Here is a 57,671-nt window from a genome sequence, read left to right on the forward strand (position 1 = left end):
TACAACGCCACCAAGCTCGCCGACGCCGGAATCACCAACCCGGACCTCTCCACCTGGGACAAGGTGGAGGCAGCCGCAAAGGCTGTTTCCGCGAAGACCGGAAAGCCTTCCCTGGACATCTCGTGCGCAAGCATCGGAGGCAACTGGTGCATGCAAGGCATCTTCAAGTCGAACGGAGCCCAGGTTCTCTCCGATGACCGCAAGACCATCGGATTCGGCTCGGACGCGGCCGTCGACACGGTTACGCAGCTCGCACAGCTGACGAAGGACGGCGTGCTGCGCAACGCAGACAGCAACGCACAATACGAAGGCCTCCCGAAGGGCGATACCGCCTTCATCCTTACTACCTCAGCGCTCCAGGGCTCATTCATGTCCGCTGCCACCAAGGGCGGCTGGGAACTCAAGGCCGCCGGCATGCCCTCCTTCGGCAGCAAGCCTGCCGTGCCCACCAACTCCGGCTCGGCCCTGTTCGTACTCTCACAGGATCCCGCGAAGCAGCGCGCCGGCTGGGAGTTGATCAAGTTCATGACCAGCGACCACGCCTACGAGCAGATCTCGACCAAGATCGGCTACCTGCCGCTGCGCACCTCGCTGACCGCTCCGGGCGGTTCCCTCTACGACTGGGCCCAGAAGAACCCGCTCCTGGCCCCGAACCTCGCGCAGCTTGACCGCCTCCAGCCGTGGGTTTCCTACCCGGGAAACAGCTACGTGCAGATCGACGACATCCTCGGCAAGGCCATCGAGAACGTCGTCTACTACGGCAAGGACGCAAAAACCACCATGGCCGACGCCCAGAAGCGCGCCCAGGACCTGATCCCCTAACTTCTCTCACCCATCCAAAGGACACCAGCTGTGACAACCACTGCCGAGGACGCAGTCTTCGGAACCCGCAACCGCCCCTACCCCGTGGAGGGCACCTACAACTTCCGGAGCACGGCGGGCTACGCCGCCGCCGCGGCGGGCGATACCGCCGCCGCGCGGACCGTCCGCGAACGGAAGTTGTACCGCTCTGACGCACTGCACGGACTGACCGACGCCGGACGCCGCCAATTCTCCGAGCTCGGCATCCGTCTGGTCATCGACCTGCGTGACCGCACCGAGTTGGAGAAGTCGCCCAGCAAACTCGACGGACTCGGCGTCGACACCAGGCACAACCCGATTTTCGAAGAAGGTAACGTCCCCGGTACGGCAGAGATCACCACCCTGCTGGACATCTACCGGCTCATGATCCGTAGCCACGGGCAGCGCCTTGCCGACGCCGTCCGCCTCATCGCCGACTCCGGGACGGAGCCCGTGCTGGTCCACTGCACCGCGGGCAAGGACCGCACCGGCGTCGTCATTGCCCTGGCCCTCCTGGCAGCAGGAGTGGACCGCGAGCAGGTGATCCTGGACTACGTAGCCAGCGAGGAGAACCTGCGCGGCGAATGGAGCGAGGCCATGGTGGCAGCCGCCTCCAGCCACCCGGGCCTTGCAGGCATCGGCGAGGAACTCCGGGAAATCATCTCCGCGAGTCCCGCCACTGTCCTGGAAACCACACTGGACCTCATCGACGAAGTGTACGGCGGCGCCACTGGTCTGCTCCAGGCACACGATTTCAGCGACGCCGACCTCGAACGGCTCAGGGACGTCCTGACCACCAGCTCCACCCGCTAAGAACCACCGCTACCCACCGCAGATAATTACAAGGAGACAAGACCATGAGCACAGAACTCCAGCACCCCGCCCCCGAGCACTTCATCCTGCACATCAGCGACACCCACTTCGTGGCGGACAACGACCTCCTGCACGGCAGCGTGGACAGCGACGAGAACCTGCGCCAGCTCTTCCGAGACTTCGTCAAGGCCCAGGTCAAGCCCGAAGCACTCGTGTTCACCGGCGACCTCGCCGACACCGGCCGCCCGGACGCCTACGTCCGCCTCCGCAACATCGTGGAACCCGTGGCCGAGGAACTCGGCGCCAAGATCATCTGGGTCATGGGCAACCACGACGCGCGCACCGCCTTCCGTTCGGGCCTCCTTGACTCCGACGCGGGTGAGGAATCCGTGGATATGGTCCACGACGTCAACGGCTTGCGCATCATCGCCCTGGACTCCACGGTTCCGGGCAAGCACCACGGCGAAATCTCGGACGAGCAGCTCGCTTGGCTGTCCGATGTCCTGGCTACCCCGGCGCCGCACGGCACGCTCATCGCCCTGCACCACCCGCCGGTTCCGAGCCCGCTGGAGATGATGGCCATGTTCGAGCTGCGTGAGCAGAGCCGCTTCGAGAAGGTCATCGAAGGCACCGACGTCCGTGGCATCCTGGCCGGCCACCTGCACTACTCCACGTTCAGCACCTTCGGAGGCGCTCCCGTGACGGTTGCCTCGGCCACGTGCTACACGCAGGACCTGAACGTCGCACCGAAGTCGATGCGCGGACAGAACGGTGCGCAGGCGTTCAACCTGATCCACATCTACCAGGACAAGATGCTCAGCACCGTCGTGCCGATCGGCGAGTTCTCCACGGTGTACTCCGTCACGGCCGAGCAAATGGCGGCCTTCGAGAAGATGACCCTCGAAGAGGCCACCGCCGCGATGACCGCCCCCGGCGAGGAGTCCGACGTCGAGCCCTCAACCGACGTCGAAGCGGCCGACGGCGAGCTCGCCGAAAGCGTTCGCTAACCAGCCACAGCGCCGGAAGGAAGCCGAAAGAATGTTCATCGAGACCGCCGGGCCGGCAGCGGGCATTGCCCCTGCCGGCCCGACGGGGCTCCCGGTTACGCGCCGTCCCAACCGCCGCGCCCTGAGCCCCTACCTCTACATCCTGCCCGCCGTGGTCCTGCTACTCGTGTGGACGTACTGGCCGCTGGGACAGACCGTCAACCTGTCCTTCAACGACTGGAACCTGATCCCCACCAAGCCCAAACAATATGTCGACGTTCAGAAATACGCGAAGGTCCTGAGCCTGCCCGAACTGCACCAAGCGCTCATCAACACCGGCTTGTACATCCTGGCGTTCCTGGGAATTTCCGTTGCGTTGCCGCTCGTGTTCGCGCTGCTTTCGCGCAAGGTCCAGGGCAAGGCGCGCACGGCCTATCAAGCACTGATCTTCGTTCCCTTCCTCATCACTCCCGTGGCCAGCAGCGCGATCTGGCGGTGGCTGTTCGCCCCTGAGGGCGGGACGATTCCCGCGATCGCCGCCGCCCTGGGCGCACCGATAGGCAACGTGTTCCGCGATCCCGACAGTTCGATGATCGCGGTGATCGTGATTGTCGGCTGGCAGATGCTCGGCTTCGGCGTGCTCGTCGTGTCTGCAGGACTGGCGGGCATCAGCCCGGACTATGCCGCCGCCGCATCGATCGACGGCGCGAGCGGCAGGCAGATCACGTGGCGGATCATCATCCCGTTGCTTTCGCCGAGCCTGGTGTTCCTCTCGCTCATGACCATCCTGCTGTCCGCGCAGTGGACCTACCCCATCATCGACCTCGTGACGCAGGGCGGGCCGGGCAATTCATCCACCAACATCTACTACCTGCTGTACCAGTTCGGCTTCAGGAACTTCGACGCCGGCCTGTCCTCCGCGGCGGGCACGCTCTTCTTCCTCGGATTCGGGCTGATCGCCCTGGTCTTCGTGGAACTCTCGGAGCGACTCAGCTTTTACGACAACTAGAAAGAACCACCATGGCCTTCATCACCATCGCCCCGCCGGCCCAGCCTGGTTCCGTTGATGCTCAGCTTTCAGGACCGAGGAAAGTTTCAGGGCCGTTCTCCTCGTTGCGGTCATTGCCCAGCCACGTTCTCCTGATCGTGTTGGCGATCGTTTCGATCTTCCCCATCTACTGGATGTTCGTCACGGCCTTCCGGCCGTCGTCGGACGCCTTGTCAACCAACCCGTTGCCGGGACCCCTGAGTCTTGAGAGTTTCCAGTACGTCCTGAAGACCATCCCCATCGCGGGCATGCTGGCGAATACCTTCGGCATGGCGCTGACGCTGGCTGCATCCCAACTGCTAGTGGCCATCCTGGCTTCTTACGGTTTCGCCCGTTGGGACTTTATCGGAAAGAAGGCCCTGTACCTGTTGTTCGTGGGGTCCTGGTTGGTCCCTTTCCAGGTCACGATGATTCCCAACTACTTGCTGGTGTCCCAGATGGGCCTTCTCAACACCATCACCGGCGTTGTCATCCCGCAGTTGTGTTCGGCCTTCGCGGTGATGATGCTGCGCCAGCACCTCGAGGCCTTCCCCAAGGACCTCCTTGATGCGAGCCAGATGGATGGGCGGTCATCGTGGCGGACACTGTGGGAAGTGGTGGTTCCGAACCTCCGCCCGGCACTTGCGGCCCTTGGCATCATGCTGTTCATCAGCGCCTGGAACGAGTACTTGTGGCCATCACTGATCATGCAGAAGTCCGATGCCCTCATCCAGGTCGGCATCCGCGGCTTCCTGGGCGCCGAAGGCAACAACTGGGGCGCCATCATGGCGGCATCCTCGCTCGCGTGCCTGCCGATCTTCCTGATCTACATCTTCCTGCAGCGATACGTCGTGGATGCGTTCGTCCGCTCGGGGCTGAAGTAACCCTCGCCCGGAACGCTCGCTCACTTACGCCGCCGTTTCGGCCGACGCGCGCTCATATATACGGCCGATTTCGGAATCCCTCGCTCACTAAAGGTGAGCGAGGGATTCGAAAAACGGCCACAAAGGTGCGCGGGCGTCTCGCTGCGCGCGGGGTGAACGTGCGGCATGGCAACGCATACGCGTGGGAACTCACTCGGACCTTGGGCATCAGGCACGACGGCTGTCACGCCACGCAATCTTTTGGCGGCTTCGGCATCCGAGCGCCCCGGAATTCCGGGGTGGAGCGCCAGCCACGCCTCCAAAAACTTGCTCGGTGTGACGCCCCGGGGCGCGGCACCCAAGGAAAGCGGCTACGAGAACTCGTTCAACGCCTCCGTGAGCAGGCCACCCGGAGAACCCAGCCGAACATGGACGCCGTCCGAGGCCACCAGTTCCCCAGCGATCACGACGGCGGTGACGTCGCTCGCCGTCGCGCTGAACGCGAACTGTTGCGGCATGGAACCGGCTGTCCGTACCGAGTCCGGAGCCACGGCCATGAGGTCGCACACCGCACCTACCTCAAGGGCAGACCCTGTGGGTGTAGCCATGGATGAGGTTGCGCCGATGGTGGCCGCGTGAAGCAGTTCCTGGGGTGAGAACCTCCCCCGCTGGCCGGAGCCGAGGCGTTCCCCGTGTTCCAAGGTGCGCATTTCAACCCAGGGATCAATCACGGCGTGTTGGTCGGTGCCTAGCGCGATGGTCGAGCCGGCGTCGGACAATGCGCGAGCCGGTCCGATCCCATCGGCGAGATCGGCTTCAGTGCTGGGACACATCACAACCGTTGCCCCCGCATCCCCGAGGAGCTGGATGTCGTCGGGCGTTAGGTGGGTCGCGTGCACGGCCGAAAGCCGCCCGGACAGCAGGCCGTGCCGGGCAAGAAGTCCGGTGGGGGTGACGCCATAAGCCTGCAGGCACGCCTCGTTCTCGGCCGGCTGTTCGCTGAGGTGGATGTGGAGCGGAATATCGGTGGGCAGCTGCCTGGCGACGGTCTTGAGCGCCTCCTCGGGCACTCCTCGGACGGAATGCAGCGCGGCGCCCACGCCGACCATTTCCGGGGGAAAGCTCCGCGCCACCTCGGCCCGCAGTGACGCGAGCCGGTCCAACCAGGCTTGCGCATCGGCGTCGCCAAACCGTGCCTGTTCCGGGCTGAGCGGAGTCCCGATCCCTCCCGCGAGGTACAGGGTGTCCAGCAATGTCAGACGGATCCCGGCCGCCATGGCAGCCCTGGCCAACGCCAGTTCCATCGCGTGCGGCTCCAGATACGGCGTTCCTTCCGGCTGGTGGTGGACGTAGTGGAATTCGGCCACGCTACTGAAGCCCGAGACCACCATTTCGGTGAAAACTGCCGCGGCGAGCTTCTCGTATTTGTCAGGGGTAAGTTCCCCGGCGCTCCGGTACATTTGCTCCCGCCAGACCCAGAAGTCACCGCGCCCGTCATGCGTCCGTCCGCGCAGGATCCGGTGAAAAGCGTGCGAATGGGCGTTGGCCGCGGCGGGGAAGACGACCCCGTTCAATATCCGGTCACCCGTTGCGGGTTCGACGCCGGTAGCGATCCCGGAGATCCGGCCTTCCTGCACTTCCAGCCGTACGCCGGTGGCGACAACCGCACCGCCCGCGGCAGAACCGCCGTCGGCGTTTACAAGCGCCGCCTCGCACCAGAAGCCGCTCATAAGAGTCCCTCCAGAACGTCAGCGAGGGCGACCGCGCCGGCTGAGGCGTCCTCATCGGCCACGTACTCTTCCGGGGAGTGCGAGATTCCGCTCGGGTTGCGGACGAAAAGCATCGCCGAGGGGACATGTCCAGCCAAGACTCCGGCGTCGTGCCCGGCGCCGGTTGCCAGCACCGGCGCGCCGGGCAGGAGCTCGCCGATGCGTCGGCTCAGCCCGGGATCGAAGTGCACGGTGTCGCTGTAGGACTCCTCGGTGAGGGTGACGGTGCATCCCTCGCTTGCCGCGATTTCCCGGGCCGCACGGTAGATCGATTCGATCAGTTGTGCCGTCACGGCGTCGTCGGGATGGCGGGCGTCAAGCCACAGATCCACGCGCGAGGCAATCACGTTGGTGCCGCCGGGAACTGGGGTCAAGCGCCCCACGGTGGCCCGCGCATCGGGCTGCCGCGCCGCGGTGTCGCGGACGGCAACGACGATTTGCGCGGCCGCGACCATGGGATCGGCGCGGTCCGCCATAAGAGTGGTCCCGGCGTGGTTGCCTTGGCCGCTGACGCTCAGCTTCCAGCGGCCGTGGCCCAGAATGGAGCTTCCGACAGCGATGGCCGGCCCGCCTTGGCCCAGCCCCTTTCCCTGTTCCACATGCAGTTCAACGAAGTCGCCGATTCGCGCCATGGTTTCCGGATCGGGACCGACGTGCCGCGGATCCAGGCCATTGCTCCGGGCGATGTCGGCGAACGTGTTGCCGTCGACATCGCGCAGGTTCAGAGCCTTGTCGACGTCGATGGCACCGGTCAGGAGCCGCGAGCCCAGGCAGGCTACGCCAAAGCGGGATCCTTCTTCTTCGGGGAAGACTGTGATGGCCAGGGAACGCCCCGGATCTAGACCGCGGGAAACGAGGACATCGACGGCGGCGAGTGCGGACGCGACGCCAAGCGGCCCGTCAAAGGCCCCTCCTCCCGGGACGGAGTCAAGGTGGCTGCCAGTGACAAGCGCACCGTCCTGGGGCTTTCCCCACCAGGCCCAGATAATGCCGTTGCGGTCGGTCTCGACGCCGAGGCCGCGCTGTTGGGCTTGTTCGATGAACCAGTGCCTGAGGTCGAGCTCGGGCGTGGAATATACCGCCCTGGAGTATCCCCCGCGCACCGCATCGCGGCCCACGTCCTTGATTGAGTCAAGGAGCTGATTGACGGTTTCCACGTGTTCCTCCGATTAATAAAGACTGCCACCAAGTAAAAACCACTTGTCACCCCATGACAAGACCCTGAGTGCAGAACCGGGACAATTAACACTCCTGAAACACAGCCGAAACGGCCCGTTCCCACTGAGCGTCTCAAATCCCGGAATCTCAGGTAATTTCCCGAAATCTCTTGCCATTCGATGAAAGTTGATTTTTACTTAGTGGCAAGACATGGTGATCCAGACCACTTGAAAGCAGGCCAAGCAGTGGCAGCAGATTCCTCCACACGGACGGTCGAAAGGGCCTTGGCCCTCCTGAGCGCAGTCTGCACGGATGGCTCCATCAGCCTGAGCGACGCAGCACGCGTTGTTGACTTGTCGGCCAGCACCGCACTCCGCCTCCTCCGCACCTTGGAAGGCAGCGGATTCGTGAAGCGGGATCCGGGCGGAAACTTCCGTCCTGGCGCCAGCGTGATCCAGTTGGGAGCCCTCGCGTTGGGACAGGAGTCCCTCGTATCGCTCTGCACGCCACACATGAAGCGGCTCGTCGCTGAAACGGGCGAGTCCTGCTATTTGAGCATTCCTGGTCCTGGGGAAACCGGAATCTACATTGCCATCGTCGAAGGTACCCGCTCTGTCCGGCACACCAGCTGGGTCGGCAGGAGCATTCCGCTGGAAGGATCAGCCGCTGGCAAGGTCCTCACCGGCGGTCAGAACGGCCGCGGCTTTGCCATCGTGCGAAGCGGCGTAGAAGACGACATCACGGCCGTCGCCGCACCCATTGTGATCGGCGGCCGCACCGTGGCAGCCCTCAGCATCGTCGTACCGAGCTACCGCTTGGACGAAGCGAAGGCCCAGACATTTGGCGAGGAACTGGCGAGGGTGGCGAACAGCATCCTCGTGGAACCCTCCGGAGACCATGAAGTGCCCCAGGAAAGCATGGAAGAGAAATGATCAAGTTCGAAAATGTCACCAAGGCGTACCCGGACGGGACGGTCGCCGTCGACGGCCTCAACCTCGAGGCGCCCACCGGCAAGTTGACCATCCTGGTTGGCCCGTCCGGCTGCGGCAAGACCACTTCGCTGAGGATGATCAACCGCCTCATCGAACCCACCAGCGGTACCATCTACCTCGATGACCAGCCGACCTCCGGCATGGACGCAGCGTTGCTGCGGCGCCGGATCGGCTACGTCATCCAGCACGCAGGCCTTTTCCCGCACCGCACGATCGTCGACAACGTGGCAACGATGCCCGTCCTGCTCGGCGAGAGCAGGCAGAAGGCCCGCATGAAGGCCCTCGAACTCATGGAGCGCGTGGGACTCCCTGCGAGCTTCGCCAAGCGCTACCCGTGGCAGCTCTCCGGTGGACAGCAGCAGCGCGTGGGCGTGGCCCGGGCTTTGGCTTCGGATCCGGCCTTCATGCTCATGGACGAACCCTTCAGCGCGGTTGACCCCGTGGTCCGGGCACAGCTCCAGGACGAGTTCCTCCGGCTGCAGCGCGAGATCGGCAAGACCATCATCATGGTCACCCACGACATCGACGAGGCCCTCAAGCTCGGCGACCAGGTTGCCGTGATGCGCGTCGGCGGAAAACTCGCCCAGATGGCCACGCCGTCGGAGCTGCTGACCTCTCCGGCTGACGAATTCGTAGCCGACTTCGTCGGACGCGACCGTGGCTACCGTTCCCTCGGTTTCACCAACGCGGCCGGCTCGGTAGCAGTTGCCGAAGAAGCTGTGGTCACCCTTGGCGCCTCCGCCGCCGAGGCGCAAAACAAGGCCACAGGAGCCTGGGTGCTGGTGGTCGACGGTGGCCGGAAGCCGCTCGGCTGGGCACAGGCCGATCTCATCGACGGCGAGCTCAAGAGGGAGCACCTTAACCTCAGCGGCACGTCCGCATCATCGTCCGGGACCATGCGCCAGTTGCTCGACGCAGCCCTTTCCTCCCCCAGCAGGCGCGGCGTCGTCGTCAATGAACACGGCGAGCTCATCGGCACAGTGACCGCCACCGACGTCGTCAAGGCAATCGAGGCCGAACCGCACCTGGAGACGGCCCGATGAACTTCGAATGGCTGGGCCGCCAGTCCGACAACATCGTGTTCCTCCTCGGCTGGCACGTACTGCTCGCCGTCACTCCCCTCCTCCTGGGCCTGCTGATCGCACTTCCGCTTGGCTGGTGGGCGCACCGCAGCCGCCGGATCTACCCCCTTCTGGTCGGCGTGGCGGGCCTGCTGTACACGGTCCCTTCCCTCGCCCTGTTCGTCCTGTTGCCGCTGGTCCTTGGCACCAAGATCCTGGACCCGCTCAACATCGTGGCGGCACTGACCATCTACACCGTGGCTCTCCTTGTCCGCGTAGTGGCCGATGCCCTCGATTCCGTGCCGGAAGACACAGTCCAAGCCGCCAAGGCCATGGGCTACCGGGGATACCAGAGCCTGGTGAAAGTGGAGCTGCCCGTAGGCGTCCCCGTCATCAGCGCTGGACTCCGCGTCGCGGCGGTCTCCAACGTGAGCCTCGTTTCGGTGGCAGCGTTGCTAGGCATCCCGCAGCTCGGCTCGCTCTTCACCCAAGGCTTCCAGTTGCGGTTCTTCACCCCGATCATCGCCGGCATCATCCTCTGCGTGGTCCTCGCCATGATCCTCGACGGACTGATCATCCTCCTCAACCGGTGGCTCACACCGTGGACCCCCAAGGTGGTGGCATCATGATCAACTACTTGTTCAATCCCGCACACTGGACCGGTGCCGACGGCATCCCCACCCTGATCGGTGAGCACCTCCTCTACTCCCTCATCGCCCTCGTCGTCGCGGCCATCATCGCAGTTCCGCTCGGCATCTACATCGGCGTCACGGGCAAGGGCGTCTTCATGATCGCGGGCCTCGCGAACGCCCTCCGCGCCCTCCCCAGCGTGGGCCTGCTGATCCTCTTGGTCCTGCTGATCTCGCCCGCTTTCCCGTCCAAAATGGGCTACATCCTGCCCAGCCTCATCGTCCTGGTGCTCCTTGCGGTCCCACCGATCCTGACCAACACCTACGCCGGCGTCCGCGCGGTAGACGCCGCCGCCGTCGACGCCGCCAAGGGCATGGGCTTCCGCACCATGAAGATCCTCACGGACATCCAGCTCCCCTGCTCGCTCCCACTCATGCTGTCCGGCGTCCGTAGCGCACTGCTGCAGATCATCTCGACGGCGACCATCGCCGCGTACATTTCGCTCGGCGGCCTCGGACGGCTGCTGATCGACGGCAAGGCCCAGAACGACTACAGCCAGATGGTTGCCGGCGCCGTCCTGGTCGCCCTGCTGGCCCTGTTCTTCGACCAATTGCTCGCCTTCATCACCCGCAGGGTCGTCTCACCCGGACTGACCCGGCGCACCGTCAAGGCTGCCGCCCCGGCCGCAGCGGCTGACTCCGTGAAAACCCCCGTCACGGTCTAAGCAACTCACCCGCTTCATCGCCGTCGAGCGCCCTGCCCGAGGGCGGCAACACCGTTCAATCCACCCCCACTTGGCCACCGCATGCCCCGCAACGGCCCTCCCCAGAGAGAATTGACATGAAAAAGTACCTGACTGGCTTCGCCCTGGCGGCAGCCACCGCCATCGCCCTGAGCGCTTGTGGCGGTGGGGATCCCATGAGTTCCACCAACAACAACTCCCCGGCCGCAGGATCGACGGACAGCATCATCGTGGGCTCCGCGGACTTCCCGGAAAGCCAGCTCATCGCCAAGATCTACGCCGAGGCCCTCAAATCGAAGGGCGTCAAGGTTACTGAAAAGCCCAGCATCGGCAGCCGCGAAGTCACCATCCCGGCGCTGAAGGACGGTTCAATCGACCTCATGCCGGAATACGGCGGGGCCCTATTGCAGTACCTCGATGCCTCCACCAAAGCCGTCACCTCTGATGAGGTCACCAAAGAGCTGAGCACCAGGATTCCGTCCGGGCTCACCCAGCTGACGGCGTCCAAGGCCCAGGACAAGGACGTGTTGGCGGTCAAGAAGGAAACCGCCGACAAGTACAACCTCAAGTCCGTCAGCGACCTCCAGCCTGCTGCCAAGGACCTCGTCCTCGGCGGCCCGCCGGAGTGGAAGACTCGTATCAACGGTGTCGCCGGCCTGAAGTCCGTCTACAACCTCGACTTCAAGGAATTCTCAGCGCTCGACGCCGGCGGTCCGCTCACGCTGAACGCCCTCCTTTCCGGTCAGGTACAGGTTGCCGACCTTTTCAGCACCGATCCCGCAATCGCCGCCAACAACCTGGTTGCCCTCGAAGACAACAAGAACCTCTTCTTGTCCGAGAACATCGTTCCCGTCATCAACCAGAAGAAGGCCAGCGACACCGTCAAGACCGTGCTGGACAAGGTCTCCGCCGCGTTGACCACTGATGACCTGATCCAGATGAACGGCAGGACCGCCAAGTTCGAGGACATGGGACAAATCGCCCAGGACTGGCTCAAGTCCAAGAACCTGGCCTAGTTCGAGCAAGAAACAACTAGTCCAGAAGACTAAGGAGTACAAAGAATGGCACCCGCCGATTTCACTACCGGAGCCCGTCCGGTCAAGGCCGCGCGCGGCACGGAGCTGACTGCGAAGAGCTGGCAGACCGAAGCGCCGTTGCGGATGTTGATGAACAACCTGGACCCGGAGGTCGCCGAGCGTCCGGATGACCTGGTCGTGTACGGCGGCACGGGCCGGGCTGCCCGGTCCTGGGCCGCGTTCGACGCGATCACCCGGACCCTCGAGACCATGGAGAAGGACGAGACCTTGCTGGTGCAGTCCGGCAAGCCCGTGGGCGTGTTCCGCACGAACGAGTGGGCGCCGCGGGTGTTGCTGGCGAACTCGAACCTCGTGGGTGACTGGGCGACGTGGCCGGAGTTCCGCCGCCTCGAGACCGAGGGCCTGATGATGTACGGGCAGATGACCGCGGGGTCCTGGATCTACATCGGCACCCAGGGCATCCTGCAGGGCACCTACGAGACGTTCGCCGCCGTCGGGAACAAACTACGCGCCGAGGGCCGCCTGGCCCCCGCCGCGGAGGGTTCCACGGAGGGCCCGTTGGCGGGGACGTTGACGCTGACCGGCGGGTGCGGTGGCATGGGCGGGGCCCAGCCGCTCGCGGTGACCCTGAACGATGGTGCCTGCCTGATCGTGGACGTGGACGAGTCCCGGTTGCGCCGCCGGGTGGGCAAACGCTACCTGGACGAGGTCGAAACCGACCTGGACACCGCGATCGCCAAGGTCGTCAAGGCCAAGGACGAGCGCCGCGGCTGGTCCGTGGGGTACGTGGGCAACGCCGCCGAGGTCTTCCCCGAACTCCTGGCCCGGCACCGGGCCGGGGAGATCAGCATCGATGTCGTGACCGACCAGACCTCCGCGCACGACCCGCTCTCCTACCTGCCCGAGGGCGTCACCGTGGCCGAGTGGCACACCGAGGCCGAAGCGGACCCGGAAGGGTTCACGAAGAAGGCCCAGGCCTCCATGGCCAGGCACGTCCAGGCCATGGTCGAGTTCCAGGACGCCGGGGCCGAGGTCTTTGACTACGGCAACTCCATCCGCGACGAGGCCCGCAAGGGCGGCTACGACCGGGCGTTCGAGTTCCCCGGCTTCGTCCCGGCCTACATCCGTCCGCTGTTCTGCGAGGGCCTGGGCCCGTTCCGCTGGGTCGCGCTCTCCGGTGACCCCGAAGACATCGCCGTGACCGACAAGGCCATCAAGGAACTGTTCCCGGAGAACACCCACCTGCACAAATGGCTCGACGCCGCCGCCGAACGCGTCGAATTCGAAGGCCTCCCCGCGAGGATCTGCTGGCTCGGCTACGGCGAACGCGCCAAGGCAGGGCTGCTGTTCAACCAGCTCGTGGCCGAAGGCAAAGTCAAGGCCCCCATCGTGATCGGCCGGGACCACCTGGACTCCGGCTCCGTGGCCTCCCCCTACCGGGAAACCGAGTCCATGAAGGACGGCTCCGACGCGATCGCCGACTGGCCCCTGCTCAACGCCCTGACCGCCGCGTCCTCCGGCGCGACCTGGGTCTCCATCCACCACGGCGGCGGCGTGGGCATCGGCCGCTCCATCCACACCGGCCAGGTCTCCGTGGCCGACGGCACCGAACTCGCCGCCCAAAAACTCGAACGCCTCCTCACCAACGACCCCGGCATGGGCGTCATCCGCCACGCCGACGCCGGCTACGACCGCGCGATCGACGTCGCCCACGAACGCGGCGTCCGCATCCCCATGGAAGAAACCCGCTAACCACACCCGACAACCCCAACTAGTCCCCACCGCCACCCTCGCCTCGCAAGCTCGGCCAGGGAACCCTGGCGGCGTGGGCCCACGCACTAGATGTCGTTATGAGCCCTCAAAACGACAACAACTGCGAGCTAGTTGGGGACGTCAACCGCCCATCTGAGAAAGAATCACTTCCATGATCGAAATCGACGGCCTCCGGTTGCAGCTGGCCGACATCGCAACCGTGGCAGCGGGCGGCGCGAAGGTGACACTGACGCCGTCGGCCGTTGAACGGATGGCCGCCTCCCAGCGCTCCGCCCGTGCGACGGCACTGTCCCGTCCCGTCTACGGGCGGTCCACCGGCGTCGGGGCCAACCGCTCCGTGACGCTCGACGCCGGGGACAAGGACGTCAACGTTCACGGCTTGAACCTCTTGCGCAGCCACGCCGTCGACGCCGGCCGGGTCCTGGACCGCGAAACCGTCAGGGCAATGCTTGTCATCAGGCTGTCCCAGCTTGCTGCGGGCGCGTCCGGCATCAACCCGTCTGTGGCCGACGCAGTTGTGGACATGCTCAACGCCGATGCCTTGCCCGAGGTCCGCGAATTCGGCGGAATCGGCACTGCGGACCTGGCCGCCCTGGCGGGAACGGCGCTCACCCTCCTTGGCGAGCGCACCACTATGGCCGGCAGGCCCGTCCCTTCGCCTCTGGTCACCTGGGCCACCGAGGATGCCCTTCCATTCATCAGTTCCAGCGCCCTCACTATCGCCCAGGCCGCACTCGCCCAGCAAAAGCTCGCAACGCTCATGGAAAACCTGACCACAGTGAGCGCGTTGTCCTTCGCGGCAATGTCCGGGAATCCCGAGGCGTTCAGCCCCGAAGTCGCGTGGGCAGCTGATTCGCCCGCAGTCACTGAGATGGCCGGGGTGCTGCGCGGCCTCGTGGAAGGCAGCGGTGCCCCGGCGAGAATCCAGGACCCGTACTGCCTGCGCACCCTGCCGCAGGCCCTCGGCTCGGTGATGGAGGAGCTGGGCGCGCTCGGTACTCTTTTGGAGCGTTTGGTTGTGGCCGGTCATGAAAACCCGCTGGTGTACGGTTCCGCAGAGGACGGCAGCAATGGAGTAGCCCACCACGGCCTGTTCCAGATGACCAGCCTCGCGCGCCGCGTAGATGCCCTACAACTGGCCATCGGTGCGGCGTGCGCAACGAACCTTCGGAGGATCAGCTTGCTGTGCGATCCGGCATACACCGGTCTCCACCGATTCCTTGCGGGCGACAATGCCGGCCAGTCCGGCGTCATGATGCTTGAATACGTGGCGGCCGCAGCGGTCGGCCGCATTCGAGGCAATGCACAGCCTGTGAGCCTGCAAACGGTGGTGCTCTCGCTGGGCGCCGAAGAAGATGCCAGTTTCGCGAGTGTGGCCAGCTCCCGCATGGATTCCAGCGTGCGGGCGCTTTCAACGTTGGTTGGCATCGAACTCCTTTGCGCATCGCGCGCGCTCAGGCTGCAGGGCAGGACGCGCGGAGAATTCACGAGTCCGCGGTTCCGAAAGGCCTTCGACACCGGTCTATCGTTGCCCGCCGATGTCCAGGATCGGGATCTCCGCCCCGATGTCGACGCCGCGACCCACCTGGCCATGCTTCCGGAATTCGGGAACTAAGCATGCTTAGCTATGGACTGCCGACGACGACGGGCGTACCTTAATATCCAAACACCGCACTGGGGAGGTGGAGTGTTTGGTCGGCTATCTGGGGCGCCGAGGTATTTCTTTGTTGCGCCCCGTTGTTCTCGCCGCTTTCGGCGCGTTGGCATGGTTGCTGTGGCTCGCAGGTCCTTCTCAAGCCACCGACGCCCTGCCGACGATTCCGGCTGTCCCGTCACCGTCGGTTTCACTGCCCCCGGTTCCCCTCACCGGTCCCGTTGGATCGCTTGTCAACCACGTCCAGTCCGCGGCTCCAAGCGGAAGTCAGGTGGCCGCAATTCCCGAGACCGTAGTCAACCAGCTAAGGGAGCAGGTCTTGACGCCAGTCGTTGGGGCAGTCAACGCGGTGCCGCGCCTCGTCGAGAACACGATCAAGGAACTCCCGGCCTTGCCCGAGCCGCCTTCCGTACCGGCATTGCCACCACTGCCGCCCGCGCCCGGGATATTGGAGCAGGCGACCGGGATATTGCAGTCTCAAGGACCTAGCGTTCCGGTTGTCCCTACGACCCTTCTTTCGCCCTCGGTCCAGTCCGGATCGGGAGCGACCACAAGCGACCCCGGATTCACAAGGAACCCCGCGTTCATGCCGGACGGCGTTGTCTTCATGCCCCCCGCAGTGTTGGCGACAGCGGATGTGTCCCCGGTCCCCGGCGGGCCGCCGCCTGACACACCGGTTCCCGCGTCGGTGTCGCCACCCGGGGCAGGATCGACGTCGAGTCCAGAGGGCGCTTCCGCCTTTAGCGCGGCAGATCTGCCGGAACAACGCGCACAGGCACCGCCACCCCGCCACGGACCCATCCCCGATCGCGGGCAATCCCCCTCGGACGATCCCGCATTCGATCCTGGTTCCTCTCCCGACTGATCAGGCCGCCCCTGCCCATCTGGCAGGCACGACCAACTGCGCACACCGCGCAGGACACACTTGAGTCAGGAGAAGACCATGCAGGACAAGAACCGATTGATAGGAAATTGGCCCGACCCCATGCAGAAGGGAGGCATATAGATCGCATCGCGACAGGCGCTCAGCGCCCATAAGGGAACAAGGACGCCGGCCGCGCAGTCAGTCTGACTGCGCGGCCGGCGTCGTGATGCTGAAGGTAGGCCGACGTCCCTTAGAACAGGCCGTTCACCACAGCCTGGGTGAGCTGGTGGAAGAGGTCGGTGCGGGCAGGGATATCACTCTCGTCCTGACCCTTGGTGTAGACCACGAACGCGTAGGAGTTGGTGCCGTTGGTGAGGATGCTGGCGTCGTGGAGTTCGTCGTCGAGCAGTCCGTACTTGTGGAAAACAGTGACCCCGGCCGGCACCGCGGCGGGGATGAGTGATTCGTAGTTGGTGTTCCGCATGTAAGACAACAGCTGTGCGGTGTCCTGCTGGTCCAGAAGTTTCCTGCCGTAGAGACCAGCCATGATGCTGGCCATTTCGCTTGGAGTCAGGGTGTTGTTCATGGGGTCATAGCTGACGCCGATCGATGCGGCATACGACTGGAGCTCCGAATAGCCGACAGCGTCCATGACCAAGGACCAGGAGTCGTTGTCGCTGTCCTGGATCATCTCCTTGATCTGGAATCCGGCTGTGTACTCGCCCAAGGGATCGTCAAGGGACACGGCGCCCGTTTCGACGAGGTGATAGTACGCGGCGGCAGCCAGGACCTTGGCGGTGCTTGCTGCCTCGAATGGCGCCTGGACCCCGTACTGATGGCTTGAGCCATCGGACAAGTCGATCAGGGTGACGCCGACTTGGTACTGGCTGTTCGCGTCGATGATGCCGTTGATCTCGGCGTCCAAAGCGGGGGTCACGCCCGTAGCCGGCGCAGCCGGCACAGCGGGCGCAGCGGCTGCGGGAGCTGCGACTGCTGGAGCGGCAGTCGGCGCCTCGGCCGGCGTCGACGACGGTGCGGCGGTCGACGTCGTGCCCGCCATCGACGGGGTTGCGGTTGGAGCTGCCGACGGCGTGGCGCTCGCCATCGCCGATACCTTATGTGAGACGGATGAGCGGGCGTGCGCGGAAGAGTAGACCGTGGCGGTCACGGTCAGGGCCAGAATGGCCGCAAATGCTGTGAGCAAGGCCGATCGACGTCGGCGGGGACTCCAGCTGTTCCACCGACTTCTCTTTCGTCTGGACCCTTGGCCGGGACGACGGGGCTCTCGCTCTTCCATAATGAACCAACCGTAGCTACTGCAGCTATGTATGAGCTATGAAAATACTGTCCGTCAGCCACGTGTCGCCTGGGTGAATATCAGGCGTCGCGGATCGGTGAGCCCAATACTGTGAACCGGGTCCCGCCCATCTCTCCGGACAGCAGTGGCATTGCCTCACTTATGGCGGCCTGGACGCTGTCCAGCTGCAGCGATCCTTGGTGCGCTTCCGCCGATTCCCATAGTTCGCAGACAAAGACCGTGTCCGGCGATTCTTCGTTGACGCCCACTTCGTAGAGCAGGCAGCCCGCGCCCCGCAGCTCCGGTTTCGGTCTGAGCAGGATAGATACGACGGCGTCGCGCTGGCCGGGTTTCGTGCCGAGGCTTCCCACATTTGCAAAAGTCATGGGCCCATTGTGCTTCATTCCTCCGACGTTATTGAGGAATCGCGTATCGGCGGACAAAGTTGCCGAGGATCTTCATCGGTTCGGTCGCCGTGATCTTCCGGGCGTCTGCCATCAGCTGTCCAGCAGCCTCGGGCGGGAAGTATCCGGCGTGGCGGTAGGTGTCGATCCGCGTGACGAGCCCCTCGGAGTCGAGCTCCGGATGGAATTGGGTGGCGTACAGGTTCTTTTTGATCCGGAACATCTGCACGGGGCAAGAGGCCGAACCGGCCAGCAACACCGCGTGTCCCGGCAGGACCGTGCAGGCTTCCTTATGGCCGGTAAAGGCGACAAAGCGCTCGGACATGCCTTGGAGGAGCGGGTCTTGGAGGCCCTCAGCCGTGAGTTTGATGGTTACCCCGCCGAGCCCCTCACCGTAGGTCCGGTCAATCACGGCGCCTTGGTGAAGCCCCAGGGTTCCGACCCCATAGCAAGCCCCCAGAAAGGGAAAGTCGGTGGCAACAATCGTGTCCAGCAGTTGCGCGAGTTCCTTCTCCACCCGTTTCTGGACCGGGCTCTTGTGTTCCGGCGGGTCGCTCGAAGTGAAGGGGCTGCCACCCACAATCACGCCGGAATAGTCAGAGAGCTCAAGCGGCGGCAGGGGCGCCGCCTCCATTCGGATGCGTTGTAGCTCCTCGGGAACGAGCCCTCCAAAACGAAGATACGCCTGGTACTCTTCCTCGGCGGCGGCGTCTTCGGCGCGAGATGCGAGCAGGAGAAACGGCTTCACAGGCTAAGTGTGCGCCCGGTGCCCGTGACGCGCCAGCATTCGGCAGAAACATGGCATCGAAGGGAGGTGAGCCGCCGTTCACCTGGAAGAAATGTCCGGATTTCGGGCCGAATGGAAGGATTTCACCTTGGTTGGCCCAGGAATCCGCGGAATCACTGGGATCGTTGGCGCCTGTCCCCGGCGGCCACTCGTCTGCGCCGCGGCGGCGTTAACATTCCCGAAACACGTCCGTCATGCGTTCTTCACGCCGAGCCCGGTTATGTAACGTCCCCGCAATTTTTCCTCGCACTCCCTGAAACACGGAACCGGAAGCATTGAGCAGGGGAAGAACGGGACCAAGCTGCGGCGGTCCTCCTAAGGCATTCCGATAAGAAGGGAGACGCACGTGAATATCACTGCGGAAAACGTTTGGGTCATGGTGTCGGCGGCACTTGCACTGCTCATGACTCCGGCACTCGGCCTCTTCTACAGTGGCATGACGCGGGCCAAGGCCTCCCTCAACATGATCATGATGAGCTTCATCTCTGCGGGCATCGTAGGCGCCGTGTGGATCCTGTGGGGCTACTCGATGATCAGCGGCAAGAGTGTCCTGGGGATTTTCGGCAATCCGTTCACCAGCTTCGGCTCGGCAGACCTGGTCGGTTCCACCGATCTCATCAAGCTCGGCTTCAGCGCCACCTTCGCCATCGTCACCGTGGCCCTGATCAGCGGCGCCATCGCCGATCGCGCCAAATTCTCATCCTGGGTCATCTTCGTCCCCATCTGGATCACCCTGGTGTACTGCCCCCTGGCTTTCATGGTCTGGGGCGGCGGCCTCCTCAGCCCCGGTGGAGCCATCAGTTCGGTCTTCGGCCAGGTGATTGATTTCGCCGGCGGCACAGTGGTGGAAATCAGCTCCGGCGCTGCCGCGTTTGTCCTGGCATTGATCCTCGGCAAGCGCCACGGCTTTGGAAAAGACCCGAACCACCGCCCGCACAACCTCCCTTTCATCATGCTTGGCGCCGGCCTCCTGTGGTTCGGTTGGTTCGGTTTCAATGCCGGCGCGGCCACGACGTCGGCGCAGGCCGGCTTGATCTGGGTCAATACCCTCGTAGCCCCGGCCGGGGCAATGCTCAGCTGGTTGGTCACCGAGAAGATCCGGCACGGCCACCCCACATCCTTGGGTGCCGCATCCGGCGTCGTCGCGGGCCTCGTCGCTATTACCCCCGCCTGTGCCAACGTGGCTCCCGCCGCAGCCCTCGGCCTGGGTTTGGTGGCCGGCGCCGCCTGCGCAGTGTTTGTCGACCTGAAACACAAGTTCGGCTTCGATGACTCCCTCGACGTCGTGGGCGTACACCTCGGTGGAGGACTTGTCGGCACGCTCGCACTCGGATTCATCGCGTTGCCGGTGAACGGCAAAGGTGGGGGATTGTTCTACGGCGGCGGACTCCAGCAGCTCGTGGCGCAGATCGTCGCCATTCTTGTCACCCTTGCAGTGTCTGGAATCATGACAGCAATCATTGCCCTTGTGATCCACAAGACCGTCGGATTCCGGGTCAGCCACGAGGCGGAGCTCGCCGGAGTGGACCTGTCCGAGCACGCCGAGACCGCCTACGAGTTCGGCAGCATGTCCCGGAGCCACTTCAACGCCCTCCCGCACATTGCCGCCGTCGAGCTCCAACGCGAAAAGCAAGCAGACCCCGCCTAGCGAATGCAGGCATTTCCGCGGCCGCAAGGGACGCGTACGCTCAATTTGTGGATATCGTCGATTTCCTCTCGAACCGCCTGGACGAGGACGAGGCTGCGGCGCGGAGACTCCTCGGCGACCGTTCCGTCTCGGAGGCGGGCAAATGGTACGAGCGACGCCTTCTCCTGGAATGCGAGTCAAAAAGAAGGCTGCTCAGGATCGTAGAATCCGCACGGCAGACGGCCTTGGCCACAATGGTTCGCGGCACACTTGGTGATACCCCGCAGTGGATCCCCGAATCGATCGAATGGACCACGAAATCGTTGAATGCCCTTGCGCTTCCCTATTCCGACCATCCGGACTTCGAGCCGGAATGGCTGGCTGGGACGTAGGTGGCAGGCTCGAGCCGGACAGTGGAAATCGGCAGGATCTTGCCGGAATGAGGTTTTCCCGGCCACATAACAGCCGAAATCATCACTTTCGGCAGCATCTTGCCGATTCTGGCAAAATAGTTCAGAATTGAGCTAGTAAACCGCCAAATCGGCAACATCATGCCGGATCATCGGAGACTCGTGGAAGACCTAGCGGCGATTGCGGCCACCGTACGGAGAGCACGCAAAGAGGCCGGAATCACGCAAGCGGACCTTGCCGACCTTGCCGGAACTTCCGAAAGGACCGTTCGGGCGATTGAGACGGCCACCGGGAATCCTTCGCTGGGCGCCGTCGTGGCGGTAGCCAACGCCGTTGGCCTCCACATGGCGGCGGTCTAATGGCCGACGATTTCGAGGAGTTGAAGTTCGTTCGTGCCGCGGACGTTCACAAGGGTAGTGTCCTGGCGGGTCACCTTGTCCGCACTGCCCAGGGCTGGGTCAGTTTTTCCTACGCGGCGGAGTACCTGGCTTCCGGTTTGCCTGCGGTTGCCAGTTCGTTGCCCCTGACAGACCTTCCCGTCGAGACTCCCGCTGGAGCTCTGCCGCCGTTCTTCGCGGGCCTGCTGCCGGAGGGGCACCGGCTGAGCGTGCTCAGGGACGCTACCAAAACCAGCCTCGACGACGAACTCACCCTCCTGCTCGCAGTCGGAGCCGATGCCCCGGGAGACGTCCAAGTGGTCCCTACCGGGGAAATGCCCGTCGAACCGGCACCCCTTGCCGACACATCCAAGCCCGAGGAACTGGACTTCGCCGCCCTCGCCAACGCAGTGGACCGCCATGCCATCCCCGGAGTACAGGACAAGGCAAGTGCCTCTATGCTCACCACACCGCTGTCTCTCAGGGGCCAACGGTATCTACTCAAGCTCGACCCGCCCAACCACGCACACTTGCTGACCAACGAAGCGGCACACCTCTCCGCCGCCAAAGGCCTCAAGATCCCTGTAGCCAAGAGCCATATCATCACTGACATGCACGGGTTGCCTGGGTTGCTGGTGGAACGCTTCGACCGCGTCCAGGACAAGGACCGTGCCTGGGTGCGGCTGCCCATGGAAGACGGAGCCCAGGTCATGGGCCTGCCACCGGCTTCCAAGTATTCCGTGACATCCGAGGACGTCGCTGCTGCGCTTGCCGGGCGGTGCAAAGCCCCACTCGTGGCAAGCCGCAACCTGTACCTGCAGTTTGTTTTTGCCTGGCTGACCGGGAACGGCGACCTCCATGCCAAGAATCTCTCGATACTTGGGGGCCCGCACGGAGGATTCGTCATGGCCCCCATCTACGACATTCCATGCACCTTGCTGTACGGAGACGACTCGCTCGCGTTGCCGGTGTCCGGGAAAACCAAAAACCTCAAGGCGAAGCACTGGGCCAATTTCGCGTCGACCCTCGGCTTGCCACAACGTGCTGCCGCCGCCGCCAATGCATTGGCCCTGTCAGCTTCCGGGAAGGTCAAATTGGAGGATCTGCCGTTCACCGGGTCACCGCTCCGGGGTGCCCTGCGCGAGTTGAGGTTCCGGCGCGGAGAGCTGGCGGGCTGATTGCCGCCGGTGACCCGATTCCAACACCTGCCCGCTTCATCAGTTCACTGATGATTTAGCTGTTGGTTCCCTGTGAGTCGGGCCAACGTGTTTCATGGCTCCTAGCTTTGGGACCATGAAATTCAAAACAATCCCGGTCATCATCGGAACATTGTCTTGTGTGCTGGTCGGCGGCGCTGCGTTCGCGGCGGTCTCCACGTTCGCCGGCCCCCACGAGGACGGAACGGCAGTCACGTCAATCGGCATGCGCGTCACGCCAACAGGACAGCAGACCTCACTCGGAGACCTCCCGCTCAACTCCGCCATCTCCCCTGACGGCAAGCGGCTCGCGGTCACGAACAACGGTCAAGGTACCCAGTCGCTGCAACTCGTCGACCTCGCAGACCACGAGGTAGACCAGACCATCTCCTACAAGTCCCCGGAATCCCTCTACATGGGCTTGGCGTGGAGCCCTGACGGCACCAAGCTCTACGCCAGCGCAGCAGCAAACTCCAAGATCCGGACCTACAGCTACTCCGGCGGCAAACTGGCAGAAGGTGCGCCGATCCAACTGCCCACCGCGACGCCCGCGGGCAAGGCACTCAACTTCTTCCCGGCCGGATTGGCGATCACGCCCGACGGTAAGCGGCTGGTTGTCGCAGATCAGCTCGCTGACGCCGTGTCCGTCGTCGACCTCTCCACTGGCAATGTCTCGACGACGCCGGCCGGTCACCGGCCGCTTTCGGTCACGGTTTCCCCGGATGGCACGACGGCGTTCGTCACCAACCAGGGCGCCTCGGACCTCTCCGCGGTGGACATCACAGGCGCCGAACCCAAGATTTCCCGCACCGTCACGGTGGGTCTCCACCCCAACAAGTCCGTCCTGTCGAAGGACGGCCGCACGCTTTACGTCGCCAACGGCGACGACGACACCGTCTCGGTTGTCGATACCGCAGCCGGCACAAGCTCGAGTGTCAGCGTCGCACCTGAAAAGGGCGCACCAGTGGGAACCAATCCCACCGGACTGGCCCTGGACGAAGCCGGGCACCGCCTCTTCGTGAGCAACTCCGGTAACAACGACGTCGCCGTCGTCGACCTTGCCCAGAACGCAGTGGCCGGCGTGGTTCCTGTCGGCTGGTACCCGAGTTCGTTGGCCTTCAGCGGCGGGACACTGCATGTCACCAACGCGAAGGGGCTGGGCGCCGGACCGAACAACGGACCTGGCCACCCGAACCCAGAGTCAACCGCACCGGCCGCCGAAAACCAATACAGCGGATCGATGATCGTTGGCACGCTGAGCAGTTTCAGCGTTCCGGAGGGCGGCCAGTTGCAGAAGGCCACCGAGCAGGTCAAAAACAACAACCGCCCGGACACCGCTGGTGGCAACATCATCCCGCGCCAACCTGGTCAAGAGAGTCCCATCAAACACGTGATCTACGTGGTCAAGGAAAACCGCACTTACGACCAGGTGCTTGGAAGCCTCGGCAAGGGCAATGGAGATCCTTCGCTGAATCTCTTCGGCGACGAGTCTGCGCCGAATATGCGGGCCCTCTCCAAGAAATTCACCACCATCGACAACTTCTACGCCGATGCCGAAGTCAGCGCCAACGGTTGGAACTGGGTGGCCTCTGCCAACTCGAACCCGTACGCAGAGCAGATGTGGCCGGCCAACTATTCGGGCCGCAAGGCACCGTATCCCAGCGAAGGAAATGCCCCTGAAATCGCGGCCCAACAGCCTGACAACACGTATGTCTGGCAGCGGCTCGCCAAGGCAGGCGTCAGTTTCCGCAACTACGGCTTCTACGTTTCCAACAACGCTGGCACGTTCAACGCCGCGGACCCCGTTCTGGATGCGCAGACCGACCACAACTACCACGGTTACGACCTGAACTGCCCTGATTCGGCGGGATCATTCGCGCCGCTGAAGCCTGGCTGCGGCACTCCACGTATTGAAGAATGGGCCAAGGACTTCCAGTCCCAAGTGACATCCGGAACGGTTCCCACGGTCCAGTTCGTCCGGCTGCCCAATGACCACACCCAGGCCACCCGCGTCGGCGCCCCAACGCCGAAGGCCTACGTCGCGGATAACGACTACGCGCTCGGCAAGCTGGTGGACACCGTGTCCCACTCTTCTGCTTGGAAGGACACCGCCATCTTCGTCACGGAGGATGACGCGCAGAATGGCCCGGACCACGTGGATGCGCACCGCACCTTGGCACTGGCCATCAGCCCCTATACCCAGACCGGGAAAGTCGATTCCACCTTCTACAGCACGGCTTCGATGGTCCGCACCATCGGCCTCATCGCTGGCATCGGCCCGCTGACCCAGTTCGATGCGTTCGCTACTCCAATGAACGCGTCGTTCACAGCCAAGCCTGATAACACGCCGTACACCGCGCTCAAGCCCAGCTATGACATGACCACCGTCAACGGGGCCAACGCTCCGATGGCCCCTCAAGTGGCCAGTCAGGACACTGCCACCGAAGACAAGATCGATGAGCAACTGTTCAACAAGTCCATCTGGCAATCAGTGAACGGTGCTGACTCGAAGATGCCCGAACCCCAGCACAGCGTGATCGGTTCCGGCTCAGGTTCCAGTAGCCAGCCCGCTGCGAAGGATCCCGACGGCTAGCCAGATCCTCTTTGGCAGGGGCGGTCACCGGCATCGGTGGCCGCCCTCCGCTGTTCCAGTGCCGAGCGCGCGTCAAAAAACGGGACCACTTCCCCTGTCAAAGAATTAATCCAGAATCTATTCTGTTGGTGGACCGGTACATGTACGGTCTGTCAGGCCACCGGCACGTCCCGGGAAGCCCATCCCGCTCCGGGGGCCGTCTCTTTGAGGAGGCGTCAATGTCATCTCCCGATGTGCCGACCCGGGGGCCCGCAAGGCCTGGTCCGTATATTGCGGCCGGAATCCTACTGGCCATCGCCATTCTGGTTCCGCTGCTTGTCCCGGTGTATTCGATTGATCAGCCGCGGCTCGCCGGCATGCCGTTCTTCTACTGGTACCAAATGCTGTGGGTCCCGATCACGGCAGGAATGGTGGGCGTCTCCTATTGGCTGGTTACCAAGGAGGACCGTCGCCGCCGCGAGGCCGCGCGGGGCGCGCGCGCTGAGGAGCGGGAACGATGAGCGGGCTCACCGTCCCGCTGGCGACCACAGCGGACCGGCCCGTCAACGGCGTCGCGCTCACCGTCGTCGTCGTCCTCTTTATCCTGGTGGCTGTCCTGGGCTTCTTCGCCGCGCGCTGGCGCGCTGGCAAGGAGACGGGCCTGCACAGTCTCGATGAGTGGGGCCTCGGCGGACGCGGTTTCGGAACCTGGGTGACGTGGTTCCTCCTCGGCGGGGACCTCTATACGGCATACACGTTCGTGGCGGTGCCGGCGGCGATGTGGGCCACTGGCGCCGTGAGCGGTTTCTTCGCCGTGCCTTACACGATCGTGCTCTACCCGATCGTGTTCCTGTTGATGAGCCGTTTGTGGTCGGTCTCGCACCGTCATGGGTTCGTCACGCCGGCAGACTTCGTCGGCGGGCGCTATGGCAGCAGGGCACTGACGGTTGCGGTGGCCCTCACCGGCATTGTCGCGACCATGCCGTACATCGCGCTGCAACTGGTTGGCATCAAAGCCGTTCTCACGGTGTTGGGGCTCGGCAGCGCACAGAATGTGCTGCTGACTGACCTTCCGCTGATCATCGCCTTCGTGGTCCTGGCCGCCTACACCTACACCTCGGGCCTTCGGGCGCCGGCGCTCATCGCCGTCGTGAAGGATCTGCTGATCTACCTCGCGGTCATCGTTGCTGTGATCTACTTGCCGATCAAGTTCGGGGGCTGGGACAACATCTTCGGTGCGGCCCAGACGAAACTCGACGCCATCAGCCCGGCGACAGGCAAGCCGGCCGGCGTCTTCATCCCGGGTGCCGCCAGCTATTCGGCGTACTGGACGCTGGCCCTTGGCTCGGCCATGGCGTTGTTCATGTACCCGCACTCTGTCACCGGGGTCCTGGCGACGAAGAGCAGGAACACCATCCGCAAGAACGCCGCGGTTCTTCCGCTGTACTCATTGATGCTGGGATTCCTTGCCCTTCTTGGCTACGCGGCCATCTCTGCGGGCACCAAGCCCATTGACCTGAACGGTGCCGTCAATCCGCAACTGGTGGTTCCGCAGTTGTTCCTGGACAACTTCCCCGCGTGGTTTGCCGGGATCGCCTTGGCGGCTATCGCCATCGGCGCGTTGGTCCCCGCCGCCATCATGTCGATCGCTGCCGCCAACCTGTTCACCCGCAATATCTACCGCGACCTGATCCGGCCCGACGCCGATCCGCGACAGGAAGCGAAGGTCTCCAAGATCGCCTCGCTGGTGGTGAAGTTCGGGGCGCTGATCTTCGTTATCGCGATGGACCAGTCCGCCGCCATCAATATGCAGCTCCTCGGCGGCATCTGGATCTTGCAGACGTTTCCTGCGATCGTGGCAGGACTGTACACCCGCTGGTTCCACCGCTGGGCGCTCTTCGCAGGCTGGGCGGCCGGGATCATCTACGGCACCGTCGCGGCGTACAACGTGGTCAACCCCGTGACGAAGGCCAACTTCGGCGGCTCCATCGCCGCCATCCCGGGCACCAACGTGCAGGTCTACATCGCCGTCGTGGCGTTCGCGATCAACCTCATCGTTGCTGCCGTCTTGTCGCTGGTCTTCCGCGCCATGAAGCTCCCCGATGGAAAGGACATCACCCGGAACTCGGACTATGGGGCTGACGAGGACGACCCGAAGGTGGCCGAACTTCAGCGCGAGTACCCCTTGGGCGAAACGGGAGGCGGTACTTTCTGACCGCAGGCACTACCAGTACACGGCTGGTCGTGTTTGAGCGTGCCTAGGCGGGTTGGCGTAGTTCCGGTCGATGGCGCCAGCGAAACAGGTCTCCGAAATGGTGTGCAGCCATGACGGGTGGGGCTGAGCCCGGTGGTTTGCTGCCGGGCAGCGGCGGGGCTGTTGATCGGTAGGTATGTCCGGTGGGGGTGCGGATTTCGACGACGTGCCGTGGCCCAATACTGGTTCGTGCTGTCCAGCCTTTGAGTTCTTTGGTGTGGTTGCAGGCTTGGCACAGGCCTGCCCCGTTACTGAGGCTCGTGGGGCCGCCGTCGTGCCAGGGGATGATGTGGTCGAAATGCCTGATCGGCGCATCGCAATACGGGGTGCGGCAGGTGTCGTCGCGGGCCTGGATGAAGCGCCGCAAACCCGCCGGGAAAAGCCGCGCCCGCGAATCCGCCGCGACAAGGTCCCCGGTCCCGGGGGCGGTGAAGAGACGCCGGAGCCAGACCTTCAGATCCTGATCCTGATCCTGATCCTGATCCTGATCCTGGGCAAGTTGGCCAGGCTCACCGACCCCGGCTTGGTGCTGGCTGGCTTCGGTTTGGCCTTGGTTCCCGGCGAGCATTGCCCTGGCCCAGCCGGCGGGGACGATGCCGTAGCCGGGGAGGCGTGCCGGTTCGCTGTTGCCTTGGAAGAGGGTCCGGTCGGTCATGACGAGCTGGACCTCGACGCCGCTGATGCCTGCGGGGGTGCCGGTGGCGCGTTCGACCAGGGCATCGGCCATGATCTGCCCTCGGGACCGGGGTTCTCCTGCGTTGCGGAGGGTGTCTGCGTGCCGGGTCAGGGCCGCGTGCACGGCCACGCCCTGGGCGACCGGGAGCAGGGCGGTCAGGTAGGTCATGGTGTCCGGGGCCGGGCGCAGGCTCACGTGACGTTCGGCGGCGGCGTGGCTGGCGCGCTGGGTGACGGAGCGGGGGTCCCGGCGGTAGGCCGCGGTCCGGGCCGCGGCAATGATGGTCTTGTCTCCCATACCGTCGAAGGCCCCGGTGTCGGGGGCGAGTTCCTCGTCCACGGCGCAGCGGTCTTCGGCGGACAGGCAGGCGGTTTCCTTCACCAGCAGGGTCGCGCGCCATTCGTTCAGCCGTCCGGCGTCGAGGGCGGCGAGGGTGTGCGGCATTTCGGTGACGAGGGCTTTGGCGAGTCCGTGGAGCCGGGCTCCGCGGGCCGGGGACTCCCGCCGGGCCAAAGCCACCTGCGCGGAGACCCCGCGTCCCCGCTCCTCGGCCGGTACACCGGCCGCCGCGTCGGCGCTGCGCTGGGCGGCATCGAACGCGACGGCGATCCGGGCCTGCGCGGCCGCGGCCGCGGACTTCAGATCCTCCAGGGCACGCAACTGGTTGATCAGCTCGGCCGGTGCAGCGCCGTTCGCGAAGCCTGGGCAAAGCGATCTCACGGCATTGATCAGATCCTGCACTCGAACGCACGGCAGGGCAGCATCCGGGACCCTGGCCCGGACCGGCGCGCCGGTCCCGATCAGCTGCGTTCTCTGATTGCCGTTCATAAGAAAAGCCTCGCAGGGACCACTGACAGTATTAGGCTGGAGAACCGCACCCGGGCGAAAAATCTTGAGAAAAGCCGGACTCTTTCGGAGCGGGCCATCCTGATAGCCGAGACAGCCCGGCCGCCTCTCAAAGCTCGGATAGGCGTGGGCTATCGATCATTTCGGAAGACCGCCCGGCGGCACCGTGGACAGGAGAAAACTGAAGTGATTCCTCGCCGTCGTCGACCACGACAGGTTCAACCGCGCCGCCGAACACCTACTTATCGCCCAGTCCTCGCTTTCGCAGACCATCGCGAGCCTTGAGGAGGGCTGGTGTCGCGGCGCACGACGCTGGATTACAGGTCCCTCAGCGAGGAATCCGCGTCGAGCCGAGCGAGTCTTGCGACGTGGCCAACGGCTCCGAGGCACAAGAACAAAGGCACGCAGAAGAGTGCCCCGAGCACGAGCAACCAGTTGGGCATGGCCCACGCAGCCACCGGCAGGAGGTCGAGCTGTAGGCCGCTGAAGACCGCTGTTCCTATGACGGAGCAAAGAGTTCCCAGGAGCGCTCCCACTACGCTAATGATGAGACCCACTGCTGCCAGCTCGACCATGTAAACCCCTGCTATCGAGGCCCCCGACCAGCCGATGGCTTTGAGGAGACCCACTTCGCGGGCTCTCTGCTTAATCCAGCTGCCACCAACAGACACTCCAACCCCGAGGCAGAAGATGATCAGGAAGCCACCGATTACCCAGCTGACAAGGGCAAGAAGCGCGAATAGGCCTGACAGGGACCGGATTTGGCCCGCGACGCTGTTCACTGAGTATCCGAGCGCTCGGACTTGATTTTGTACATTGACCACTTCGTCTGCCGAGTCAACGCGAACATATGCGCGGGGGTAGGTTAGCGCTTTTGTATTCGGCCGGGCATTGGCGAGCGTTGACTGGAGTACCTTACTGGATACGTAAGCAGCCTGCGCGCCATCGGTACCCGGCGACGAGTTGTCATAGATACCTGAGACGCGGAGAGATATGGAAACGGGTTCCCCGTTGCCGGGGCCGATTTCCTTCGTGTATACAAAGCTCATTTCCTTGCCGAGCAGCTGGGCGTATTTCTGGCCCTGCCCCTTGTCGGGAAGCAGGATCTGGCCTTCCCCAGGGCCGTCCCCGGAGACGTCTCCCAGCAGTATTTTCGGAGTGATGCCGCTGATGAATGGCGTACCCATGAATGCACCGGGGTTGTTCGGTGATGGCCAGTTCGCAGGATCCTCTATGGCGAGGTCAATTTGTGCCCAGCCCGTGGACCCCACCACATGATCGATTTGGTCAAACCGGGACAGCGAGTCGTCGGTGATCTCACGAGCTGAGTCCGGACCTACTGAAGTCACCTCCACGTAATTCAGGGCGGAATTGGTGCTGATCTTGTTTGAGTATGAGCTTATTCCGGCCCCTACGATGCTGTCGGCGAATATGAATACCGCAATGCCAAGACTCATTAGGACCGCGAGTGGCCTCAATTTCGAGAGGGAAAGCCGCACCGACCTTGCAGCAAAGACCCTATTTCTGTTCAAGGAACAACTCCTTCATAGGAAGCTGACGGTGGGCCACTTGCTGGAAAACTTCGTCGTGGGAAGCAACGAGGATGCCGCACCCGCTGTTGGCCCCCGTTCGCATGGCGTCCAGGATGGCCTCAGTGTTTGTCGCATCGAGACCCGAACTTGGTTCGTCGGCCAGTAGCAATGACGGTTCGTTGATCAGCGCACGGCAAAACGCGACTCTTTGCTGCTGCCCGCCGGAAAGCCTTTTCGCTTGCCGGTCAGCGACCGCCACCAGGCCGAAGCGTTCCAGCTGCTCCGTAATCGTTGCGCGCGTCATGGGCTTGCTGCTGGCAAGGAGGACATTTTCCAAAGCCGTAAGTTCGGGCAACAGGTTGCTGCTCTGAAACACCATGCCAATTTCGTTCGAGCGGATCCGACTCGCGTCCCGGGACGAGGCGTCGGTCCTGTCGTCACCGTTGATCCACACTTTGCCGGCGTCGGGAGTCGATAGCAGTCCGGAGATGTTCAGGATCGTTGACTTCCCCGAACCCGACTCACCTCGCAGCCAGACGATTTCGCCAGCCTCGACGTTCAGGCTGATTCCAGAAAGGACCAACTGTCGCGTCCCGCGATCATCTAAAAAGGACTTGGCTATGTTCTCAAGACGCAGCACCGCTGTCATTTGTTCTCCCCGAAGTCGTAGGCACCCGGGACCGCGATCATTGCGGCCGAAATTGACAGACTGCATGGTGACGCTTTGTCTGCTTCCATCCGATACAAGGACGGGAATTCTTTGCAGCCCTTCAGAGTCCGGAGTTCCTCGGCCGCTTTGTCGAAGTCGTTTGATCCGAGTCCGGACCGACTTGCGCTCGTCATGGCGGTCAACGCCCGAAAATAATTCAGGCCCTTTCCTTTGGATGAACCAATGAGCTGCGGGAGAGCGGACTGGACGGCCGGAAACATTGATCTCACTTCTTCGCTGTTTGAGAAGTACATGGAGTTGGAGAGCGCCATCAGTGCTCCGGAAAGTAGGTCTTCAACCCCGGGGTCTGCATCGAACGCCTCCAGTCGCCCCAACCGGACGCTGGGCTCAAGCTGCACCAGAACATCCACCAGCTCGATGTACCCGCTGAGTTTTGCGAAAGTCACGGTGGCCGGAAGCGCCGCCCTACCTTGCTCGATGATCGAACCGTAGTTCCCCCAGGATGGAGACCCAGAGCGCTTTAGCGCCACAAGCGCCTTAAGCTGAGTGATCTGATCGGTTTCGGGCGTCTTCAGCACCCGTTCCAGTTCGTCTCGGGTTCGCTCACTTACGACAGCGGGAAAGCTCGTGTCGAGGAGTCTCGCGGCAAGATACGTCCCGTGGACCGATCCTTTGGCGAGAGTCGATGAACGGATAAGTCCCGTCTTCTGGTCGACCCTGGGTGCAATATGATCTTTGACAAGTCGCTTCGCCTCTGTCTGTGCGTTCAGCAATTCCAAGGAACGCAGCATTGAAGCGATCAGCGCGTCATCGTGCACCTGGCTCGAATCCAGAAGCCTAACGATATGGTCCCTAGCACCGTTAGGAACCACTAGATCATTTCCAAGAGTTGCTCTTGCTTCAAGGGCGGCTTGAAAGTCAAGAGTTGACTCATAGTCGCCAGGGAGCTTGTTGGAATCCACGTTCTTCAACGCTTGTTCCAATTCGAGGGGTCTCTCCTTTTGCAGAGCCGAATAGGAATCGAAGAGACGCCATAGAAGATAGGGCTTGTTCGTGATCGAGTTGAGGTCAATTGCGCCAAGCCGTATGAGCGCTTCTTCCACAAAGGACTTTCCTGCGATCACGGACCAGCCTTGCATCCTACCGATGTCGATCCAAAACCAGAGGGCGGCGATTTCCGCGCCTACATCCTGCTGCCTTGCGGGCATCGCGGTACTGGCCAATCTCTTCTCCAATTCGGCAGGCAAAGCTGCGCCGGCTGCCCTAATCAGCTTGAGCGCCGACCAGAGCGTCGGCAGGTCGGCTGTGGACTGATCACCCAGTGCGTTGCGGACGGTCCGATTGGCGTCGTCCGCGGCCAGGAGGTGGGAACCAAAGTCCTCGGAGTACAACGCCGTCGTGTACAGATCTCCACGCTCTTGCCCCTCCCCTTCGGGCATCCTTATGAGACCGTTGATTCCCTGGAGCTTCTTCAAGTCATCTTGTATGGCAGACACATCGTTGGCCGGCGCGGAGAGACCGGCACTGCAGGCAGTCAGGCAAAGCATGGCCGCGATTAGCACCGACACCAGCTTGGCGTTTCGTGTGTGCTGCAATTTTTGACGGCATATACCTAGGCTTCTTGTCATTACTGCAGTGCCGATCTCTTCGTTATACGCGAGCGGAAGCAGTGCGCAAATTACCGTAGTAGTAAGCGGTGGCCGCCACATCCGCACCTAGGTAGAAGGCACCCCACCCCATGCAGACTGTGCCGCTCAGATAGGATCCACGAGCACCGTTACTATTGGTCCACTGAAGTGTCGCGGGATTGCTGGTTCCCGATCCCGATACGTTGACACCCTTGATACTGATAGACCCAACTCCGTACTGGTAGAACGATGTCGTATTGCGGATCCAATTGGGTGATACATTCATCACCGCCGACGAGGAAAAACTCCCGCAACCGCCATTTGAAACCGGCTGGATCCACATATTTGCCGTGATCGGCTGCCCGTTATCGAAATACGCCGTGCCCGATGCGCTCGTGGCCTGCGCTCCCGACGCAGCCCCGATTGCCATAAGAGCCGTCAGTGCTCCTGCCGCGACTGCCTTCCTTGCATTCCTAACCATTTTCATTCGATTCCCCATTCTCAATTACCGGCCGGTCTTGGAATTCCGACCGCTATTCTGGTCAGACATGAATATCGAACATGTTCTCCACCCTGAGCCGATCGCACGGAACGAGTCCGGGATCGCGGCTCGCGAGTCCTTTACTTCACGAACGGGGGAGCCCGCTCCCTGCCTCGGAAAAGGCGCGCCACGAACGCAGTGGCCCCGCTGCGGCTAGCTGATGAAAAGATCATTCTCGGAACCTTTCTCGGGTCCCGGGTCGCAGTCGCACGGGCGGGCGTTGCCGCTAAGACTTCCCGAGCGATCAAGCCGCGATATTCCATGAATCCCCCAATCGATCTGCAGTTCCGATTGGAAATCGAAACTGATACGGGAAGGCTAAGGGCGAAAAAGCCGTCTCAGTGTAAAAAAGGGGAAACTCAGTGCTGGGAGACCCGAATCTCAGTGTGGAATCGGGCAATCTCCGTGTGGTCTGTGGCGTTTCTCCGTGTAAATCGAGGGCGAACACGTAGAGAGGGTGTCTCCATCGGGCGGCGAGGCCGGACTGGAGGTCGCACGCCAGTCCACCCCCTCCCACCGCACCCAACAGCGCCACTTGGTATCCCAAACCCCCTCCCCCACGGAACACCCCTTGACTCCCACCCCCTCCTTCTCTAAACTTTTCATAAAGCAGAATCTAAATTCCACAAAGCGGAAACTCGACGAGGCGAATTAGCCCAAGAGAACAAGCCAAGCGGAAGATAGATCCCAAGCCCTCCCCCGGAAGGACACCTACGATGACGTACACAGTGAACTGCTCCATCCTCCTGACGGAGCTGCCCCTGCTCGAGCGCCCCGCGGCCGCGAAGGCTGCCGGCTTTGACGCCGTCGAATTCTGGTGGCCCTTTGAAACCTCCGTCCCGTCGGACGCCCGGGTCACCGAGTTCGAGAACGCCATCAAGGACGCTGGCGTTCAGCTCACCGGCCTGAACTTCAACGCCGGCAACATGCCGGGCGGCGACCGCGGCCTGGTTTCCTGGCCCGCCCGCTCCTCCGAGTTCCTGGACAACATCGACGTCGTCGCAGGCATCGGCGAGCGGCTCGGCTGCAAGGCCTTCAACGCCCTCTACGGCAACCGCGTGGACGGCGAATCCGCCGAGAAGCAGGACGCCATCGGTGCCGAGAACCTCGCCAGCGCGGCGGATGGCGTCGCACGCATCGGCGGCACCGTCCTCCTCGAACCCGTCAGCGGCGCCCCCAAGTACCCGCTCCTCAAAGCCGCCGACGCCCTCAAGGTGATCGCCCGCGTCAAGGAAGAATCCGGCGCCACGAACGTCAAGCTCCTCGCCGACTTCTACCACCTGGCAGTCAACGGGGATGACGTCGCGGCCGTCATCGAGAACCACGCGAAGGACTTCGGCCACATCCAGATCGCCGACAACCCCGGCCGCGGGGCTCCCGGAACCGGTGAGCTTCCCCTCGGCGAATGGATCGCCCGCAGCCGCGAACTCGGCTACGAAGGCTACATCGGCCTCGAGTACAAGGAACCGCAGGAAACGGCCTTCAGCTGGGCCATCCGCCAGCGCGCCACCTCCCACTAGCGAACCCGCCCAACTGAGTAGCAGTTGTTGTCGTTTAGAGCCCTCTAAACGACAACAACTGCGAGCTAGTTGGGTCCAGCACACCTGAGCTAAAACAAAGACTTCAGTAAGGAAAATCATGAGCAACGTTGCAGTTATCGGACTCGGAATCATGGGCCTTCCCATGGCCATCAACCTGGTCAAGGCCGGCCACACCGTCACCGGGTTCAACCGCAGCCAGGACAAGATCGACAAGCTCGTCTCCGAAGGCGGCAAGGGTGCCATGAGCATCGCCGACGCCGTCAAGGACGCCGACGTCGTCATCACCATGGTGCCCGACTCCCCCGACGTCGAAGGTGTCGTGAGCGGCCCCGACGGTGTCTTCGCCAACGCGAAGAAGGGCACCCTCTGGATCGACGCGAGCAGCATCCGCCCTGACGTCGCAGCCCGCCTCTCGGCAGACGCCGTCGCAGCCGGCATCCGCCCGCTCGACGCCCCGGTCTCCGGCGGCGAACAGGGCGCCATCGACGCCGTCCTGTCCATCATGGTCGGCGGCGACGCAGCCGACTTCGAAGCGGCACAGGATGTCCTCAACGCCGTCGGCAAGACCATCGTCCACGTCGGCCCCTCCGGCTCCGGCCAGACCGTCAAAGCAGCGAACCAGCTGATCGTAGCCGTCAACATCGAGGTCCTCGGCGAGGCCATCGCCTTCCTTGAGGCCTACGGCGTGGACACGGACGCAGCCCTCAAGGTCCTCGGCGGCGGCTTGGCCGGCTCCAAGGTCCTCGACCAGAAGGGCCAGAAGATGCTCGACCGCAACTTCGACCCCGGCTTCCGCCTGGCCCTCCACCACAAGGACCTCGGAATCGTCACCTCTGCAGCCCGCGAAGCCAACGTCGCAATCCCGCTCGGCGCCGTCGTCGCGCAGCTCGTCGCCGCCACTGTCAACCAGGGCGACGGCGGACTCGACCACTCGGGCCTCTTCAAGCAGGTCCTCCAGCTCAGCGGCCGCAAGTAAAGCCACGCGCTAAGGCGCGATAACAAGCAAATCCGGGTAACCGCCGTCGTACTTCACGACGGCGGCTCCCCCACAACACCCAAAAACAGACTTTCAAGGAGCACACCATGACGAAGATGCGCACTGTAGACGCAGCCGTCGCCATCTTGGCAAAGGAAGGCGCCATCGAGGCGTTCGGCCTGCCAGGCGCCGCAATCAACCCGTTCTATTCCGCGATGCGGGCACACGGCGGCATCCGCCACACCCTGGCCCGCCACGTTGAAGGCGCCAGCCACATGGCTGACGGCTACTCCCGTGCGGCGGACGGAAACATCGGTATCTGCATTGGCACCTCGGGCCCTGCAGGGACGGACATGATCACCGGCCTGTACGCAGCCTGGGCAGATTCCATCCCCATGCTCTGCATCACCGGCCAGGCCCCCGTTGCCAAACTGCACAAGGAAGACTTCCAGGCCGTGGACATCGAGTCCATCGCCAAGCCGGTCACCAAGATGGCCATGACCATCCTGGAACCGGGCCAGGTTCCCGGCGCTTTCCAGAAGGCCTTCCAGCTGATGCGCTCCGGCCGTCCCGGCCCGGTCCTGCTGGACCTGCCGTTCGACGTGCAGATGGCCGAGATCGAGTTCGACATCGACGCTTACGAGCCCATCGCCGTCGAAAAGCCGAAGGCCAGCCGCAAGCAGCTGGAAAAGGCACTGGACATGCTCACCGCAGCCGAGCGCCCGCTGATCGTTGCCGGTGGCGGCATCATCAACGCAGGCGCCTCCGCGCAGCTGGTTGAACTGGCCGAACTGCTCAACGTTCCGGTCATCCCCACCCTGATGGGCTGGGGCACTATCCCGGACGACCACGTGCTGATGGCCGGCATGGTGGGCCTGCAGACCTCGCACCGCTACGGCAACGAGACCATGCTGGCCTCGGACTTCGTGATCGGCATCGGCAACCGCTGGGCCAACCGCCACACCGGCGGCCTGGACACCTACACTGCCGGCCGCAAGTTCGTGCACATCGACATCGAGCCCACGCAGATCGGCCGCGTGTTCTCGCCGGACTTCGGCATCGCGTCCGACGCCGGTGCGGCGCTGGACGGGCTGATCGAGCTGGCCCGCGAGCGCCAGGCAGCCAAGTCCCTGCCGGACTACTCCGCTTGGGTCGCCGAGTGCATCGCCCGCAAGGGTTCCCTGCAGCGCAAGACCCACTTCGAGAACGTGCCGATCAAGCCGCAGCGCGTGTACGAAGAGATGAACCGTTCATTTGGTCGAGACACCACCTACGTGTCCACCATCGGCCTCTCGCAGATCGCCGGCGCACAGCTCCTGCACGTCTTCGGCCCGCGCAAGTGGATCAACGCCGGCCAGGCCGGCCCCCTGGGCTGGACATGTCCTGCCGCGCTGGGCGTTGTCCGCGGCAAGCCGGACGAGACCGTTGTTGCCCTGTCCGGTGACTACGATTTCCAGTTCATGATCGAAGAACTGGCCGTGGGCGCACAGTTCAACCTGCCGTACATCCACGTGGTGGTGAACAACTCGTACCTGGGCCTGATCCGCCAGTCGCAGCGCGGCTTCAACATGGAACAGAATGTGTCCCTCGCGTTCGAGAACATCAACAGCCCCGAAACAAACGGCTACGGCGTGGACCACGTCAAGGTTGCCGAAGGCCTGGGCTGCAAAGCGATCCGCGTGGAAGACCCGTCCGACCTGCCTGCCGCGTTCGACAAGGCCAAGGCACTCATGGACGAGTTCAAGGTTCCCGTGGTGGTCGAAGTGATCCTGGAAAAGATCACCAACATCTCCATGGGCGTTGAAATCAACGGCGTGAACGAGTTCGAAGAACTGGCCGAGCGCGGCGAAGACGCACCCACTGCGATCATCGCCCTGCTGGACTAGTAAGTACTGAAGGAGGTACGGAATGCGTGTGGTCATAGCCCCGGACAAGTTCAAGGGATCGCTGTCAGCCCCCGAGGTCGCCAGCCGCTTGAGCGCCGGGCTGCGGGCAGGTGTCGCCGCAAACCGCCCGGGCGAGGACTTTGAAACCACGCTCATTCCAGTGGCCGACGGCGGCGAAGGGACTCTCGACGCCGCCGTCGGCTCCGGCTTCACCCGCCGCAGCACGACGGTCACCGGCCCCACGGGCCAGCCGATCACGGCGGAATTCGCCGTGCGCGGCGAGGAAGCCGTCATCGAAATGGCGGCGGCCTCCGGACTTGCGGTGCTGCCAGGCTTCGGCGACGGCAGCGCCCCGAACACCGAAACGGCCAGGAGCTCCACAAGCCTGGGCACCGGCGAACTCATACGCGCCGCCCTGGACCTCGGCTGCCGGCACATCATCCTCGGCGTCGGCGGCAGCGCCAACACCGACGGCGGCGCCGGCGTGCTGCAGGGCCTCGGCGCGGCCCTCCTCGACGCCGACGGCAACGAACTCCCTGGCGGCGGCGCAGCACTGCAGCGCCTGGACCGGATCGACTTCTCGAACCTCGATGTCCGTTTGGAGGTCACCGAGTTCGTCTTGGCGTCCGACGTCGACAATCCCCTTTTGGGCCGCACCGGCGCCGCCGCGATCTTCGGACCGCAGAAGGGCGCCACGCCGGACGACGTCGCCACGCTCGACGCGGCCTTGGCCCACTTCGTCGAGGTCCTCGCCAGCGAGATCGGCTCCGAAGCCCAGGACGCCGCACAAGCTCCGGGCGCAGGCGCGGCGGGCGGGGTCGGCTACATCGCCATCGCGGCGCTGGGCGCGGCACGCAGGCCGGGCATCGACGTCGTGCTCGAATTCACTGAACTCGAGCAGCGGCTGGCGGGCGCGGACCTGGTGATCACTGGCGAAGGCAGCCTCGACGAACAAAGCCTGCTCGGCAAAACGCCGATGGGCGTGGCACGGGCGGCAGCGCGTTCGGGGATCCCTGTGATAGCCGTCTGCGGCCGCAGTACGCTGAGCCCGGAACAACTTTCGGAGTCCGGTTTCGAGTCGGTCCACGCATTGACCGACCTCGAAGCCAATGTTGAGAAATGTATAGCTGAAGCAGGGCCGCTGCTTGAAGAATTGGGTAAGCACATCGGCGTGCGCCTCTCTGAAAAAGCGGCATCTACCCAAGACGCAGCGCGAACCGAGACCAAGGAGCAACTCCATGTCTGAAGAAACCACCACAGCACACGGCCCGTTTGACCTGGTCATCCGCGGTCAGCGCATCCTCACCACCGCCGGCATCACCGCCCGCGAGGTCGGTGTCCGCAACGGCGTGATCGTCGCCATCGAGCCTTTGGGCAACGGCCTGCAGGGCACCGAAGTCATCGAGCTCGGCGACGACGAAACCCTCATCCCCGGCCTGGTGGACACCCACGTGCACGTCAACGAGCCCGGCCGCACCGAATGGGAAGGTTTCGCGTCCGCCACCCGCGCTGCGGCAGCCGGCGGCGTCACCACCATCATCGACATGCCGCTGAACTCCATCCCGCCCACCACCAACGTGGAAGGCCTCAAGCTCAAGCGCGAAGTCGCCGAGGACCAGGCGTTCGTGGACGTCGGATTCTGGGGCGGCGCCATCCCGGGCAACAAGAAGGACCTCCGTCCGCTGCACGACGAGGGCGTCTTCGGCTTCAAGTGCTTCCTGCTCCACTCCGGCGTGGACGAATTCCCGCACCTGGACGCGGACGAGATGGAAGAGGACATGGCCGAGCTCAAGTCCTTCGACTCCCTCATGATCGTCCATGCCGAGGATTCCCACGCGATCGACCACGCACCCCACCCCGGCGGCGCACATTACTCCACTTTCCTTGCCTCCCGCCCCCGCGGCGCCGAGAACAAGGCCATCGCCGAGGTGATCGAACGCGCCCGCTGGACGGGCGCCCGCGCGCACATCCTGCACCTCTCGTCGTCGGACGCGCTGCCCATGATCGCTTCGGCAAAGCGCGACGGCGTCCACCTCACCGTGGAGACCTGCCCGCACTACCTCACTCTCATGGCCGAGGAAATCCCCGACGGCGCCACCGCGTACAAGTGCTGCCCGCCCATCCGCGAGGCCTCCAACCGCGAGCTGCTCTGGCAGGGCCTGCAGGACGGCACGATCGATTGCATCGTCTCGGACCACTCCCCCTCGACGCTTGACCTCAAGGACCTGGAAAACGGCGACTTCGCCGTGGCCTGGGGCGGCGTCTCCTCGTTGCAGCTGGGGCTCTCGTTGATCTGGACCGAGGCACGGCACCGCGGGATCTCCCTGGAGCAAGTTGTGTCCTGGATGTCCGAGAAGCCCGCGGCCTTGGCCCGCCTGCACAACAAAGGCCAGCTCGCTCTCGGCTACGACGCCGATTTCTCCATCTTCGCGCCGGACGACGCGTTTGTCGTCGACGTCAAGAAGCTCAAGCACAAGAACCCGATCACGCCGTACGACGGCAAGGCGCTCTCCGGCGTCGTACGCAAAACGTACCTGCGCGGCAGCGAGATCGACGGTCGGACGCCCAGCGGCAAGCTGATTCGCCGCGGCGGCGTGTAAGGCCAAGCCATGGCCGTCAACGTCCATGCCCCGTACGGGCAACTGCCCGCACGGCTCAACTCCTCGCGGCACCAGCCCGCCGCCCGGCCGTCCGCGCTTCGGCCCGGTCTGGTTCGGCCCGGGATGCACCCGCGCGGACTCGCCGTGTGGGTACAGCCCGGGGAAGGCCGCGAGATCGATCCCGAGGTTTGGGCCCGGGCCGCTGAAGCGGTCCTGGCCCGGGCCCGCAAACTTGCTCCGGGGGCGGAAGTCCTCCTTTGGCCCGCCACCGGAGCTGCAACGTCCGGTGATTCTTCCGGTTCGAAGGCTTCCGATCCGGGCACGTCCGACGCCGCTTCGGCGTCGGAAGTGTCCGACGCCGGGAGCCGCACCGCCGCTGCCAACCCGCCGGTTTCCCTCGCCGGCCGACGCAGCACCGTGGCAGTGGACCTGGCCGCGAACACCGTCCTCCTCGATGGGGTCCCCGTCAGCTTCACGGCGATGGAACACAGCCTCCTCCGTTACCTCGTGGAAAACCTGTCCCGCCCCATCCCACGTGAAGAATTGCAACGCTTTCTGGAGTCACTTGACTGTCCCGGCGCGGCATTTCGGTCCATCGACGTGTATGTTGGACGCGTCCGGCGCAAGCTGGGCTCGGCCCGCCATGTCATCGCCACAGTGCGTGGAGGCGGCTACCAGTTCGTGCCCGGACCAGGCTCCACAGTCCGCGGACCGGCGGAATACTGCATCTAGGCAGCCCGTTACACCAATAGATTGATCGCCGGCCACGGCGGTTGCCCGACAAGTCAAGGATCGCAACATGACCCAAAAACTCCTCGCCGGAACCCAGGCCCCCGATTTCGCGCTGCTTAACTCCGAAGGCCAGAAGGTCTCCCTGTCCGATTACCGCGGACGCAACGTCATCGTGTACTTCTACCCGGAAGCCGCCACCCCCGGCTGCACCACGGAGGCCTGCGACTTCCGCGACAGCCTCTCCAGCCTGCAGTCCTCCGGCTACGAAGTCCTGGGCATCTCCCCTGACTCCCCCGAAAAGATCGCACGCTTCGCCGGCGACTTCTCCCTGACCTTCCCGCTCCTCTCCGACGAAGACCACGCCGTCGCCCTCGCCTACGGCGCCTGGGGCGAGAAGCTCGTGAACGGCGAAGTGGTCGACGGACTGGTCCGCTCCACCGTGGTGCTCGACGGCGAAGGCAAGGTCAAGCTGACCCAGTACCAGGTCAAGGCCCAGGGCCACGTAGCGGCCCTCAAGGCCGAACTCGGCCTCTAACGCCCGCTCACAAACAAGGCCGCCCGGCCCGACGCCCGCTCACAAACAAGGCCGAATGACGGAATCCTCCAGCAGATGATCTGCTGGAGGATTCTCTATTTCCGGGTGAGCGAACGTTTGGGATTTGACCCCCCAAAGGTGAGCGAGCGTCCGGGACTTGACCCCCATAGGTGAGCGCGCGTCCGGGTTAGGGGTTAGTTGCCGCCGGCAGTGTTCCATGACTCTTCGGACACGGGGATCCACCACTCGCGGGCCTTGCCTTGGCCGATGTATTCGGGCCATCGGAAATCCGTCGGCGCGCTGAAATCGGCAGGAAGCAGGGGTGCCACGGCACCGCGGCGGCGCTTCTCGGCGTCGAACTCTGCCTTTGCCTCAGCCAGCACGTCACGAGAAGTCAGCAGATCCAGCACCATGCCGGCGATCATCTTGCCTGTCGCCGTGATGGTCGGGTCGATCGTCTCCGGTATGCCGCCCATGGCGGTCATGGCCCAGCCCGGGTATGCAGTGCCCTTCTCATCCGGCGCCAAGGTGGGCCGCGCCGTGTAGAAGCGGATAGTGGGCGCATACCAGGTCATTTCCACATAGTCATCGCTGGTCCAGTTCTGCTGGGTTGCCGGGATGTGCCGGCGCAGCTCTGTTTCGGCGTCCTGCGGGGTGATGAGCTCGGCCGTTGCCGGATGGAACGGATTTTCCATGGGTTCCACTCCACACGAGGCTTGGATTTCGCGTCCGATCTCCCGGGCCCGCTCATCCAAAATCGGCGCTCCAACAGCCGCGATGTTGTCCCAGGCCACCTGAGCGACAGTGTGGTTGGCGATGCCCGGACGGTTGCGCGCCACCCAGCGGGAACTAACGCTGCAGTGCGATGCAGCCGCGGCGAGTTCGGCATTGCGATCCAGCACCGCCAGCACGGAGTCGGCCTCGGCGAGGCTCGGACAGCGCCAGGAGTACTGGATCTGGGCCAGCCCCGCAGGCTGGTTGTCCGCCGTCGCCTGTCCTGCGGTGAGGATCGCTTCCGACAGCGACCAACCGCCCGCCTGCGGCAGCATCGAATCCTGCGTGGTCTTGGTCAGCGAGAACATCGTGAACAGCGCCGCGTCCGCTCCAGGAGCCCGGGCGGCAGAGTGCGACGACGGGATGGGACTGTCGCCGTAGGTGTTGTTCCATCCCTCCGGGCTGTCGCAAGTGAAGGTGTAGATCTTGCTGTAGTAGGACCCGCAGTGGGTGTCCCAACGGACGGTGTTGCACAGGGGCATCATGTAGAACGGGTGGTACGAGATGATGGCATCCAGATTGTCGTAATACCCGCGCAGGCCGTGGACCACCTTGGATCCCTGGACCTTCTCGGCCGGCTCGCCCGTGTAGACCAACGTGCCCGGGATGTGGTGCCGTTGCATCGTGTCTTTTGCGGCGAGGAACCCCGCGAGCGTCGAGATACCCAGAGCCGAGTGCGGATCCGTATGGCCCGGGGCAAAGCGCGACATGCCGGTTCGGGGCTCCCGCTTGGTGGACGCCGCCTGGCAATTGCCCGGAATGGCATCGTATTCGGCATAGCCCAGGATCCGCGTGCCGGGACCGGCGGGACTTGTCCATTCGGCGGCGAAGGCAGTGGGCATGCCCCCGCTGCCTTCCTCGACGGTGAAGCCATGCTCGCGCAACGTCTTGACGTACCAGGCGCACGACTCGTATTCGCGCCATGCTGGCTCGGCCAGCTCCCAAATATTCGTGTGCCAGGCGGAAAGCTGCTCTTTCTGCTGCTCCACCCACTCCCATGCCGTGGCCTTCAACTCGGCGTTCTTGGTCGTCCCGCTCATCGTATTCCTTCCTAAAGTCATGCAGATCCAAAAACTGTTCCGCTACCCGGCGCCCGCCCCCAAGACCCTCACTCACATGTATGGGCCTTCCGCCGGACGCTCGCTCACTTGCCTAAAGAAAGTGAGCGAGCGTTGCCCGAAAGAGCGTCATACGTGAGCGAGCGTCACAAGGGGCGTGGGGCGTTGTCGGAGCGGCTACTCGATGCTCACGTGGATGAGGCTTGGTCCTTTGACGGCGAGCGCTTTGGTGACCACCCCGGCGAGTTCGTCGAGGGATTCCACGTTGAACGCCGTCAGACCGAAGCCTTCGGCCAGCCGCACCCAGTCGGGCTGCGTCAAGTTCACGCCGACGGGGGCCAGATCCCGGTCCTCCATGTTTTGCCGGATTTCCCCGTAGCCCCCGTTGTTGATGCAGATGATGGGCAGGTCCACGCCCTGCTCCACGGCGGTGATGAATTCCTGGACAGCGAACATGAGCGCGCCGTCGCCGATCAGCCCCACCACGGGACGATCGGGGTCGGCCACCTTTGCGCCAATCGCGGCCGGCAGTCCATAACCCAATGTGGCGTACGCGGGCGTGTACAGGAGCTGATGTGGCTTCTGCACGGGGAAGAAGGACGTGGTTCCGAAATAGGTGATCTGCGAGGAATCGCCCGCAATGACCGTGTCCGAGGGCAAGACCGCTGCAAGGATCTCGTTGATTTGGGCCAGCACCGGCGCCATGGAACGGGCTTCGGTCCGCAGTTCGCCCCGCGGGTGGTCCAATTCCGGAGCGGGGCCCGGCTCATGTCCGGCGAGTGCCGCGAGCAGTTGGGGCACGACGGCGGACGCGTTGCCCAGGAGCTCGACGTCCGGCGCAAGATTGCACTGCAGTTGGGCGGGGTCGATGTCGATCCGGATGCACGAACCCTGCGGCACGATCTTGCCGCCCCACAGCTCTGACTCGCCCACCTTGGAACCGATCACCAGCAGCGCGTCGGAAGCGTTGCACAGATCCTGGGCCGCTGCGAGCCGGATTTCCGAGCCCAGCGACAAGGGATGGGCTTCCGGAATAGCGCCCTTCCCATTGATGGTGGTCACCACGGGGGCTTGCAGGAGTTCTGCCAGTTCAAGCAGCGCGCCGCCGGTTCCGAGCGATCCGCCCCCGGCCAGGATCACCGGATTCGAAGCGCGGCCGAGGATCTCCGCGGCGGTGGCAACGGCGTCGTCGGCTGCTGTTTTCGGCGCACCCAAGGGCCGGGCCTCCAGTGCGGAGGGGTCGACGTCGGACGCGCCCTCGAGGACGTCCAGCGGGATCTCGATGTGGACCGGTCGCGGCCGCCCGTGCGCGAAGAAGGAGAAGGCTTCGTGAATCAGCTCCACGGCCTCGCTGCCGCTGGCTACCCGCGTGCTGCGCCCGATCAGTGCCCGGACCGCACCCGTGGGGTCCTTCGTTTCGTGCAGCAGCCCGATGTCCGAGAACTCGCTGCCGCGCGGCGCGCCTGGGGACAGGATGATCATGGGCCGGGACTCGCAATAGGAAGTGGCCGCGGCGGACATCGCGTTCAGCAGGCCGGGTCCGGAGGTGGTGATCACGACGCCGGGAAGCCCCTTGAGCTGGCTCCATCCGTCGGAGCCGTACCCGGCTCCTTGTTCATGACGGGTGGTCACGGGGCGAATGCCGAGCGGCTCCAGGTGCCGGTAGAACTCGAGGTTGTGGGTGCCGGGGATTCCGAAGATCGCGTCGATCCCGTAGTTCCGCAGCGTGGTCATGACGGCAAGGCCGACGTTGTTGGTGGGGATGGAAGTGGTCAAGGTTGGATTCCTTAATGTGTGGCCTAGAGAACTTTGGAGAGGAACGCCTTTGTTCGCTCGTGCTGGGGGCGGGAGATGATTTCGTTGGGATCGCCGGCTTCGACGATGACGCCGCCGTCCATGAACGCGACGACGTCGGCCACTTCGCGGGCAAAGCCCATCTCGTGGGTTACGACGATCATGGTCATGCCGTCGCGGGCCAGGGCTTTCATGACGTCGAGGACTTCGCCCACGAGTTCGGGATCGAGTGCGGAGGTTGGCTCGTCGAAGAGCATGAGGCCGGGCTTCATGGACAACGCCCGGGCAATGGCGACGCGCTGCTGCTGGCCGCCGGAGAGTTGGGCCGGATAGTGTCCAGTGCGGTCGGCGAGGCCCACCTTGGCCAGGAGCTCGCGGGCTTCGGCCTCGGCTTGGGCCTTGGGAACCTTGAGGAGTTTTACCGGGCCCATCATGACGTTTTCGAGGGCTGTCATGTGGCCGAAGAGGTTGAAGGACTGGAACACCATGCCGATCCTGGAGCGGCGTTTGTTGATGTCCTTCTGGTGTGCCTCGATGAGCCTGTCGCCGTGGACCTCGTAGCCGATCATGCGGCCGCCCACCAGGATGGTTCCGGAGCTGGTGGTTTCGAGGTGGTTGACGCAGCGGAGCAAGGTGGATTTGCCGGAACCGGAGGGGCCGATCAAGCAGGCTACTTGGCCGGATTCGACCGTGAAGTTGATGCCTTTGAGGACCTCCATGCCGGAGAAATCCTTGTGCACGTTGAGAAACTGGACTTCAGACATTGCCGCTACGCCTTTCGTGCCTGGATGGCGTTGCCGCGGGAGTACCGCTTCTCAACGCGGGCCTGGACGAGCGAGAGGATGGTGGTGAGCAGGATGTACCAGAGGCTCGCCACGATCAGGAGCGGGATCTGCTGGAGGTTGCGGGCGTAGATCTGCTGGGCGTTGTACAACAAGTCACCGACGCCGATCACGATCACCAGGGAGGTGGTCTTGAGCATGGAGATGGTCTCATTGCCTACCGGCGGAAGGATGATCTTCATGGCCTGGGGGATGACCACGTGGCGCAGGGTTTCCATCCGGCTGAAACCCATGGCGTGGGAGGCCTCGGACTGTCCAGCGGGAACACCCATCAGGCCGGCACGCACGATTTCGGCCATGTAGGCCCCTTCGTTCAAGCCCAGGCCCAGGATGCCTGCCACGAACAGCGGGAGGACATCGTTGGTGTTCCATTCCACCAACATGGGACCGCCGGGGATGCCGATGCCGATGGTGGGGAAGAGAACAGCAGCGAAGCCCCAGAAAAGCATCTGCACCATGAGCGGCGTGCCCCGTAAAAACCAGATGTAAGCGCCGGCCACGCCGCGCAGGAGCGCGTTGTCAGACATCCGCATGACCGCGATCACCAGGCCGATCACGAGTCCCAAGACCATGGCAATGGCCGTGAGTTCGATCGTGGTCAGGAGGCCGTTGAGGATACGGATATCGAACAGGTACTTGGCCACGGTGGGCCAGCCGAAGCCGGGGTTGGTGACGATGACGTAGGCGCCCATCAGCGCGAACAGTCCCACCACCACCATGGCGATCAGTTGTCCGGGCCGTTTGCGCTTGAGCACGGGCCGCGACGCCAAATCCGCGAAGTCATGCCGTGCCTCGGCGGCGACTGGCAGCTCGGACACGGTCATGACCCCGCCGTCGGGTTGACCTCGGACTTGGTGATGATGCCGGACTTGAGGTTCCAGGCGTCCATGATCTTGGCGTAGGTTCCATCGTCCATGAGCGACTGGACTGCCGCCTGGAACGCCTTGGACAGGCCGCCGTCGTCCTTCGGGCTCACGACGCCGGACAAGGACGGCTCCACGAGGATGGAGTCCACGGAGGTGAAGGCGTCCGGCTGCAGCTGGGCGTAGTATCCGGTGAGCGCGTTGTCGGCCACGAGTGCCTGGGCACGGCCCGATGCCACGGCCTGGTTGACGTTGTCCTGCTGGGGCAGCAGCAGGGAAACAGGCTTGTCCTTGCCGGCGTCGGCGCACTTCTTGTCGAACGACGGAAGCACGCTCAGCGCCTGCGTCGTCCCGGTCTGGGCAGCGACGGTCTTCCCGCAGAGGTCCAGTTCCGAGTTGATGCCCAGTGGATTGCCCTTTTTGACCATGACGGATGTCCCTCCGCGCATGTAGCTGACCATGTTGACTTTGTCCTTGCGCTCGTCCGTGATGGAGAAAGCGGCCCAGGACGCGTCGTAGCGGCGGGCCTCGATGCCGGCCAGGATGCCGTTGAAGTCGGCCTTTTCTATCTTGATGGTGACGCCCATCTTCTTCGCCACGGCCAACGCCATGTCCGGTTCGAGGCCGACAATCTTGCCTTGGTCATCGGTGAAGTCGATGGGGGCGTAGGTGGGGTCCGTGACGAGGGTCAGTGCGCCTTTGCTCTTGATGGCGGCCGGAAGCAGCGTCTGAACCTTGGAATCGGCTTGAACGGCCTGCGCGAGTTCCTGGCCGCTTTGAGTGCTTTGGCCGCCGGCCGATGCATTGCCGGAGGCGGTAGCGGCCACACCCTCTGTGTTTGAGCAAGCCGTCGTCAATGCCAGGAAACTGATGGCTGCCGCTGCCACGAGCGGGCTTTTCATGCCGTTTCGCATCATTTGTGGATCTCCGGTTCGAGTCGGGTTGAAATAACAATATGTTCAACTTATTGTGAGATGAGTAACAACGCGTGTCAAGGGACCATGGCAACATCGTGGAGAGATGACTACCGGCACCCACAAGGCGCCCCACCTGGACCAGCGCGACCAGACAAACGAAGGAGCAACGGCATGAGCGAGACAAACCCGGGCCGCCGCACACGAAGCGTCACGGCAGAAGCCATGGCAGAACGCCGGCAGAGCATCCTGCACCATGCCTCGCAGGTAATCTCCCGCGAAGGCGTGGAGGGCTGCTCCTTCGCCGAACTGTCCGAGGCTTCAGGTTTCAGCATCGGCATGATCCAGCACTATTTCCGGCACCGGGAACGGCTCATCGGCGCCGCGGTGGAGTACCGCATCGACGAATCCCTCGCCGAATGGCAGCGCATCTACGATCACGGCAACAACGCGGTGGAACGCCTGCACGATCTGCTGACGTTCTCCATCCAAAGCGACACCCCGTTCGAAGAAGCGTGGGGATTCTGGCTGCAGATCTACGCCGCCGCCCACAAGAACTCCGAGATCAGGGAAAGCGTCGCAGCAGTCTGGACGTCATGGCGAGGGCTGTTCGTCAGGGCGCTCGAAGAAGCCGTGGACGAGAAACTGCTCCAGCCGGCCATCGATGTTGACGAAGTGGCCACGTTGCTTCTGGCCACGATCGATGGCCTCGCGATCGAGTCCTTGAACGGGGTCCACAGCTTCTCACCTGCGGAGATGATCGAAACCCTGCACCGCTTTGCCGCCCGGGAGTTCGGCATTGACGCCGACGAATTCATCCACAAAAAGCGCTCCAGGCTCGTGGACGCTCACTAGGACACACACGCGCGGGGCGCATCGAAGCGCCCCACTAAAAAGCGCCCACCAACACCGAAGGACCACCATGACCACCACGACAGAGCTGTCCCATACCGGCCGGATGGCCAAGCGTGCGGCCGGTTTCCAGCCCTCCCCCGTCCGCGCAGTCTTCGATGTTTCCATGCAGCCGGGCATGATCTCCCTCGCCGGCGGCAACCCCTACCTGCCCGTCCTGCCGATGGAGCGCATCGCCGCCATGGCGTCCGACGTCGTCGCTCGCCGCGGGCTGGAAGCCCTCCAGTACGGCTCCGGCGCTGGAACCGAGGACCTCCAGGCGCTGATCTGCCAGGTCATGGAACTCGAGGGCATCAAGACCTCCCCGCAAAACGTGCAGATCACCGCGGGCTCGCAGATGGCGCTGGAACTCGTGACCAAGCTTTTCTGCGATCCGGGAGACGTAGTGATCGCGGAAGGACCCACCTACGTGGGCGCGCTCGGCGTGTTCGAAGGCTTCCAGGCCGACGTAGCCCACGTGGCGATGGACAACGACGGCGTCGATCCCGACCGCCTCCAGGACGTCATTTCAGGGCTCAAAGCCGCGGGCAAGACCATCAAGTTCTTCTACACGATTCCCAACTTCAACAACCCCTGCGGCATCAGCCTTTCCCTGGAGCGGCGGCAGCGCGTGGTGGACATTTGCCGCGCGGAAGGCGTGCTGATCGTCGAGGACAACCCTTACGGCTTGCTGACCTTCGATGGCACGCTCAAGCCGGCCTTGCACTCACTCGACCCGGACAACGTGTTCTACCTGGGCTCGTTCTCAAAGATCTTCGCCCCCGGCCTTCGCGTTGGTTGGGTCGTTGCGCCCCACGAGGTGCGCGGCCGCCTCCAGATCGCCTCCGAGGCCACCACCATCTGCCCCTCGGTCTTGAGCCAACTGGTGGTGGAGCAGTACATCAGCAGCTTCGACTGGCGGGACCAGATTGCGGCGTACAGTGCCGTCTACGCCTCCCGCTGCAAAGCCACCCTCGACGCCTTGGCCGCCTACATGCCCGAAGGAACCCGTTGGACCACACCCACTGGTGGCTTCTTCACCTGGGTCACGCTGCCCGAAGGGATCGACACCGAGCACGTGCTGGCCGCTGCCATCGAGGCGGGAGTCGTGTTTGTGCCCGGCAGTGCCTTCTACGCCGACGGCGGTGGCAGCAACCAGCTCCGCATCGCCTTCTCGTACGCGCCGGAGGAGCAGCTCACCGAGGGAGTCAAGCGCTTGGCTGAGGCCATCCGCCGGGCCTAAGCCCCAACTGACTCGCATTTGGTGTCGTTTTGGAGGCTGAGAACGACATTAAGTGCGAGCTAGTTGGGTCCGGCCGCAAGCAACACAAAACCCCGACGTCGGCACCCACCTGAGTGCCGACGTCGGGGTTTAACTGTGTTCACTCAGCCCGCGTACACCCGCACGCCGTTGACCCAGGTCTCCACAACGTCGATGCCGCTGATGTCGCCTTCGTGCGCCTCCAGCGGGTCGGCGGCGAGGATCACGAAGTCGGCCAGCTTGTCCGGTTCGAGGGAACCGAGGTCCTGCTCGCGACCCATGGCCCGTGCCCCGTTGATGGTGTGGGCGCGGAGGGCTTCAACCACGTCGATCTTGAGATCATCCGAGCCCAACTGGACGCCGGAACGGGTCTTGCGGGTCACGGACGTCTGGATGGCTTCCAACGGCCGGGGGTCAGCTACGGGAGCATCCGAGCTCATCGTCACAGGCACCGCTGCGGCCACGAATTCGCCGAGGGGGTTGAAGCGCTCGCCCGGGGAACCGATGGCATCCGTGACGCCGGGACCCCAGTTGTAGTAATGCTGCGGCTGGTTGACGGGCATGATCCCTAGCTCGGCCATTTGCCCGATCTGCTCCAACGTCGGCAACCCGCAGTGCTCGATCCTGTGCCGGTGATCCGCCCGTGGCGAAGCCGAAAGAGCCTCGCTGACGGCGTCCAACACCAACTGAATGGCAGTAGGCGATTGGGCATGGGTCGCCGTCTGCAGCCCGGCGTTGTGCGCCTTGGCGACCAACGCACGGTACTCGGCCGGCTCGTGGTAAAGCGAGCCGGTTCGGCAGGGATCGTCGCGGTAGCCCTCCGGGAAGTACGCCGTCCAGCCGCCCAAGGTGCCATCCGCATAGAGCTTGATTCCGGCGAATGAAAGGAGGGAATCTCCGAACTTGTCCACGAGGCCCAGTTCCAGCACCTCGTCCAGGAGGCTCGACAGGAAGTAGGCGTTGATGCGAGTCACCAGTTCACCCCGCTCCACGAGGTCCAGATAGGCGCCGAATTCGCGCTTCGTCACCTGGGCATCGCCGATGGTGGTCACGCCGTGGCTGAGGAACTCGCGCTGGGCGTGCAGCAGCTGGGCGCGGTGGTGTTCCTTGCTGTCTCCGAGGTGGAAGTTCGGTCCGTGGTGCCCCAGTTTGACGCCACCGTCTCCTGTGAGGATGTCGCACGCGGCGTCGGAGAGCTCACCCGTCAGCTCGCCGTCGGCATCCCGGAAGAACGTTCCGCCCGGCGGGTTGGGAGTGTCGCGATCCACTCCCGCCTTCGCGAGCACGTACGAGTTCACCACTCCGCCGTGGCCGCTCGCGTTCATGACGTACACCTCGCGCGTCGTGGACACGGTGTCGAATTCCTGCCGCGTGGGGTGGCGCTGCTCGGCAAGGTTGCGGTGCTCGTAGCCGTAGCCGCGGATAGGAGTGTCTCCTGGGTTGTCGGCCGCCGCCTTGGCCAGCAGTGCAAGCATGGTGGGGATGTCCGGCGCGGCCTCGGGACCGCAATCCACCCAGGACAGCAGCTGTCCGTACATCAGGGGATGCGCGTGCGGGTCGACGAAGCCGGGTACCAGCGTGCGTCCCCGGAGGTCGACGACGTCGGGCACCGCCGTCGTGAGCTTAAGCGCCGCTTCGCGGCACTCGTGTGGCGTCCCGACGGCGGCAACACGGTTGCCGATGACCAGCATCGCCTCCGCGACGGAGTTCAGGGCGTCGACGGTCCTGATGCGGCCGCCGAAGAACAGCGTTGCAGCTGGCGCTACGGTTGAAGTTTCATGGGATGCCAGGAATGACATGGGAATGACCTTTGCGTGTTGAAGTTGCGGTACGGCCGGAACTCAGCGGGCGGGTGCCAGCTCGAACAACGGGGTGTCCGGGGCTCCGGTGCGGGCTTGGGAAATGACGTTCTGCGCCTGGATCCTGACGTATTCGGCCAGCGTGTAGTCCGAGAGGAAGCCGACATGGGGCGTCACGAGGATTCGCGGGTGGCCCATGAGGGGATGGTCGGCCGGTGCCGGCTCGACGTCGAGCACGTCCAGCGCCGCTCCCCGAAGGTGGCCGGAGTCGACGGCGGCGCGCAAGGCATCGTTGTCGATCAGCTGACCGCGGCTGACGTTCACCAGATAGCTTCCCGGCCGCATCGCCGCGAGGCTTTCAGCGTTGATGATGTGGTGCGTCTCCTCCGAGAGCGGCATGTGCAAGGACACGACGGCGGATTCCGCCAGGACTTCTTCGAGGCCGGTCCGGCGGATGCCCGCCTTCGCCAGGGCTTCCCTCGTGGCCGGGGTGTCCGGGAGGTAGGGATCGTAGCCGACAACCTCGCCGAAGACGCCGGAGGCGAGCTCTCCGAGACGGCTGCCGATCCGCCCGAGTCCGATCAGCCCCAGCCGCTCCTGGCTGAGCCGGAACACGGTGCTGTCCGGTCGGCCGTTCCAGTCCCCCTCGGCCACGCGTCCCTGGAAGAAAGGAATTTCGCGCGTGACTGCGAGGGCGAGCGCCAGCGCGTGCGAAGCGACTTCCTCCGTGGCGACGCCGGGGAGGTTGCTGACCCAAATGCCGCGCTCCTTGGCGGCATCGAGGTCGACGTTGTCGAAGCCCATCGAGACCAGGGCAATGATCTTCAAGCCCGGGACGGCGTCCATGACCTCGGCAGTCACGGTGGCGTAACCCACCAGCAAGGCATCGGCGTCCTTCGCCTGCTCCGCGATGACCGCCGGATCCTGGGTGCCGAGGTACCGGACCTCGTAACCGTTGTCCTCGAGCAGGGCGACGCCGGCGGAGTAGTCGAGGTCTTCCATGTCCGTGTAGACGGCGAGGGGGCGATCCTTAGTGGACATGGCTCAAGAACTTCCTCGTGCGCTGGTGCTGGGGGTTGTCGAAGAACTCGTCCGGTGTGGCTTGTTCCACGATCACCCCGCTGTCGAACAGGGTCACTTCATCAGCTACCCTGCGGGCGAAACGGACCTCATGGGTGACCACGATCATGGTCATGCCATCGTTGGCCAGGCCCTCCATGACGTCCAGGACTTCGCCCACCAACTCGGGATCCAGTGCGGAGGTCGGTTCGTCGAAGAGAAGGACGTCCGGGTTCATCACCAAGGCGCGGGCGATGGCCACGCGTTGCTGCTGGCCGCCGGAGAGCTCTGAGGGGAAATGCCCGGCGCGGTGCGAAAGACCCACGCGGCCGAGCATGGCCATGGCCTGCTCTTCGGCTTCCTTGTGATGGACGCCCTTGACGGAAGTCAGCCCGAGCATCACGTTGCGGCAAGCCGTCAGGTGCGGGAACAGGTTGAACTTCTGGAAGACCATGCCGATATTGCGGCGTTCCTTGGCGAGTTCGCGTTCGGGCAGGGCCACGGCTCCGTTTGCTTTCTCACGGACACCGATGCGCCGCCCGCGGAGCCGGATCTCGCCGTCGTCGGCTGGCTCGAGTAGCGCCATCAGGCGCAACATCGTGGACTTGCCGGAACCAGAGGGACCCAGGACTGCCTTGACTTGTCCTTGGCGGATATCGAATTCAACCCCGCGCAGGACGTGCTGGTCCTGGTAGCTCTTGTGGAGATTCCGCACGCTGAGCACGGGGTCGTTGGTGGACCAGGTTTCCGGCATGAGTTCCGGGCCGCTGTGTGTCATGACTGCACTCCTTGGCCGACTGGTTCCAGGATGGAAGGCTTCTTGGTTTGGGACCGTGACGTCCAGACGAATTTCTTTTCTACATAGCTTTGGAGAAGGGTCAGAAGGCTGACGATGATGAGGTAGTACACGATTGCCGCGGCGTAGTACTCGGCGTATCGGAACGTGATGTTCACGCCCACCTGGGCCGTGGTGAGGAGTTCTTGCAGGGAAATCACGGAGGCCAGCGAGGAGAACTTCACGAGGCCGATGAACTCATTGCCGGTGGGAGGCAGCGCCGTGCGGATGGCCTGCGGCAGAACGACCTTGAGCATGACCTTGACCGGCGACATTCCAAGCGCCCTGCCTGCCAGAGCCTGGCCCTCGTCGATACTGAGCAACGCCGAACGGATGATTTCCGCCATAAATGCGGCTTCCACGATGCCCAGGCCGATGAACGCGGCGATGAACGGGGAGAACCAATCCTGGCGGAGGACGGGGAAAAGCTGCGGCAACGCGTTCCAGATGATGAGCAGCACCAACAGGGCCGGAATGGCCCGGAAGAACCAGGTGTAGATTCCTGCGACGCCCTGGGCGATCCGGCTGCGCGACGTGCGTCCCAGGGCAACGGCAAAGCCGATGGCCGTGGCCAGGATGAGAGAAAGCACCGCGACGGCGACGGACAGGAAAGCCCCCGACACGTAGCTCGGATTCACGAGTTGTTGGACGAAGATGTTGACGTCGAATTCCATCACCAGCTCCTTTCGCGATAGGTGGCGGGGGCCGCAGCGCTGTTGCGGCCCCCGCGGGGAGGATGGCTAGGGGACGTCGACGATCGTGGGATCGAGCTTGTTGTCCTTGGCGATCTTGGCCAAGGTGCCGTCCTGGTGGAGTTCCTTCAGCGCTTGCGCGATGGCGGGAGACAACGGGTCGTTCTTGCGGGTGAACACGCCGAAGGTGGTGTCGGCCGGGAAGACTCCCGGGGCCACTGTGAGCTTGCCTTCGTTCTGGCTGGCCATGTAGGCGGCCGCCACATTGGTCTCGATCAAGGCCTCGGACTTGCCGTTGAGGCCTGCCAGCACTGTTTCAGCGGTCTTGGGGTATTCGGTGAGCTTGGGCTCGTCCTTGCCGGCTTTCTTGCACTCGTCCTTGAGCGCAGTGACGCGGGCGGCGTTGGCTGAGGCACTCTGCGCTGCGACGGAGTGGCCGCACAGATCCAGCGAGGTCTTGTAATTCCCGGCGCTGCTTGGGGCGGCGAGGATCGCGGGACCCGCGTTCATCACTGCTGAAGCGTCGGCGACGTCCAGGCGGGCCTTGCTCATATAGAGGCCACCGAAGATGGCATCGCAGCGGCGGGTTTGGAGCCCCGGCATGAGGCCGTCGAAGGTGGTCACTTCAAACTTGGCATCGACGCCCCAGTGTTTGGCGAGCGCCCGGGCGGCATCGGCGTCGAACCCTGCAATGTCACCGCTGGAACCGTTGGCGTAGTACTCCAGCGGCGCGTATTCCGGGTCGATGCAGAGGGTGAGCTTGCCGCTCGTGGTGAGGCCCTTCGGCGCGGTGGCCGATGCCTGCCCCGTGGAACTGGGGGAGGCCGCGGCGGAGCAGCCGCTTAACAGCAGGGCCAACGCAGCGGCCGCCAGGGCGGGCTTCGTGAACTTGAGCATGTGCAGATCTCCAATGACTGTTGGGGTCGCGTGGAAACGCGAGTCGGAGGGCGCCGATGTGGCGTTGATCACGATGCTAGCGAAAAAACTGCGCAAATCAAGCGAATCAGTTGTTTAATACTGATGTGACGCAGTTTTTGCACGAAACTCTGGTCTTCTTGATTCAAATCACTTGCTTGTCGCTTGACTCGTGAAAGTATTGATTACGACGGCGGAGCCCGACTCAAGAGGGCGCCGCACCTTCGCTGGGCACCCACTGCCGCGACCCCGAAGACAAGGCGGTTATTGTGAAGACCATGCATGATCTGGACGACAGGCTGATCCGCCTGCTGCAGGCCGATGGCCGGGCCTCGTTCAGCGATCTGTCCAAGCAGCTGGGCGTGACACGCTCCGCCGTGACGGCCAAGGTCAATGAGCTCACATCCTCCGGAGAACTGCGGATTGTCGCTGCAGTCCATCCGCGATTGCTCGGCCTGACCGCCGTCGCGCACATCTCCATCCAGCTCAACGGTTCCGCACGGGCTGCCCTGGAGAAGCTGAGCCAATTGGACGGCGCCGTCTTTGCCTCCCTCACCACGGGCAAGTATGGCATTATCGCCGAACTCCGCCTGCCGACGGTGGAAAGGCTCTATGAAGACGTCGAGGCCGTCCGCCTTTGCGAAGGCGTGGCTGCCGTCGATGTCCTCATGTACAAAGAGGTGGTCCGCAGCCTCTTCCTCGGGAAGGAGCCACCGGACCCCCGGCTCGAACTCGACCAGGCGGACCTGCTCCTCATGAGCGAGTTGCAGGTGGACGGGCGCCTCGGCTTCGAGGCCCTCGGCGAACGGATCGGCCTTTCGGCCAGCGCCGCCAGGATCCGGGTCCTTCGCCTGCTGGAAGCCCGCGTCATGCAGATCGGCCCTATCCGGAGCCGTTCCGGCTCTTCGCGGTCCATGGCCTTTGGCTTCGGAATCTCGACAGCAGCCGGCACTGAGGAAGCAATCGACTTCTTCTCTGCGACGCCCGGCGTGGAGTTCATAGCCAGCTGCCTCGGCAGGCACGACCTCGTGGCAACCGTGGGTGTCAGCTCCCTGGACGAAATGTACGAGGTCCTGGACAAGGTACGCGCGATGGACTCAGTGGCAAGCGTGGAGTGCTGGCTGCATCTGAAAATCGTCCAGGAACGATACGCCAAGCCCCTCGACAAAATGCTCGCGACCAAGGCCCAATCCAACGGCCACTAGTGTCCCTGGTTCCCCTCCCGGCTCCCCCTCTTCGACGCTCGCTCACAAACAAGGCTTCCCGGCGTGACGCTCGCTCACAAACAAGGCCTCCCGGCGTGACGCTCGCTCGGGATTTGGCCGCCAAAAGGAAGCGCGCGTCAGGCTTTGGCGATCGCTTCTTCCAGCGCGCCAAGGACGAGCTTCACCGACGCCCTGTTGGCATTCGGCCCCATCATGCCTATCCGCCAAACGGTCGACGTAAACGCACCCGCCCCGGAGCCGATTTCCATACTGAAGTTCTCCAGAAGGTATGCGCGGACGGCGGCCGAGTCCACGCCGTCGGGCACTTTAACCGTGGTGAGGCTCGGCAATCGCGCGCCCTCCGCGGCAAACAGCTCGAGCCCCATCGCTTCAAGGCCATCCCGCAACTCGGCCCCGGCCGCACGGTGCCGCGCTTGAACAGCCGCGAGCCCCTCGGCCAAGATGCGGTCCAGTCCTGCCTCGAGCCCTGCGATCATGGTCACCGGAGCCGTATGGTGATAGGTCCGGCTGCCGCTCGCCGCGCCAACATACCCACCCAAAAGGCCGATATCCAGGTACCACGATCGCGGCTCCTTGATGCGCCGCTCGAAAGCGCGCTCGGACACGGTGAACGGCGACAAGCCAGGGGGCGCTCCCAAACACTTCTGCGTCCCGGCATAACCGACGTCGATCCCCCAGTCGTCAGCAAGAAGGTCCAGCCCGCCGATGGACGTCACCGCGTCCACAATCAATAGCGCGTCGCCTTTGCCTGCGCCAAGGGGCGCGACGTCGGACAGGACACCCGTCGAGGTTTCGGCATGGACGGCGGCGATCACCTTCGGATGCGGGTGCGCGGCGAGAACCCGCTCCGCGTCCACCGGCTGGCCCCATTCATGGTCGACGCGGACCACCGTGGCCCCGCAGCGGCGCGCAACCTCACACATGCGCTCACCGAAAAGCCCATTGACGGCGATTACTGCCACGTCGCCGTCGGACACTGTATTAACAAACGCAGCCTCCATGCCGCCGGATCCAGTGGCACTCAACGGCAGGGTGCGGGCATTCCGGGTTCCCCACACAGTTCGAAGCCCCGCGCATGTCCGGTCCAGGCGCTCTATGAACACCGGATCCAAATGCCCGATCACCGGATACGCCAACGCGGCGGTCACTTCCGGATAGCAATTGCTGGGACCCGGTCCGAAGAGATACCGGGAAGTCAGGACCTCTGGCATGGCGGAACTCCTTTGGCTCGTTGCTGACATTGTCCACCAGACCGCAAAAGTGAGCGAGCGTTTCGGGAGAACCCGGCATAAGTGAGCGAGCGTTTCGGGAGAACCCGGCATAAGTGAGCGAGCGTCGCAGGACGAGCGGGGCAGGGAGGACAGGGCAGGGCGGGGCGGGAGGACCGTGGTGCGGTATTCTCTTGACACCACGGTCGTCATTGGATTCACTATTACGTATGCTGAAATAA

General features: G+C 63.8%; 49 protein-coding genes and 1 pseudogene (1 of these 50 running past the window's edge). 30 read left to right on the forward strand and 20 right to left on the reverse strand.

Features of this window, described 5'->3' with window-relative positions:
• The 5 genes in view from LFT47_RS18620 to LFT47_RS18640 are tightly spaced (at most 44 nt apart) and all read left to right on the forward strand, a layout consistent with a single transcriptional unit that may run on beyond the window.
• A protein-coding gene (locus LFT47_RS18620; RefSeq protein ID WP_236812995.1) for an ABC transporter substrate-binding protein crosses the window boundary here: on the forward strand, positions 1-822 show its 3' portion. 534 nt of this gene lie to the left of the window's left edge; the window shows 822 of its 1,356 coding nt (coding positions 535-1,356); the start codon falls outside the window, past its left edge; the stop codon is at positions 820-822.
• A gap of 30 nt (positions 823-852) precedes the next feature.
• Complete coding sequence (locus tag LFT47_RS18625) at positions 853-1,653, forward strand: tyrosine-protein phosphatase (protein ID WP_236812997.1); 801 nt, start codon at positions 853-855, stop codon at positions 1,651-1,653.
• 44 nt (positions 1,654-1,697) lie between these two features.
• A complete protein-coding gene (locus LFT47_RS18630; RefSeq protein WP_236812999.1) occupies positions 1,698-2,660 on the forward strand; it encodes a phosphodiesterase in 963 nt (320 codons plus the stop codon).
• Positions 2,661-2,691: 31 nt separating this feature from the next.
• Complete coding sequence (locus LFT47_RS18635; protein ID WP_236813001.1) at positions 2,692-3,648, forward strand: carbohydrate ABC transporter permease; 957 nt, start codon at positions 2,692-2,694, stop codon at positions 3,646-3,648.
• A gap of 11 nt (positions 3,649-3,659) precedes the next feature.
• Positions 3,660-4,550: a carbohydrate ABC transporter permease gene (locus LFT47_RS18640; RefSeq protein WP_236813003.1), complete on the forward strand. Its 891-nt coding sequence runs from the start codon at positions 3,660-3,662 to the stop codon at positions 4,548-4,550.
• A gap of 350 nt (positions 4,551-4,900) precedes the next feature.
• On the opposite strand, the gene LFT47_RS18645 is transcribed toward LFT47_RS18640, so the two are convergent.
• Together LFT47_RS18645 and LFT47_RS18650 are read right to left on the reverse strand one after the other, a co-directional pair.
• Positions 4,901-6,259: a formimidoylglutamate deiminase gene (locus tag LFT47_RS18645; RefSeq protein WP_236813005.1), complete on the reverse strand. Its 1,359-nt coding sequence runs from the start codon at positions 6,257-6,259 to the stop codon at positions 4,901-4,903.
• Complete coding sequence (locus tag LFT47_RS18650) at positions 6,256-7,455, reverse strand: allantoate amidohydrolase (RefSeq protein WP_236813007.1); 1,200 nt, start codon at positions 7,453-7,455, stop codon at positions 6,256-6,258. Before LFT47_RS18650 ends, LFT47_RS18645 begins: the two co-directional genes overlap by 4 nt.
• A gap of 201 nt (positions 7,456-7,656) precedes the next feature.
• Here LFT47_RS18650 and LFT47_RS18655 point away from each other — a divergent pair, with 201 nt between their 5' ends.
• The 8 genes from LFT47_RS18655 to LFT47_RS18690 all read left to right on the forward strand — a co-directional run bounded on the left by LFT47_RS18655 (position 7,657) and on the right by LFT47_RS18690 (position 16,210).
• Entirely contained in the window at positions 7,657-8,388 is a 732-nt protein-coding gene (locus tag LFT47_RS18655) for an IclR family transcriptional regulator (RefSeq protein WP_442863418.1), read from the forward strand.
• Positions 8,385-9,491 (forward strand): ABC transporter ATP-binding protein, encoded by a 1,107-nt coding sequence (locus LFT47_RS18660; RefSeq protein ID WP_236813011.1) that lies wholly within the window; start codon positions 8,385-8,387, stop codon positions 9,489-9,491. The genes LFT47_RS18655 and LFT47_RS18660 overlap by 4 nt, the downstream gene beginning before the upstream one ends.
• The gene (locus tag LFT47_RS18665; RefSeq protein ID WP_236813013.1) at positions 9,488-10,138 is read left to right on the forward strand and encodes an ABC transporter permease; all 651 of its coding nucleotides are present in this window, start codon (positions 9,488-9,490) and stop codon (positions 10,136-10,138) included. Before LFT47_RS18660 ends, LFT47_RS18665 begins: the two co-directional genes overlap by 4 nt.
• Positions 10,135-10,863 carry an ABC transporter permease gene (locus LFT47_RS18670; RefSeq protein WP_236813015.1) on the forward strand — a complete coding sequence of 243 codons (729 nt, stop codon included), beginning with the start codon at positions 10,135-10,137 and terminating at the stop codon, positions 10,861-10,863. The genes LFT47_RS18665 and LFT47_RS18670 overlap by 4 nt, the downstream gene beginning before the upstream one ends.
• Positions 10,864-10,979: 116 nt before the next feature.
• Positions 10,980-11,897: an ABC transporter substrate-binding protein gene (locus LFT47_RS18675; protein WP_236813017.1), complete on the forward strand. Its 918-nt coding sequence runs from the start codon at positions 10,980-10,982 to the stop codon at positions 11,895-11,897.
• Positions 11,898-11,942: 45 nt separating this feature from the next.
• Positions 11,943-13,670, forward strand: a complete 1,728-nt coding sequence (locus tag LFT47_RS18680) for a urocanate hydratase (protein WP_236813019.1) — start codon at positions 11,943-11,945, stop codon at positions 13,668-13,670.
• Positions 13,671-13,842: 172 nt separating this feature from the next.
• Positions 13,843-15,306: an aromatic amino acid ammonia-lyase gene (locus LFT47_RS18685; RefSeq protein ID WP_236813021.1), complete on the forward strand. Its 1,464-nt coding sequence runs from the start codon at positions 13,843-13,845 to the stop codon at positions 15,304-15,306.
• Positions 15,307-15,415: 109 nt separating this feature from the next.
• Entirely contained in the window at positions 15,416-16,210 is a 795-nt protein-coding gene (locus tag LFT47_RS18690) for a hypothetical protein (RefSeq protein WP_236813023.1), read from the forward strand.
• Between the two features lie 250 nt (positions 16,211-16,460).
• On the opposite strand, the gene LFT47_RS18695 is transcribed toward LFT47_RS18690, so the two are convergent.
• The 3 genes from LFT47_RS18695 to LFT47_RS18705 form a co-directional block, all read right to left on the reverse strand.
• Entirely contained in the window at positions 16,461-17,414 is a 954-nt protein-coding gene (locus tag LFT47_RS18695; RefSeq protein ID WP_236813025.1) for a serine hydrolase, read from the reverse strand.
• A 173-nt stretch (positions 17,415-17,587) separates the two neighbouring features.
• The gene (locus LFT47_RS18700) at positions 17,588-17,893 is read right to left on the reverse strand and encodes a putative quinol monooxygenase (RefSeq protein WP_236813027.1); all 306 of its coding nucleotides are present in this window, start codon (positions 17,891-17,893) and stop codon (positions 17,588-17,590) included.
• 28 nt (positions 17,894-17,921) lie between these two features.
• Complete coding sequence (locus LFT47_RS18705) at positions 17,922-18,659, reverse strand: glutamine amidotransferase (protein ID WP_236813029.1); 738 nt, start codon at positions 18,657-18,659, stop codon at positions 17,922-17,924.
• 385 nt (positions 18,660-19,044) lie between these two features.
• Here LFT47_RS18705 and LFT47_RS18710 point away from each other — a divergent pair, with 385 nt between their 5' ends.
• The 7 genes from LFT47_RS18710 to mctP all read left to right on the forward strand — a co-directional run bounded on the left by LFT47_RS18710 (position 19,045) and on the right by mctP (position 27,096).
• Complete coding sequence (locus tag LFT47_RS18710) at positions 19,045-20,346, forward strand: ammonium transporter (protein ID WP_236813031.1); 1,302 nt, start codon at positions 19,045-19,047, stop codon at positions 20,344-20,346.
• 47 nt (positions 20,347-20,393) lie between these two features.
• Positions 20,394-20,717, forward strand: coding sequence for a DUF6221 family protein (locus tag LFT47_RS18715; RefSeq protein WP_236813033.1), 324 nt, complete (start codon positions 20,394-20,396; stop codon positions 20,715-20,717).
• Positions 20,718-20,897: 180 nt separating this feature from the next.
• Positions 20,898-21,095: a helix-turn-helix transcriptional regulator gene (locus tag LFT47_RS18720; RefSeq protein ID WP_236813035.1), complete on the forward strand. Its 198-nt coding sequence runs from the start codon at positions 20,898-20,900 to the stop codon at positions 21,093-21,095.
• Positions 21,095-22,291, forward strand: a complete 1,197-nt coding sequence (locus LFT47_RS18725; protein WP_236813037.1) for a type II toxin-antitoxin system HipA family toxin — start codon at positions 21,095-21,097, stop codon at positions 22,289-22,291. The genes LFT47_RS18720 and LFT47_RS18725 overlap by 1 nt, the downstream gene beginning before the upstream one ends.
• A gap of 115 nt (positions 22,292-22,406) precedes the next feature.
• Positions 22,407-24,902, forward strand: a complete 2,496-nt coding sequence (locus tag LFT47_RS18730; protein WP_236813039.1) for a bifunctional YncE family protein/alkaline phosphatase family protein — start codon at positions 22,407-22,409, stop codon at positions 24,900-24,902.
• A 218-nt stretch (positions 24,903-25,120) separates the two neighbouring features.
• A complete protein-coding gene (locus tag LFT47_RS18735) occupies positions 25,121-25,402 on the forward strand; it encodes a DUF3311 domain-containing protein (protein ID WP_236813041.1) in 282 nt (93 codons plus the stop codon).
• Entirely contained in the window at positions 25,399-27,096 is a 1,698-nt protein-coding gene (gene mctP / locus LFT47_RS18740; RefSeq protein WP_236813043.1) for a monocarboxylate uptake permease MctP, read from the forward strand. The genes LFT47_RS18735 and mctP overlap by 4 nt, the downstream gene beginning before the upstream one ends.
• 43 nt (positions 27,097-27,139) lie before the next feature.
• Here the strand turns inward: mctP and LFT47_RS18745 are convergent, their stop codons facing one another.
• The 4 genes and pseudogenes from LFT47_RS18745 to LFT47_RS18765 form a co-directional block, all read right to left on the reverse strand.
• Entirely contained in the window at positions 27,140-28,639 is a 1,500-nt protein-coding gene (locus tag LFT47_RS18745; RefSeq protein ID WP_236813045.1) for an HNH endonuclease, read from the reverse strand.
• A 335-nt stretch (positions 28,640-28,974) separates the two neighbouring features.
• Entirely contained in the window at positions 28,975-30,189 is a 1,215-nt protein-coding gene (locus LFT47_RS18755) for an ABC transporter permease (RefSeq protein WP_236813047.1), read from the reverse strand.
• Positions 30,190-30,394: 205 nt separating this feature from the next.
• A pseudogene (locus LFT47_RS18760) lies at positions 30,395-30,904 on the reverse strand (ABC transporter ATP-binding protein); the annotation flags it as partial.
• Entirely contained in the window at positions 30,835-32,334 is a 1,500-nt protein-coding gene (locus LFT47_RS18765) for a hypothetical protein (protein WP_236813051.1), read from the reverse strand. The pseudogene LFT47_RS18760 and the gene LFT47_RS18765, both read right to left, overlap by 70 nt.
• A 1,410-nt stretch (positions 32,335-33,744) precedes the next feature.
• Here LFT47_RS18765 and LFT47_RS18770 point away from each other — a divergent pair.
• The 7 genes from LFT47_RS18770 (at position 33,745) to bcp (ending at position 41,298) form a co-directional block, all read left to right on the forward strand.
• Entirely contained in the window at positions 33,745-34,548 is an 804-nt protein-coding gene (locus tag LFT47_RS18770; protein ID WP_236813053.1) for a hydroxypyruvate isomerase family protein, read from the forward strand.
• A 118-nt stretch (positions 34,549-34,666) separates the two neighbouring features.
• Entirely contained in the window at positions 34,667-35,545 is an 879-nt protein-coding gene (locus LFT47_RS18775) for a 2-hydroxy-3-oxopropionate reductase (protein ID WP_236813055.1), read from the forward strand.
• A 107-nt stretch (positions 35,546-35,652) separates the two neighbouring features.
• A complete protein-coding gene (gene gcl / locus LFT47_RS18780) occupies positions 35,653-37,431 on the forward strand; it encodes a glyoxylate carboligase (RefSeq protein WP_236813057.1) in 1,779 nt (592 codons plus the stop codon).
• Positions 37,432-37,453: 22 nt separating this feature from the next.
• Complete coding sequence (locus tag LFT47_RS18785) at positions 37,454-38,677, forward strand: glycerate kinase (RefSeq protein ID WP_236813059.1); 1,224 nt, start codon at positions 37,454-37,456, stop codon at positions 38,675-38,677.
• On the forward strand, positions 38,670-40,031 hold the full coding sequence (gene allB / locus LFT47_RS18790; RefSeq protein ID WP_236813061.1) for an allantoinase AllB: 1,362 nt from the start codon (positions 38,670-38,672) through the stop codon (positions 40,029-40,031). The genes LFT47_RS18785 and allB overlap by 8 nt, the downstream gene beginning before the upstream one ends.
• Positions 40,032-40,040: 9 nt before the next feature.
• Positions 40,041-40,763 carry a winged helix-turn-helix domain-containing protein gene (locus tag LFT47_RS18795; RefSeq protein WP_236813063.1) on the forward strand — a complete coding sequence of 241 codons (723 nt, stop codon included), beginning with the start codon at positions 40,041-40,043 and terminating at the stop codon, positions 40,761-40,763.
• 67 nt (positions 40,764-40,830) lie between these two features.
• Positions 40,831-41,298: a thioredoxin-dependent thiol peroxidase gene (bcp, locus tag LFT47_RS18800; protein WP_236813065.1), complete on the forward strand. Its 468-nt coding sequence runs from the start codon at positions 40,831-40,833 to the stop codon at positions 41,296-41,298.
• 194 nt (positions 41,299-41,492) lie between these two features.
• On the opposite strand, the gene LFT47_RS18805 is transcribed toward bcp, so the two are convergent.
• The 5 genes from LFT47_RS18805 to LFT47_RS18825 all read right to left on the reverse strand — a co-directional run bounded on the left by LFT47_RS18805 (position 41,493) and on the right by LFT47_RS18825 (position 47,531).
• A complete protein-coding gene (locus LFT47_RS18805) occupies positions 41,493-43,112 on the reverse strand; it encodes an amidohydrolase (protein ID WP_236813068.1) in 1,620 nt (539 codons plus the stop codon).
• Between the two features lie 195 nt (positions 43,113-43,307).
• Entirely contained in the window at positions 43,308-44,906 is a 1,599-nt protein-coding gene (locus LFT47_RS18810) for a thiamine pyrophosphate-binding protein (protein ID WP_236813069.1), read from the reverse strand.
• A gap of 23 nt (positions 44,907-44,929) precedes the next feature.
• A complete protein-coding gene (locus LFT47_RS18815) occupies positions 44,930-45,688 on the reverse strand; it encodes an amino acid ABC transporter ATP-binding protein (protein ID WP_236813071.1) in 759 nt (252 codons plus the stop codon).
• Positions 45,689-45,693: 5 nt separating this feature from the next.
• Positions 45,694-46,590: an amino acid ABC transporter permease gene (locus LFT47_RS18820; protein ID WP_236813073.1), complete on the reverse strand. Its 897-nt coding sequence runs from the start codon at positions 46,588-46,590 to the stop codon at positions 45,694-45,696.
• Positions 46,587-47,531, reverse strand: a complete 945-nt coding sequence (locus tag LFT47_RS18825) for an ABC transporter substrate-binding protein (protein WP_236813075.1) — start codon at positions 47,529-47,531, stop codon at positions 46,587-46,589. Before LFT47_RS18825 ends, LFT47_RS18820 begins: the two co-directional genes overlap by 4 nt.
• A 186-nt stretch (positions 47,532-47,717) precedes the next feature.
• Here LFT47_RS18825 and LFT47_RS18830 point away from each other — a divergent pair, with 186 nt between their 5' ends.
• Together LFT47_RS18830 and LFT47_RS18835 are read left to right on the forward strand one after the other, a co-directional pair.
• Positions 47,718-48,398: a TetR/AcrR family transcriptional regulator gene (locus tag LFT47_RS18830; protein ID WP_236813077.1), complete on the forward strand. Its 681-nt coding sequence runs from the start codon at positions 47,718-47,720 to the stop codon at positions 48,396-48,398.
• Between the two features lie 67 nt (positions 48,399-48,465).
• Positions 48,466-49,677, forward strand: coding sequence for an aminotransferase-like domain-containing protein (locus tag LFT47_RS18835; protein WP_236813079.1), 1,212 nt, complete (start codon positions 48,466-48,468; stop codon positions 49,675-49,677).
• A gap of 143 nt (positions 49,678-49,820) precedes the next feature.
• Here LFT47_RS18835 and LFT47_RS18840 read toward each other — a convergent pair whose 3' ends face one another.
• The 5 genes from LFT47_RS18840 to LFT47_RS18860 all read right to left on the reverse strand — a co-directional run bounded on the left by LFT47_RS18840 (position 49,821) and on the right by LFT47_RS18860 (position 55,049).
• A complete protein-coding gene (locus tag LFT47_RS18840; protein WP_236813081.1) occupies positions 49,821-51,494 on the reverse strand; it encodes an amidohydrolase in 1,674 nt (557 codons plus the stop codon).
• Between the two features lie 42 nt (positions 51,495-51,536).
• Positions 51,537-52,535 carry a C-terminal binding protein gene (locus LFT47_RS18845; RefSeq protein WP_236813083.1) on the reverse strand — a complete coding sequence of 333 codons (999 nt, stop codon included), beginning with the start codon at positions 52,533-52,535 and terminating at the stop codon, positions 51,537-51,539.
• Positions 52,525-53,331, reverse strand: coding sequence for an amino acid ABC transporter ATP-binding protein (locus LFT47_RS18850; RefSeq protein ID WP_272909595.1), 807 nt, complete (start codon positions 53,329-53,331; stop codon positions 52,525-52,527). Before LFT47_RS18850 ends, LFT47_RS18845 begins: the two co-directional genes overlap by 11 nt.
• Positions 53,328-54,062: an amino acid ABC transporter permease gene (locus tag LFT47_RS18855; RefSeq protein ID WP_236813085.1), complete on the reverse strand. Its 735-nt coding sequence runs from the start codon at positions 54,060-54,062 to the stop codon at positions 53,328-53,330. Before LFT47_RS18855 ends, LFT47_RS18850 begins: the two co-directional genes overlap by 4 nt.
• A 66-nt stretch (positions 54,063-54,128) precedes the next feature.
• Positions 54,129-55,049 carry a transporter substrate-binding domain-containing protein gene (locus LFT47_RS18860; protein ID WP_236813088.1) on the reverse strand — a complete coding sequence of 307 codons (921 nt, stop codon included), beginning with the start codon at positions 55,047-55,049 and terminating at the stop codon, positions 54,129-54,131.
• A gap of 224 nt (positions 55,050-55,273) precedes the next feature.
• Here LFT47_RS18860 and LFT47_RS18865 point away from each other — a divergent pair, with 224 nt between their 5' ends.
• Complete coding sequence (locus LFT47_RS18865) at positions 55,274-56,200, forward strand: Lrp/AsnC family transcriptional regulator (RefSeq protein WP_236818703.1); 927 nt, start codon at positions 55,274-55,276, stop codon at positions 56,198-56,200.
• A 137-nt stretch (positions 56,201-56,337) separates the two neighbouring features.
• Here LFT47_RS18865 and LFT47_RS18870 read toward each other — a convergent pair whose 3' ends face one another.
• Entirely contained in the window at positions 56,338-57,432 is a 1,095-nt protein-coding gene (locus LFT47_RS18870; RefSeq protein WP_236813090.1) for a pyridoxal-phosphate-dependent aminotransferase family protein, read from the reverse strand.
• Between the last annotated feature and the right edge of the window lie 239 nt (positions 57,433-57,671).

Origin of the sequence: Arthrobacter sp. FW306-2-2C-D06B (assembly GCF_021789175.1) — a bacterium.
Taxonomy (GTDB): Bacteria; Actinomycetota; Actinomycetes; order Actinomycetales; family Micrococcaceae; genus Arthrobacter.

Excerpts from the sequence above, each read along its gene's own strand:
- LFT47_RS18630 (WP_236812999.1), top strand. The coding sequence starts at position 1,698 with ATGAGCACAGAACTCCAGCACCCCGCCCCCGAGCACTTCATCCTGCAC.
- LFT47_RS18635 (WP_236813001.1), top strand. The coding sequence starts at position 2,692 with ATGTTCATCGAGACCGCCGGGCCGGCAGCGGGCATTGCCCCTGCCGGC.
- LFT47_RS18640 (WP_236813003.1), top strand. The coding sequence starts at position 3,660 with ATGGCCTTCATCACCATCGCCCCGCCGGCCCAGCCTGGTTCCGTTGAT.
- LFT47_RS18645 (WP_236813005.1), bottom strand. The coding sequence starts at position 6,259 with ATGAGCGGCTTCTGGTGCGAGGCGGCGCTTGTAAACGCCGACGGCGGT.
- LFT47_RS18660 (WP_236813011.1), top strand. The coding sequence starts at position 8,385 with ATGATCAAGTTCGAAAATGTCACCAAGGCGTACCCGGACGGGACGGTC.
- LFT47_RS18665 (WP_236813013.1), top strand. The coding sequence starts at position 9,488 with ATGAACTTCGAATGGCTGGGCCGCCAGTCCGACAACATCGTGTTCCTC.
- LFT47_RS18670 (WP_236813015.1), top strand. The coding sequence starts at position 10,135 with ATGATCAACTACTTGTTCAATCCCGCACACTGGACCGGTGCCGACGGC.
- LFT47_RS18675 (WP_236813017.1), top strand. The coding sequence starts at position 10,980 with ATGAAAAAGTACCTGACTGGCTTCGCCCTGGCGGCAGCCACCGCCATC.
- LFT47_RS18680 (WP_236813019.1), top strand. The coding sequence starts at position 11,943 with ATGGCACCCGCCGATTTCACTACCGGAGCCCGTCCGGTCAAGGCCGCG.
- LFT47_RS18685 (WP_236813021.1), top strand. The coding sequence starts at position 13,843 with ATGATCGAAATCGACGGCCTCCGGTTGCAGCTGGCCGACATCGCAACC.
- LFT47_RS18700 (WP_236813027.1), bottom strand. The coding sequence starts at position 17,893 with ATGACTTTTGCAAATGTGGGAAGCCTCGGCACGAAACCCGGCCAGCGC.
- LFT47_RS18725 (WP_236813037.1), top strand. The coding sequence starts at position 21,095 with ATGGCCGACGATTTCGAGGAGTTGAAGTTCGTTCGTGCCGCGGACGTT.
- LFT47_RS18730 (WP_236813039.1), top strand. The coding sequence starts at position 22,407 with ATGAAATTCAAAACAATCCCGGTCATCATCGGAACATTGTCTTGTGTG.
- LFT47_RS18735 (WP_236813041.1), top strand. The coding sequence starts at position 25,121 with ATGTCATCTCCCGATGTGCCGACCCGGGGGCCCGCAAGGCCTGGTCCG.
- mctP (WP_236813043.1), top strand. The coding sequence starts at position 25,399 with ATGAGCGGGCTCACCGTCCCGCTGGCGACCACAGCGGACCGGCCCGTC.
- LFT47_RS18745 (WP_236813045.1), bottom strand. The coding sequence starts at position 28,639 with ATGAACGGCAATCAGAGAACGCAGCTGATCGGGACCGGCGCGCCGGTC.
- LFT47_RS18770 (WP_236813053.1), top strand. The coding sequence starts at position 33,745 with ATGACGTACACAGTGAACTGCTCCATCCTCCTGACGGAGCTGCCCCTG.
- LFT47_RS18775 (WP_236813055.1), top strand. The coding sequence starts at position 34,667 with ATGAGCAACGTTGCAGTTATCGGACTCGGAATCATGGGCCTTCCCATG.
- gcl (WP_236813057.1), top strand. The coding sequence starts at position 35,653 with ATGACGAAGATGCGCACTGTAGACGCAGCCGTCGCCATCTTGGCAAAG.
- LFT47_RS18785 (WP_236813059.1), top strand. The coding sequence starts at position 37,454 with ATGCGTGTGGTCATAGCCCCGGACAAGTTCAAGGGATCGCTGTCAGCC.
- allB (WP_236813061.1), top strand. The coding sequence starts at position 38,670 with ATGTCTGAAGAAACCACCACAGCACACGGCCCGTTTGACCTGGTCATC.
- LFT47_RS18795 (WP_236813063.1), top strand. The coding sequence starts at position 40,041 with ATGGCCGTCAACGTCCATGCCCCGTACGGGCAACTGCCCGCACGGCTC.
- bcp (WP_236813065.1), top strand. The coding sequence starts at position 40,831 with ATGACCCAAAAACTCCTCGCCGGAACCCAGGCCCCCGATTTCGCGCTG.
- LFT47_RS18805 (WP_236813068.1), bottom strand. The coding sequence starts at position 43,112 with ATGAGCGGGACGACCAAGAACGCCGAGTTGAAGGCCACGGCATGGGAG.
- LFT47_RS18815 (WP_236813071.1), bottom strand. The coding sequence starts at position 45,688 with ATGTCTGAAGTCCAGTTTCTCAACGTGCACAAGGATTTCTCCGGCATG.
- LFT47_RS18820 (WP_236813073.1), bottom strand. The coding sequence starts at position 46,590 with ATGACCGTGTCCGAGCTGCCAGTCGCCGCCGAGGCACGGCATGACTTC.
- LFT47_RS18825 (WP_236813075.1), bottom strand. The coding sequence starts at position 47,531 with ATGAAAAGCCCGCTCGTGGCAGCGGCAGCCATCAGTTTCCTGGCATTG.
- LFT47_RS18830 (WP_236813077.1), top strand. The coding sequence starts at position 47,718 with ATGAGCGAGACAAACCCGGGCCGCCGCACACGAAGCGTCACGGCAGAA.
- LFT47_RS18835 (WP_236813079.1), top strand. The coding sequence starts at position 48,466 with ATGACCACCACGACAGAGCTGTCCCATACCGGCCGGATGGCCAAGCGT.
- LFT47_RS18840 (WP_236813081.1), bottom strand. The coding sequence starts at position 51,494 with ATGTCATTCCTGGCATCCCATGAAACTTCAACCGTAGCGCCAGCTGCA.
- LFT47_RS18845 (WP_236813083.1), bottom strand. The coding sequence starts at position 52,535 with ATGTCCACTAAGGATCGCCCCCTCGCCGTCTACACGGACATGGAAGAC.
- LFT47_RS18850 (WP_272909595.1), bottom strand. The coding sequence starts at position 53,331 with ATGACACACAGCGGCCCGGAACTCATGCCGGAAACCTGGTCCACCAAC.
- LFT47_RS18855 (WP_236813085.1), bottom strand. The coding sequence starts at position 54,062 with ATGGAATTCGACGTCAACATCTTCGTCCAACAACTCGTGAATCCGAGC.
- LFT47_RS18865 (WP_236818703.1), top strand. The coding sequence starts at position 55,274 with ATGCATGATCTGGACGACAGGCTGATCCGCCTGCTGCAGGCCGATGGC.
- LFT47_RS18870 (WP_236813090.1), bottom strand. The coding sequence starts at position 57,432 with ATGCCAGAGGTCCTGACTTCCCGGTATCTCTTCGGACCGGGTCCCAGC.